The following is a 50836-nucleotide window of genomic DNA, read 5'->3' on the forward strand; positions in this document are numbered from 1 at the left end:
ATGCCGATCACGGAACCCTTCTCCACCACGACGCCCTCGACGACTTCGGAGCGCGCGCCGATGAAGCAGTTGTCCTCGATGATCGTCGGGTTGGCCTGCAGCGGCTCCAGCACGCCACCGATGCCGACGCCGCCGGAAAGATGCACGTTCGCGCCGATCTGCGCGCAGGAGCCAACCGTGGCCCAGGTATCGACCATGGTGCCGGCGCCCACGTAGGCACCGATGTTGGTGTAGCTCGGCATCAGCACCGCGTCCTTCGCGATGTGCGCGCCGCGACGGACGAGCGCCCCAGGAACCACGCGCGCGCCGAGGCTCGCGTATTCGGTGGCGTCGCCGTCGGTGAAGCGCAGCGGCACCTTGTCGAACGCGCTCGACGGGCCGCCGTCCATCACGCGGTTGCCGTTCATGCGGAAGTACAGCAGCACCGCCTTCTTCAGCCACGCGTTGACGATCCAGCCGCCCTTGCCGTCGGGTTCGGCGACGCGGCGTTCGCCGGATTCGAGCAGGTTGAGCACCTGGTCGACGGCTTCGCGCAGGTTGCCCTCGATCTCGTTCTGCGTGAGGTCGGCGCGGCGTTCGAAGGCGTCGTCGATCAGGGATTCAAGGGTTTGCATCTGCATGTACGGGAGTCCTGGGGCTTTCGGAACCGATGTGACGCAGCAGGCACGTGCGCAGAATCTCCCGGCGCTCGGGAGACAACGGCGCGTCGCTGCGATCGGTCAGTTGGAAGAAATCTTCGACGCGTTCGCCGAACGTGGCGATACGCGCATCATGCACGCGCACTTCCGCTTCGGCCAGCGCCTGCGCGACCGCGGCGAGCAGGCCCGGCCGGTCGGTGCAGACCAGCGCGAGCTGCGTGCGCTCGCCCGCGTCCACGAACTCGATGCGCGGCGCCATCTGGAAATGGCGCAGGTGACGGGAAATGCCGCGCTTGGTCGGCGCATGCCCGGCCGCCTGCTCCAGCGCGTGCAGCATGCGCGCGCGCAACTCCTCCGCGCGCTGCAACGAGGCCGGTGCCTGCGAATCCGATTCGAGCAGCAGGAAGGTGTCCAGCGCCTTGCCGGTGCTCGAGACGAGGATGCGCGCCTCGACCACGGAGAAACGCAGGCGATCCAGCACGGCGGTCACCGTGGCGAACAGGCCGTCACGGTCGGGCGTGTAGATGAACAGCTCGGTGCTTCCGCGCACGGAGAACGGATGCACCTCGACCAGCGGCGTGGCGCCATGGGCGCGCAGGATCGCCGCGGTCTGCCACGCGATCTGCTCGGGGCGATGACGCAAAAAGCTCGTGTCCGGAAATTCCGCCCAGACCGATGCGATGTCGTCCGCGGGAACGCGCTCGGCGGCGAGCATCACGAGCGCGCGCTCGCGGCATTCACGCACGCGCACGCCGGAGTGGCCGGGCGGCTTGAGGTCGCTGCGCAGCGCGAAGCGCGTGGACGTATAGAGGTCCGCGAGCAGCCGGTCCTTCCACGCGTTCCACAGCTTCGGGCTGGTGCCGATGATGTCGGCGATCGTGAGCAGGTAGAGGTGGTCGAGGTGTTCCCAGTCGCCGACTTCGGCACCGAACCGGTGTACGACGTCGGGATCGGTGATGTCCTGGCGCTGGGCGGTCGTGCTCATCGAGAGGTGGTGACGCACCAGCCAGGCGACGAGATCGATCTGCTCTTCCGGCAGGCCGAGCCGGCCGCAGAACGCGCGGGCGTCTTCTTCGCCCAGCACGGAGTGGTCGCCACCCCGACCCTTCGCGATGTCGTGGAACAGCGCGGCCAGCAGGAGCAGCTCCGGCCGCTCCAGGTGCGGCCAGATCTCGCAGGCGATGGGGAACTCGCGGCGCGCGGCGGGATCGGCGAAGCGCGCCACGTTGCGCAGCACGCGCAGCGTGTGTTCGTCGACGGTGTACACGTGGAAGAGGTCGTACTGCATGCGGCCGACCACCTTGCCGAATGCTGGCAGGATCGCGGCGAGCAGCCCATGCCGGTTCATGCGCCACAGCGCCTCCACGGCCGGCGCGCCGCGACGCAGCAGCGCGAGGAACGCCGCGAGCACCTGCGGATCGTCGGCCAGGGATTCGCCGTGCTGCGACACGGCGTGCTGGATGCGGCGCATGGTTTCGGCGGTGAAGCCCGTGATGCCGGGCTCGTCCAGGCGCGCGATGAAGATTTCCACGAGCGCGGAAGGCCGGCGCACGAAAAGGTGCGGATTGCGCGGCGCGATGCGCGATCCGTAGCGCACGTAGTCGCTTCCCACCGGCTGTGGCTCGACATCGGGATCGAGCATTTCCTCGAAGCGCTCCACCAGCTGCGTGCCGGACCGCTCGATCTGGGTCGCCGCGCGGTAGTAGCCCTGCATGAACTGCTCGACGCCCAGGTTCTTCGCGTGTTCGTCCTCGAAGCCCAGGCGCGTCGCGAGCGCGCGCTGGTAGTCGAACAGCAGCCGCTCTTCCGCGCGGCCCGCCTCCAGGTGCAGGGCGTAGCGATAGCGGCGCAGCGTTTCCTCCGCGCGCGTCAGGCGCGTCACCTCCACGGGCTCCAGCAGTCCCTCGGCGACCATGGCGTCGAAATCGGGCGCGTCGGCGAGGCGGCGACCGAGCCAGCGCAGCGCGTCGAGCGTGCGCAGCCCGCCGGGGCCGTCCTTGAGGTTCGGTTCGAGGTTCTGCGCGGTGTCGTCGTAGCGCGCGTGGCGCGCGTCGCGTTCGGCCAATCGCGCGGCGAGGTATTCGCGGGGCGGCCAGATCGCGGGATCGTCGAGGATGCCGCGCAGTTCGTTGGCCAGGATGGGCCAGCCCGCGAGGCGCCGGGCATCGAGCAGGCTGGTGAACACGCTGATGTCGCGAGCGGCGAGCTCGCGGCATTGCTGGATCGTGCGCACCGCGTGCCCCGGCTTGAGGCCGATGTCCCAGAGGCAGGCGAAGAAATTCTCCAGCGCGCGGTTCAGCGCCGGCGACGTCTCGCCGACCAGCGCGAGCAGGTCGACGTCCGACCGCGGGAACAGCATGCCGCGCCCGAAACCGCCGACCGCGAAGAGCGCGCCGGCGGCGATGTCGCCGAGGCAGGCCCCCCAGACATGCACCACGATGCGATCGACGATCTCCGCGCGACGCCGCGCGAGAGCCGAGGCGTCTTCGCCGTCGCGAAATGCGACCGTGAGCGCGCGGTCGATGTCGCCGAGCAACTGGCGCAGCGAGCGTCGCGCCTCGGGCGATACGCCCGAGCGGGGCACCACGGCGGGCAGGCGTGGTAGCGGTGGCAGCGTCACGTCAGGAGCCCCTCGTCGGTGTGTCGTCGGTCGCTGTGGGAGGGTCGCCCCGGATGTCGGTCCGGCCCCTTCAGGCCGCGTCCGGCCAGGGGGTGAGGATCTCGAACCCGTCGTCGGTCACCGCGATCGTGTGCTCCCATTGCGCGGAGAGCGAATGGTCCTTGGTCACCACGGTCCAGCCGTCCGGCAGCGACTTCGTCTGCGGCTTGCCGGCGTTGATCATCGGTTCGATCGTGAAGGTCATGCCGGGCTTCAGCTCCAGGCCCGTGCCGGCGCGCCCGTAGTGCAGCACCTGCGGCTCGTCGTGGTAGACCTTGCCGATGCCATGGCCGCAGTACTCGCGGACCACCGAGAACCCCGCCGCCTCGGCGTGCTTCTGGATCGCGGCGCCGACGTCGCCCAGGGTGGCCCCCGGCTTCACGGCCTCGATGCCCTTCATCATGGCCTCGTAGGTCGTCTCGACGAGGCGCTTCGCCAGCACGCTCGGGGTGCCCACGAAGTACATGCGGCTCGTGTCGCCGTGCCAGCCGTCCTTGATGACGGTGACGTCGATGTTGACGATGTCGCCGTCCTTGAGGACCTTGGTCGGGCTCGGGATGCCGTGGCAGATCACGTGGTTGACCGAGGTGCAGGTCGTCGCCGGATACCCTCGGTAGCCCACGTTCGCCGGGATCGCCTTCTGCACGTTGACGATGTGGTCGTAGGCCAGCTTGTCGAGGTACTCGGTGGTGACGCCGGGCTTCACGTGCGGCACCAGCATCGCCAGCACCTCGGCGGCCAGACGGCCGGCCTCGCGCATCGCCTGGATCTCTTCGGGGGTCTTCGGTTGCACTGCCATGGCGGGTCTCTTTGAATTTTCCTTTGCCGTCAGGGGATTGGGCCTGCCAGCGGAGATGGCGGCGCCCCCGCCGGAATTCCACCCCGACTTGCGGCCAGGGGGAGCCGGAGGCTACAATTAGCGAGTTTTGCTGTCCGGCGAAGCCACTGTCACGTGGCCACGGCGGCGAATCGAAGCGCGATTGTAACCGCACGGCGCCATTCTTGGCCCGGCGCGAGGCCATCGCTTTTAACGCCACACACGCATCGGCACCGCCTTCGGGGTGCCTGTCCCACCGTCGTCGCGAAAGGCGCCGCGGCCGGGTCGGGTCGAAGCCGGGGATGCGTGGAGGTCCCAACCCCCATAGAACCGCACGAGCGGTTCGCCCAGGAGTAATTCCATGGCACAAGTCACCATGCGCGAGATGCTGGAAGCCGGCGTCCACTTCGGTCACCAGACCCGTTACTGGAACCCCAAGATGGCTCCGTACATCTTCGGCGCCCGCGGCAAGATCCACATCATCAACCTCGAGAAGACCCTTCCGCTCTTCACCGACGCGATGAACTTCCTCTCGGGCCTGGCCCAGAAGGGCGGCACCATCCTGTTCGTCGGCACCAAGCGTTCGGCCCGCGAGGCCCTCGCCGAGGAAGCCGGCCGCGCCGGTCAGCCGTTCGTCACCGCCCGCTGGCTCGGCGGCATGCTGACCAACTTCCGCACGGTCAAGCAGTCGGTCGCCCGCCTGAAGGAACTCGAAGCCGCCGAAACCGACGGTTCGTTCGACCGCCTGGTCAAGCACGAAGTGCTGGCCCGTCGCCGCGAGCGCGAGAAGCTGCAGAACTCGCTGGGCGGCATCAAGGACATGAACCGCCTGCCGGACGCCCTCTTCATCGTGGACATCGGCCACGAAGACATCGCCGTCCAGGAAGCCCGCAAGCTCGGCATCCCGGTCGTCGCCGTCGTCGACACCAACTACGACCCGGCCCTCGTCGACTACGCCATCCCGGGTAACGACGACGCCATCCGCGCCATCCAGCTGTACGCCCGTGCCGCCGCCGACTCCATCCTGGAAGGCAAGGCCGCCGCTCCGAACGCCGCCCGCGGCGACGCGAACGAGTTCGTCGAGCTGGACGAGGAAGGCAACCCGGTCGCCAAGGACGAAGCCCCGCGCGGCGATCGTCGTGGCGCCCCGGCCAAGAAGGGTGCCCCGCGTCGCGAAGGCGGCCGTGACGGTGGTCGTGGCCGCGCGTAAGCGCCCCGCCCCGTAACACGCTCTTCCGTTTCACCGGCGCCGCGGCACCTCGCCGCGGCGCCCATCAAACTTTGAGGAATTACCATGGCTGAGATCTCTGCAAGCCTCGTCAAGGATCTGCGCGAGCGTTCCGGCGTTGGCATGATGGAGTGCAAGAAGGCGCTCGTCGAAAACAACGGCGACATCGAAGCGGCGATGGAATGGCTGCGCAAGAACGGTCTGGCCAAGGCCGACAAGAAGGCCGACCGCGTCGCCGCCGAGGGCCTGATCGCCGTCGCGCAGGACGCCGGCAAGGCCGTCCTCGTCGAGGTCAACAGCGAGACCGACTTCTCGTCGCGCAACGAGCAGTTCATCCAGTTCACCAAGGACGTCGCCAAGGTCGCGCTCGAGTCCGGCGCCTCCGACATCGAGGCCCTCAAGGCCGCGAAGCTCGGCGACGCCACGGTCGAGGAAGGCGCCAAGGCCCTCACCCTCACCATCGGCGAGAAGTTCGAAGTCCGCCGCATGGCCAAGGTCGAGAACGACGGCCCGATCGGCGCGTACTCGCACAGCGGCCGCATCGGCGTGCTGGTGGCCCTGAAGGGCGGCTCGGAAGAGCTGGCCAAGGGCATCGCGATGCACGTCGCCGCGATGAACCCGAAGTTCGTCAGCGAGAAGGACGTTCCGGCCGACTTCCTCGAGAAGGAAAAGGAAATCGAGCTCTCGAAGATGTCCGACAAGGAAAAGGCCAAGCCGGCCGAGATCCTCGAGAAGATCGTTTCGGGCAAGGTCAACAAGATCCTCGCCGAAGTGACCCTCGTCGGCCAGCCGTACGTGCTCGACGGCGACGTCACCGTGGCCGAGGCCCTCAAGAAGGCCGGTGCCGAGATCGTCTCGGTCCAGCGCCTGGCCGTGGGCGAAGGCATCGAGAAGGTGGTGGACGACTTCGCCGCCGAAGTGATGAAGCAGGCGGGCCTGGCGTAAAGCCACATCGCTCCGCTGAACGAAAAGGCCCCGGAGACGGGGCCTTTTTTATGTCGCCATGCTCGTTACCCAAGGCGCTTTCCGTGGGAGCGCACCTGGGCGCGACAGCTTCTCGCCAAGACCCCGCAGCTGGCGCGCGAGCCCGGGTACAGGGCCGAAGAGCGGTCGCGCCCAGGTGCGCTCCCACCATGGCATCCGGCATTCGTGACATGGATCGGCATTTCATCTGCCCGTAACAAACGACGCGCGGTAAACTACGCCCGTTTTGCCCCACACAATTCGGAGACCCCCATGAGCAACCCGCTGAACCACCGCCGCATCCTGCTCAAGCTCTCCGGTGAAGCCCTTATGGGTAGCGAGGACTACGGCATCGATCCCAAGGTGATCGGCCGTCTCGCCAAGGAAATCCTGGAAGTCCGCGATGCCGGCGTCGAAGTCGGCGTGGTGATCGGCGGCGGGAACATCTTCCGTGGCGCCGGCCTGGCCGCGTCCGGCATGGACCGCGTCACCGGCGACCACATGGGCATGCTCGCCACCGTCATGAACGCGCTGGCCATGCAGGATGCCATCGAGAAGCTCGGCGGCGAGGCGCGCACCATGAGCGCGATCAAGATCAACGAGGTCTGCGAGGACTTCATCCGCCGCCGCGCCATCCGCCACCTCGAGAAGGGCCGCGTCACCCTGTTCGCGGCCGGCATCGGCAACCCCTTCTTCACGACCGACTCCGCCGCCGCGTTGCGCGCCGTCGAAGTGGGCGCCGACCTGCTGCTCAAGGCCACCAAGGTCGACGGCGTGTACTCGGCCGATCCGAAACGCGACCCGACCGCGGAACGCTACGAGCACCTCACCTACAACCAGGTCATCGAGCGCCGCCTCGAGGTCATGGACACGGCCGCCATCGCGCTGTGCCGCGAGAACAAGCTGCCGCTGCGCATCTACGACATGACCCAGCCCGGCAACCTCATGAAGATCATGCGCGGCGAGCCCGTCGGCACCCTCGTCGACGCCGGCTGACGCCCCGCCTGCCGGGCGCCTTGGCGCGGTGCGGCACGGCCGCGCCGCGAGCCCCTGCTATACTCGTTTGCTGACCCGTTCCACCGGAAACAAGCCCATGATCAACGACATCAAGAAAGATGCTGAGACCCGCATGGGCAAGAGCATCGACTCGCTCAAGCACGACCTGAAGACGATCCGCACCGGTCGCGCCAACCCGTCGATCCTCGAGAACATCGTGGTGCCCTACTACGGGACGCCCACGCCGCTCGCCCAGGTCGCCAACGTGACCACGCCGGACGCCCGCTCGCTCTCCGTGAAGCCGTTCGACAAGAGCATGGTCGGCCCGATCGAGAAGGCCATCATGGCCTCCGACCTCGGCATCACGCCGACGACGATGGGCATGGACATCCGCCTGAACTTCCCGCCGCCGACGGAGGAGCGGCGCAAGGAGCTCGCCAAGAGCGTGTCGAAGGAAGGCGAGTCCGCGAAGATCGCCATCCGCAACGTGCGTCGCGACGCCATCCAGCACGTCGACAAGCTGCTGAAGGACAAGACGATTACCGAGGACGACAAGAAGCGCGCGGATGACGACATCCAGAAGCTGACCGACAAGTACGTCAAGGAAGTCGACAGCGTCGTCGCCGAGAAGGAAAAGGAGCTGATGGCGCTCTGACGCGCCATCGGACGCCACCCATGACAGCGAGGACCGACGCACGGGTTCCCCGTCACCTCGCCATCGTGATGGATGGCAACGGTCGCTGGGCGAAGCAGCGCCTTCGCCCGCGCACGTTCGGCCACCACGCCGGCCAGAAGGCCGTGCGCGAAGCCGTCGAGTTCTGCCTGCGGCGCGGCATCGCCTCGCTCACCCTGTTCGCCTTCTCCAGCGAGAACTGGCAGCGCCCGCCCACCGAGGTGTCGGCGCTGATGGAACTGTTCCTCAAGGCGATCGACCGCGAGGTCGACGAGCTGCACGGCAACGGCGTCCGCATCCGCTTCGTCGGCGACCTCGACGCGTTCGCGCCCGAACTGCACGCGCGCATGCGCGGCGCGATGGAACGCACGTCCGGCAACACGGCGCTGAACCTCAACGTCGCGGTGAACTACGGCGGTCGCTGGGACATCGCGCGCGCCGCGCGCCTCGCCGCCGAGGCCGCGTCCCGCGGCGAGTTCGGCTTCGACGAGATCGACGAGCAACGCCTGCACGGCTACACCTGCCTGGCCGACCAGCCGCCACTCGACCTGTTCATCCGCACGGGAGGCGAAACCCGTGTCAGCAACTTCCTGCTCTGGCAGATCGCCTACGCCGAGCTCTATTTCACCGACACCCTGTGGCCCGACGTCGACCAGGACCGCCTCGCCGAGGCGCTGGACGACTACGCCCGTCGCGAGCGCCGTTACGGACGCACCGGCGAGCAGGTCGCGGGCTGACGCCGGACACCCATGCTCAGACAACGCATCACCACCGCCGCGATCCTCATTCCGCTGGTCCTGGCCCTGATCCTGCTGCCGCCGACCGGCTTCTTCGCCTCGGTCGTCGCCCTCGTCTTCGTCGCCGCCGCGTGGGAATGGAGCCTGCTCGCCGGCTGCCGCACGATGGTCGGTCGCGGCATCGTGGCCGCCGCGGCCGCCGCGATCTTCGTCGCGCTGCTGCTCGTGCGCACGCCCGGACTGCTCACGGCGCTGACGATCGCGGGCGTGGCCTGGTGGATCGGCTGCTGCTTCTGGCTGCGCCATTTCACGTTCGCCGCGGCGCCGAACGCCGAGAACCGCATGGTCAAGCTCGGCGCCGGCGCGCTGGTGATCGTGCCGACCCTCGCGGCCGCCGCGCTGCTGCACGATGGCGAGCGCGGCCCCTGGTGGGTACTGCTCGCCCTCGTGATCGTCTGGGCCGCGGATACCGGCGCCTATTTCAGCGGACGCCGCTTCGGCGGCCGCAAGCTGGCGCCGCGCATCAGCCCGGGAAAGACCTGGGCCGGCGTGTACGGCGCCGTCGCGGCCGGCGGTCTGGTCGCCCTGCTCGGCGGCTTCCTGCTCGGCGTGCGTGACGGCGGGCAGCTCGTCGGCCTGCTCGTCCTCGGCGTCGTCACCGTGGCCGTGGCGGTCGTGGGCGATCTCTTCGAGAGCCTGATGAAGCGGCATGCCTCGGTGAAGGACTCGGGCAACATCTTCCCCGGTCACGGCGGCCTGCTCGACCGCCTGGACAGCGTGTTCGCCGCCATCCCGGTGTTCGTCGCCGGCAAGCTCCTGCTGGGGCTCTGAGGATGTCGCCGCGTAACGTCGCCGTTCTGGGCGCCACCGGCTCCATCGGCGGCAGCACCCTCGACGTCATCGCCCGGCACCCCGGGCGCTTCCGTGCCAGCGTGCTCGTCGCCCACCGTGACACCGCGGGACTCGCGGCCCTGTGCGAACGCTTCCGCCCCGATCTGGCGATCGTCGCGGATCCCGCGATGGAAGCCGATCTCGCGCGCCGGCTCGCCGCCGCGGGCGTCCAGTGCGACGTCGCATCGGGTGCCGACGCGGTGACCGCGGCGGCCGCCGGGCCGCTGTGCGACACGGTCGTCGCGGCCATCGTGGGCGCGGCCGGGCTGGAGTCGACGCTCGCGGCCGCGCGCGCGGGCAAGCGCCTCCTGCTGGCCAACAAGGAATCGATCGTCATGGCCGGCGCCCTCCTGCTCGAGGCCCTGCGCCAGGGCGGTGGCGACCTGATTCCGATCGACTCCGAGCACAACGCGATCTTCCAGTGCCTGCCGGGCGGCCGGCCCGACCTCGACAAGGTCGGCGTCCGCCGGCTGATCCTCACGGCCTCGGGCGGCCCGTTCCGCGGCCGCGCGCGCGCCGATCTGGCCGGCGTCACGCCCGACCAGGCCTGCGCCCATCCCAAATGGTCCATGGGCCGGAAGATCTCGGTCGATTCCGCCACGCTGATGAACAAGGGCCTGGAGGTCATCGAGGCCCACCACCTGTTCGCCGCGCCGGTCGACGCGATCGAGGTCGTGGTCCACCCGCAGAGCCTCGTGCACTCCATGGTCGACTACGTCGACGGCTCGGTGCTGGCCCAGCTCGGCAACCCGGACATGCGGACGGCCATCGCCTGCGCCCTGGCCTGGCCGGAGCGCATCGAGGCCGGCGTCGCCCCGCTGGACCTCGCGGCCCACGCCCGCCTCGACTTCGAGCGGCCGGACACCGACACGTTCCGCTGCCTCGCCCTCGCCTTCGCGGCCCTGCGCGCGGGCGGCGACGCCACGGCGATCCTGAACGCCGCCAACGAAGTCGCCGTGGACGCCTTCCTGGCCGGCTCCCTCCCCTTCCTCGGCATCGCCGAGCTCGTCGAACGCGTTCTTGAGGAACTGCCGGCCGAACCCGTGGTCGATGTCCAGACCCTCGTGGGGCGGGATGCGCAGGCAAGGCGGACGGCACGGGACGTGCTGCACCGCGCTTACTGCTAAACTCGTTCCACCCAACGTTTTTCGACCGAGACCCACCCTCCCCGATGAGCCCCGTCCTAGGTTCCGTGTTCTGGCTGCTGGTAACGCTCGGCGTGCTGGTGACCTTCCACGAATTCGGCCACTACTGGGTCGCGCGCCGCTGTGGCGTGCGCGTGCTGCGCTTCTCCGTCGGTTTCGGCCGCCCGCTGTGGCGCCGCGTGGCGAAGGACGGCACCGAATACCAGATCGCCGCGATTCCGCTGGGCGGCTACGTGAAGATGCTCGACGCCCGCGAAGGCGACGTTCCCGCGGCGGAGCGCGACGAGGAATTCACCGGCAAGTCCGTGTGGAAGCGTATCGCCATCGTCGCCGCGGGTCCGGCATTCAATCTCATTTTCACCATCGCGGCCTTCTGGGCGATGTACATGATCGGCAAGCCCGATGTCGCGCCGGTGGTCACCGCCGATGCCGGCAGCGTGGCCGCCGTGGCGGGCATCCGTCCGGGCGACCGCATCGTCGCGATGAACGGCGATCCGGTGAACAACTGGAGCGAAGCCACCGAGGTCCTGGCCAACGGTCTGCTCGGCAGCGATCCCCTGCCGGTGCGCGTCACGGGCGTCGACGGCGCGCAGCGCGACGTCGTCCTGCCGCTGCAGAACCTCACCGCGGGCGGCGACATCGGCAAGAAGTTCGACCAGCTCGGCCTCGGCCTCCAGCTGCCCGCGATCGTGGGCCAGGTGGTGCCGGGCGACCCGGCTTCGCTGGCAGGCATCCGCCCGGGCGATCGCATCCTCAGCGTCAACGGCAAGCCGGTCTCCGATTTCGGCGACTTCACCAGGCTCGTGCCGGCGCAGGCCGCCATCTCGCCGAAGATCGCCGTGGCGGTCCAGCGCGACGGCCGCACGCAGACGTTCGACGTCACGGCCCGCATGAAGTCCGAGCAGGGGCAGCCGACGCGCTGGCTCATCGGCGTGGCGCCGCGGCCGATGGAAGAGGCCACGCTCCGCTACGGCCCCGTGCGCGCCTTCAGCGAATCGCTGCGCGCCACATGGACCGGCACGGCCTCCACCTTCAACCTGATCGGCAAGATGCTCTCCGGCCAGGCCTCGACCAAGAACCTCTCCGGCGTGATCGGCATCGCCCAGGTGGCGAACGATTCCGCCAACCGCGGCCTCGGCTGGTTCCTGAACTTCCTCGCGCTGGTCTCCCTGAGCCTGGCGATCTTGAACCTCCTGCCGATCCCGGTCTTGGACGGTGGACACCTGCTGTATTACCTTATCGAGTTGATCAAGGGCAGCCCGGTCAGCGAACGCACCATGATCGCCGGCCAGTACGTAGGCATCGTCCTCTTGTTCACGCTGATGGGGCTGGCGTTCTTCAACGACATCCAGCGAATGCTCGTCTCGTGAGTCAGGCCACCGCCTCGGGCGGCCCCTGCCACGCGCGTTCCTTCGCGCAGCGCTTTTCGCTTCACCCAGGTTACGGGCGCTTCCGCGTCCCGCGCCGAACGACGCCGGGCATGAGCCCAGCGCGTGCTCCTCTTCGGTCGCCGGCCTCGTCCGCCGTCGGCTGGAATTAACCCAACGGAATCGACGATGAAGCGTATCGCCGCCCTGATCCTGCTTGCCTCCCTGTCCGCCAATGCGCTTGCCTTCGAGCCGTTCGTCGTTTCCGACATCCGCATCGACGGCCTGACGCGCATCGCGCAAGGCACGGTGCTGAGCTACCTGCCGATCGAGAAGGGCGAGACCCTGAGCGACGACAAGGCACAGGCCGCCATCCGCGCCCTGTACCAGACCAAGTTCTTCAGCGACATCGAACTCGACCGCCAGGGCGACATCCTGGTGATCAAGGTCGTCGAGCGCCCGGCCATCGCCAAGCTCACGCTGCGCGGCAACAAGGACATCAAGGAAGACGACCTGCGCAAGGGCCTCAAGGAGATTGGCCTGGCCGAAGGCGAGACCTTCGACCGCCTCTCGCTCGACCGCGTGCAGCAGGAGCTGATCCGCCAGTACTACAACCGCGGCAAGTACAACGTGTCGGTCGAACCGCACGTCACGCGCCTGGATCGCAACCGCGTCGCGATCGACATCGAGATCCGCGAAGGCAAGGCGGCGAAGATCAAGGAGATCAACGTCATCGGCAACAAGGCGTTCTCGGACAAGGCGATCCGCGACGGCTTCGAGTCGAACACCTCCAACTGGCTGTCCTGGTACTCGAAGGACGACCAGTACTCCCGCGAAAAGCTCTCGGGCGATCTCGAGAAGCTCAGCAACTACTACATGAACCGCGGCTACGCCGACTTCGGCATCGACTCCACGCAGGTGGCGATCAGCCCGGACAAGCGCGCGATGTACGTCGACGCCAGCGTGAAGGAAGGCGAGGTCTATACCGTCTCCGACGTGAAGCTGCTCGGCGAACTGATCCTGCCGGAAGAGACCCTGCGCAAGCTGGTCTACATCCACAAGGGCGACACGTTCAACCGCGCGGCGATCGAAGCCAGCACCGACGCGATCAAGGCGATCCTCGCGAACATCGGTTACGCGTTCGCGAAGGTCACGCCGATCCCGAAGCTCGACAAGGACAAGCGCACCGCCGACCTCACGCTCTTCATCGAGCCGGGCAAGCGCGTGTACGTCCGCCGAGTCGTCTTCCAGGGCAACACGCGCACCGAAGACACCGTGCTCCGCCGCGAAATGCGCCAGCTCGAGGGCTCGTGGTATTCCCAGGGCGCGATCGACCGTTCGAAGACCCGCCTGCAGCGCCTCGGCTACTTCAAGACCGTGGACATCGACAAGGCGCTCGTGCCCGGCACCGTCGACCAGGTCGACCTCACCGCCAAGGTCGAGGAACAGTCGGCCGGCTCGCTGATGTTCGGCGTGGGCTACTCGCAGTACTCCGGCATCATCCTGTCGGCGTCGGTGTCGCAGAACAACTTCCTGGGTACCGGCGACCGCTTCTCGATCGGCGCGGAAACCAGCACGTACTACAAGCGCATCAACGCCAGCTACACGAACCCGTACCTCACGGATTCGGGCATCGCGATCGGCTACAACCTGGGCTACAGCAAGCTCGACTACGGCGACACCGATCTGGCGAACTACCAGTACAGCACCAAGTCGTTCGAGACCACGCTGTCGATTCCCATCACGGACTTCGACTCGATCTCGACCAGCCTCGGCATCAGCTCGAACAAGATCAACACGTCGTTCTACACGCCGGCGCCGCTGATCGCCTACCAGGACGCGCTGGGCAACAAGACCATCCATTCGTGGACGTCGAGCCTCGGTTACACCCACGACACGCGCAACAGCTACTGGGCGCCGACGCGCGGCGGCCAGCTGACCGCGTCGGTCTCCGGCGCGCTGCCGGGCTCCACGGTCCAGTACTACAAGCTGTTCGGTGAAGCGAACCACTACTGGCCGATCGGCAAGGGCTTCGTGCTCTACCTCGACGGCCAGGTCGGTTACGGCAAGACCTACGGCCAGACATACGACCACGACGGGTTCGCCTATAACCCGCAGGATCCGAACAACCCGACGAAGATCTACAGCAAGGGCGACCGCGTCGAGTTCCCGTTCTGGGAGAACTACTACGCGGGCGGCGTGCGCGACGTGCGCGGCTTCCAGGACAACACCCTGGGTCCCCGCCTCTGCGACGGCGGCAGCGCGAGCTCGGTGCCCGACAGCAAGGGTCGTTGCAGCGGTGGCTACTACAGCTACGGTCAGCCGGTCGGTGGCGCGTTCAAGGTGCTCGGTACCGCGCAGGTGTTCCTGCCGCTGCCGTTCCTGAAGGACGTCAACACCGCCCGCGTGTCGTGGTTCGTCGACGTCGGTAACGTCTACAAGGACTACGGTTCGTTCGACGCCAGCGACCTGCGCGCCTCGACCGGTCTGTCGCTCCAGTGGCAGGCGCCGATCGGCCCGCTGATCATCAACTTCGCCGTGCCGTTCCGTAAGAAGGACGCCGACAACCGCTTCGTCGAGCGCATCCAGTTCACGTTCGGCAACACGTTCTAAGCAGGCATCGGCGACAACGCCTGTAGAATCCGGGGGTGGCCGGGCACGAGCCCCGCCACCCCTTTCTTTTGGGAGCTTTCCGTGAGCGGGAACCCGCAATTCACCCTGGCCGAACTGGCCGAGCGCTTCGGCCTCGAAGCCCATGGCGATCCCGCGACCGTCGTCGACGGGGTGGGCACGCTCTCGGGCGCCACGCCGTCCCAGTTCACCTTCCTGTCCAACCCGAAATACACGTCGCAGCTGGCGGAATCGCAGGCCGGCATCGTCGTGCTGAACGCCGACGCGTTGCCCCTGCGCACCGGCGCCGCGCTCGTCGCGAAGGACCCTTACGTCGCCTACGCGAAGATCGCGGCCCTCTTCGAAAAGCATGCCGCCGCGCCGCGAGGGATCCATGCCAGCGCCGTGGTCTCGCCGTCAGCGCGCGTGCATCCGACAGCAAGCGTCGGTCCCTGCTGCGTCGTGGAAGACGGCGCCGTGATCGACGAAGGCGCGATCCTCGGCCCGCATTGCACGATCGGCCCCGGCTGCGTCGTCGGTGCCGGCAGCCGCCTCGTGGCGCGCGTCACGCTCGTGATCCGGGTCACGCTGGGCAAGCGCGTTTTGGTGCATCCCGGCGCCGTGATCGGCTCGGACGGCTTCGGCATCGCCTTCGATCGCGACCACTGGGTGAAGCTGCCCCAGCTCGGCGGCGTGCGGATCGGCGACGATTGCGAGATCGGTGCCAACACCACGATCGACCGTGGGGCGCTGGAAGACACGGTGCTCGAGGAGGACGTCCGCCTCGACAACCAGATCCAGATCGCCCACAACGTCCATATCGGCGCGCACACCGCGATGGCCGGCTGTTCCGCCGTCGCCGGCAGCGCGAAGATCGGCCGCTACTGCCTGATCGGCGGCAACGCGGGCATCCTCGGCCACCTCGAACTGGCCGACCGGGTTACCATCACGGCCAAAAGCCTCGTGACGGCATCGATCAGGGAGCCGGGCGAATACTCGTCCGGCTCCCCGCTGCAGGAAAACCGCCAGTGGCGGCGCAACGCGGCGCGCATGAAACACCTCGACGAGTACGCGCGCCGCCTGGCGGCGCTGGAAAAGGACAAAGGGCAATGACCGAACCGAAAGCCGCCGTGACGCTTCCCGTGGACGTGGAGCAGATCCAGCGACTCCTGCCTCACCGTTATCCGTTCCTGCTGGTGGATCGCGTGACCGCGATCGATCCGGGCAAGACGATCACGGCGATCAAGAACGTCACGATCAACGAGCCGTTCTTCCAGGGCCATTTCCCCGGCCACCCGGTGATGCCGGGCGTCCTGATCGTCGAGGCCATGGCGCAGACGGCCGGCCTGCTCACGCAGATCACCAGCCAGGTCGACGGCCAGTCGGGCAGCCCGCTCTTCTACCTCGTGAAGGTGGACAACGCGCGCTTCTCCGCCGTCGTGGCGCCGGGCGACCAGCTCGTGATGCACGTGTCGCTGAAGCGACTGATCCGCGGCATGGGCCTTTTCGAGGCGCAGGCCACGGTCGACGGCAAGGTCGTCGCCTGCTGCGAGCTGATGTGCGCGGCGAGGAGCGACAAATGATCCACGCCACGGCGCAGATCGATCCGTCCGCGCGCATCGCGGACAACGTCAGCATCGGTGCGTACAGCATCATCGGTGCCGACGTGGTCATCGGCGAGGGCACCACCGTCGGTCCACACGTGGTGATCGAAGGCCCCACGATCATCGGCCGCGACAACCGCATCTCGCAGTTCGCATCCATCGGCGGCGCTCCGCAGGACAAGAAATTCCAGGGCGAGCGCACGGAAGTCATCATCGGCGACCGCAACCTCATCCGCGAATTCGTCACGATCAACCGCGGCACCGGCGACGGTGGCGGCATCACGCGCATCGGCAACGACAACTGGCTGCTCGCCTACGTGCACATCGCGCACGACTGCCAGGTGGGCAATCACGTGGTGTTCTCGAATTACTCGGCGCTCGCAGGCCACGCGGAGATCGGCGACTGGACCATCATGTCGGGCTATTCCGGCGTGCACCAGTTCTGCAAGGTCGGCGCGCACGCGTTCATCGGCATGGGCTGCCTCGTCGGTTCCGACGTGCCGCCGTTCGTGATGATGGCCAACGAGACCCGTGGCCGTCCGCGCGGCATCAACAGCGAAGGCCTGAAGCGTCGCGGCTTCGACACCAACCGCATCGCCGCCATCAAGCGCGCCTATCGCACGCTGTACATGGCCGGCCTGCCACTGGCCGAAGCGCGCGAGCAGCTGCTTGCGCAGGCGGAAACCAGCGACGACGTCCGCCAGATGCTCGAGTTCATCGATCGCAGCGAGCGCTCGCTCGCCCGGTAACAACCGCCGGCGCCACGCGGCGCCGGCGTTTCGCAAGGCCGGGACGCCGGCTGCGGGAGACCCATCACCATGCAGCAGACCATCCCCGACGCGACATCGCCGCTGATCGTCCTGATCGCGGGCGAAGATTCCGGCGACCAGCTGGGCGCCGACCTCATCGACGCCCTGCGCGCGCGCTATCCGGACGCCCGTTTCACCGGCATCGGCGGCCCGCGCATGCTCGCGCGCGGCTTCGAGTCCTGGTACGACATCCGCGAGCTCTCCGTCATGGGCTTCGCGGAAGTGGTCAGCCACCTTCCGCGCCTGCTGAAGCTGCGCAAGGCCTTGCTCGCGCGCATCCTCGCTGCCCGTCCGACGATCGTGATCGGCATCGACGCCCCCGACTTCAACCTGGGCGTCGAGCGGAAGCTCAAGGACGCCGGCCTCGCCACCGTCCATTACGTGAGCCCCTCCGTCTGGGCATGGCGGGAGAAGCGCGCGGAAAAGATCGGACGCTCGGCGGACCGTGTCCTGTGTCTCTTCCCGATGGAGCCGCCGATCTACGCGAAGCACGGCATCGACGCCCGCTTCGTCGGGCATCCGCTCGCCGATCGCTTCCCCATGGTCTCGGATCGCGACGCCGCCCGCGACACGCTGGGCCTGCCCCACGACCAGCCCGTGCTCGCGGTGCTCCCGGGTAGCCGCCCGAGCGAGATCGAGCGCATCGGCGCGACCTTCATCGAGGCGGCGAAGCGCGTCGCCGCCGCCATGCCGCAGCTGCGGATCGTCGTGCCCGCCGCCAACGAGCGCGTGCGGGCCCGGCTGACCACCCTGCTCGCGGATTTTCCCGGCACGCCGCCCCTGCTCACGGACGGCCATTCGCACGAGGCGATGGTCGCGGCCGACACCGTGCTGCTGGCCTCGGGCACCGCGACGCTGGAGGCCATGCTCGCGAAGCGGCCGATGGTCGTGGGCTATCGCGTCTCGCCGACCAGCTATCGCATCGCGAAACTGCTGAAGATGCTCAAGACCGACGTCTACAGTCTGCCGAACATCCTCGCCCGCGCCTGTGGCCTCGGCGAGGAGCGTCTCGTTCCGGAATACATGCAGGACGAATGCACGCCGGAAAACCTCGCGCGGGCCACGCTCGACCTGCTGGCCGACAGCGAGCGGCGCGGCCAGGTCGTGGCGGCCTTCGAAGTCCTGCACCGGGCGCTGCGCGGCGGCCTCGACGGGCGCGCCGCGGACCACGCGGCCGCCGCGGTGGCCGAACTGATCGACCGGCGCTTGCCCACCGGCCGCGTCGGCGACTAGGCTTTCCGCCCATGCCACGCAAGCGCAACGTCACCTCCCAGCTCGGTCGCGATCTCGTCGTCGCGGGCGTCGACGAGGCCGGCCGCGGACCCCTGGCGGGTCCGGTGGTGGTGGCCGCGGTGATCCTCGACCCGGCACGCCCGATCCGCGGTCTCGACGACTCCAAGCAGCTGGCCGAGGACGTGCGGGAAAAGCTCTACGCGCGCATCGTCGAACGAGCGCTCGCGCACTGCGTGATCTTCGTCGAGCGCGAGGAGATCGACCGCATCAACATCTTCCAGGCGACGATGGTCGGCATGACGCGCTCCCTGATGGGACTGTCGCTCGCGCCGCAGATCGCCCTGGTGGATGGCAATCGCCTGCCGCGCACCCTGCCCTGCGAAGGCCGCGCGGTGATCGGCGGCGACGCCACGGAACCCGCGATCAGCGCGGCGTCCATCCTCGCCAAGGTCAGTCGCGACCGGCACATGCATGCCCTCGACGCGCTGCACCCGGGCTACGGCTTCGCCCGGCACAAGGGCTATGCCGTGCCCGAACACCTCGAGGCCCTGGGACGGCTCGGCCCCTGCGATGCCCACCGGCGCAGCTTCGCCCCCGTGAAGCGCTGGTTCGAGCCCGAGATCGAACCGATGGCGGACCTCTTCGCCGTCGCGGTCTGACCTACCGCAGAAACCCCTCAAGTCCTCCCGGACCTTGCCGATAGGTAGGTGGAACGCCCTTCGTGCGTTATCCAATCCCCTATCGACAGGTCACACCCATGAAGAAGATCGCCATCGCCGCCGCGCTGTTCCTCGCCGCCCCGCTGTCCGCCCACGCCGCCTGCGCCGCCAAGGATTTCGCCATCGACGACTTCGCCGTGAAGCTGCAGCAGGGTTCGGGCCAGCCGCGCTTCAGCATGAAGGGCAACCTGGTCAACAAGTGCGCCGAAGCCGCGGCCGCGCAGATCCGCATCGATGCGAAGGACGCCTCGGGCAAGGTCATCGCGAGCAAGCAGGGCTGGCCGGCCGGCACGTCGAACATCGAGCCGGGCAAGGCCGTGGACTTCGATCTCGGCCGCCTGTTCCGCTACTCGCCGGAAATGCAGGACTACACGGTCGTCGTGACCGATGTGAAGGCCTGGTAAGACCCACGCCCGGACCCGCGCGGTCCGGGCGACTCGTGCGCTGTCAGATCGCCAGCCAGCGCACCTTCTCGCCCGCCGCGAACGGCGCGCGTCGCGCCGGCAGCCAGACCAGGGCATGCGCCGAGGCCAGGTTGCTGAGCATGTGCGAGTCCTGCCGCGGCAGCAGGCCCAGTGAGGCGGTGCCGTCCGAGAGATCGAGCCGCATGCGGACCAGGCGATCGCGCTCCTCGTCGGCATCCACCTCGCCCGAGAGCACGCCGCGACGCCACGCGGGCTGAGGCTCCGCCTCGCCCTCCAGGCGCGCGAGCACCGCGCGCGCATGCACCGCGAGGCACACGAGCACCGCGGCGGGATTCCCGGGCATGCCGAGCATCGCGCGCCCGTCGCGCATGCCGAACCAGAGCGGCTTGCCCGGCTTCTGCGAAACCTTCCAGAACACCTTGCGCACGCCGAGCCGGTCGGCCACCACCGGAATGAAATCCCGGTCGCCCACCGATACGCCGCCGCTGGTCACGATGAGGTCGGCGCTATCCAGCGCCGCGCTCATGGCTTCTTCCAGCGCCGTCTCGTCATCGCGCACGTACGCGACGACGGGCTCGCCATAGCCGTTTTCCACGAACCACGCGCGCAGCAGCGGACCGTTGGCGTCGTAGACCTGCCCGGGTTCGAGCGGCTCCCCGGCGCGCACGACTTCGTCGCCGGTGACCAGCACCGCGATGCGAGGCCGCCGATACACCTCGACGGTGTCGATGCCCGCCATGGCCATCGCGGCGAGCAGGCCGGCGCCGATACGGCGCCCCGGCTCCGCCAGCGCGGCACCCGCCGCGAGCTCCTCGCCTTCGTAACGGATCGCCTCGCCCTTGCGCACGGCCTCGCGAAGGACGATGCCCTCGCCCGTGCGCTCGACGATCTCCTGCCGTGCCACGGCATCCGCGCCCTCGGGCAGGACGCCGCCGGTGAGGATGCGCACGGCGTCACCGGGACCGATGGCGACGGCGGCGGGCTGTCCGGCGGCCGCGATGCCGACCAAACGGCGCTGCGCCGTGCCGTCGTCGGCCCGGACCGCATAGCCGTCGACCGAACTCTGCGTGAAGCGCGGCAGCGCGATGCGCGCGCGCGGCGTTTCGGCCAGCACCGCGCCGAGCGCCAGCTCGATCGGCACGCGATGCGTCGGCAGCGAGCGGACAGCGGTGGCGTACGCTTCCAGCGCCTCGGCGATCGGCAGCAGCGCCATGTCAGTGCGCCTCGCCGTAGCCGCCGGGATGGCGGCCACCCGTGCGGCCGGTCTCCAGCAGATGCACGAGGCCCGGCAACACGGCGGCCAGCGATTCGCCCGCACCGCCCCGGCTGCCCGGGAACGTGACCACGAGCGTGTCGCGCACGTACCCCGCGACGCCGCGCGACAGCATCGCGAAGGGCATGCGTTTCTGTCCGAAGGCGCGGGCGGTCTCCATGATGCCGGGAATCTCGACGTCGAGCAGCGGCCGCACCGTGTCCACCGTGATGTCGCGCGGCCCGAGGCCGGTGCCGCCGACGGTGATCACGAGGTTCACGCCGCCGTCGACCAGCGAGCGCAACAGGTCGCCGAGGACCTCGGCGTCATCCGCGATCACGGCGTATTCCACGGGATCGAATCCGGCCTCGATCAGGGCATCGCGCACGTACGCCCCGGCGGTGTCCGGCTTGGCGCCGCTGGCGACGGTGTCCGACAGCACCACGACGGCCGCGCTGCGCGGCGCGGCGAGCGTGCGCCGGTAATGCGACTTGCCGCCCGTCTTGCGTTCGAGGCGGCAATCCTCGATGTGCAGCTCATCGGGCTCGGCATAGGGCTTGAGCATGTCGTAGATCGTGAGCGCCGCGAGGCTCGCCGCGGTCAGCGCTTCCATCTCGACGCCCGTCGGGCCGATCGTCTGCACTTCCGCGATCACGCGCACCGATGTCTCGGCGAGCTCGTACGCGACATCCGCGCGATGGATCGGCAGCGGATGGCAGAGCGGGATCAGCTCGTCGGTGCGCTTCGCGGCGAGGATGCCGGCGACACGCGCGGTCTTCAGCGGATCGCCCTTCTCGGTATCGCCGCTGCGCAGCAGCGCGATGCAGTGGGCGGGAGCATGCAACGTGGCGGTGGCGCGCGCGACGCGAAGGGAATCCGGCTTCTGGCTGACGTCTTTCATCCGTGGCTCGTGTGCGTGTGGTGGCGGTGCGCCGCCGGGGCCGGCTCGTCGAGGTCGTCGCGGATGCAGCAGCCTTCCACGAACGCGCTGCTGCCGTCGGTGTAGAACTCTTCCTTCCAGATCGGCGCGCCATGCTTCACCGCGTCGACGGCATAGCGGCAGGCGTCGAACGCTTCCGCCCGGTGCGGCGCGCGCACGACGCAGACGATGGCGATGTCGCCGATCGCGAGGTCGCCCAGGCGATGCACGATGCGTACGTACGGTACCCCGTAGCGTTCGCGCGTGGCGTGTTCGACGTCGCGAATCACCTTCGCCGCGAGCGGCTCGTGCGCCGTGTACTTGAGGTGGCGCACGGAGCGCCCCTCGTGGTGGTCGCGCACCGTGCCGACGAACAGCGCGAGGCCGCCGCACTCCGGATGGGCGTCGAGCTCGAGGAGCGGGTCGACGGCGACGGGATCGTGAGACAGAACGTGGGTCATGGTCAGCCTCCCGCCACGGGCGGCAGCAGTGCGATGCGCCGGTCGGCGGGCAGCGCGTCCGCACGGCGGATGATGGTGTCGCCCGAAACGCAGGCGCAGCGTTCGAGCGAGCCGGCCAGTTCGGGCCGTTCGCGCGCCAGCAGCGTCAGCGCGTCGCCGACGGTTGCGACGTCGGCGTCGGTTTCGACGCGGCATTCGCTGCCGCCGGCCAGCCGTTCGAGGTTGGCATAGAGTTCGAAGACGATCGGTGTCATGGACATTCCGGTACGAGGTGAGTCATCCGCCCATCGCGTGCATGGTCAGCGGCCGGTCGACCGGGCCGGGCCGCGAGGCATAGCCGGCGTCCTTCAGCCAGACGGCGCGGGCGACGTGCGCGGCCAGGGCCTCGTCGTCGATGCCTTCGCGCATGCGCGCGCCCAGCGGTGTTCCCACGGGGGAGAACAGGCAGGTGAACAGCTCGCCGGTGGCGGTGATGCGCAGGCGATCGCACGTGGCGCAGAACGGATGGGAGACGGTGGAAATGATGCCGAGGGGATAGTGCCCGTCGACCAGGTAAGGCGTGGCCGGATCGTGGCTCCGCGGCACGACGTCGACCCGGTGCGTCACGCGGATCGCGTCGAGGATCTCGGCCTCGGACACGACCGCGTCGCGCTTCCAGTGTCCCGGCGCGTCCAGCGGCATGTATTCGATGAAGCGCAGCGGCAGGCCGCGCGCCATGGCCCAGTCCAGCAGCGGGACGACATCCTTTTCGTTGTCGCCGCGGATCACCACGGCGTTGAGCTTCACGTTCGCCCCGGCGTCCGCGAGCGCGTCGATGCCGTCCAGAACGGGCGCGATCTCGCGACGGGTCAAGCGGCGGAAGGTCTCCGGATCGAGGGCATCCAGGCTCACGTTGAAGTCGTCGATGCCGGCCGCGATGAGCTCGCGAGCCTTCGGCGCGATGCGCGACGCGTTCGTCGTCATCGACAGCCGCGCCAGGCCACGCGCGCGCAGGCCGTCGATCGCGCGCACGCATTCCAGCAGGTCGCGGCGCAGGAGCGGCTCGCCGCCCGTGAGGCGGATCTGGTCGATGCCGTGGTCCACGAACAGGCCGGCGAGGCGCACGATCTCGTCGCGCTCCAGCAGGCTCGCGCGGGGCAGCCAGTCCGGGTGCTCGGGCATGCAGTACGTGCAGCGGAAATTGCAGCGATCGGTCAGCGATATCCGCAGTTTGCGCTTGGTACGTCCGTGGCGGTCGATGAGGGGTGACATGGTCGCCTTAGCAGAACACGGGTGGCGTGAGACGGGCGTTTCGTCCCGGTCACGTCCTATGGGTGCAATCGTGCCAGACTTCCACCATGAGTGCCTTGGACCAGACCATCATGCCCGCGTGGCCCGCGTGGCCCGAATACGCCCTCGTGGAGGATCTCCTGCCCTCGCTGCGCGACTTCGCGCATGCCGGCCGGGTGGCCCTGGCCACCCTGGTGACCGCCGAGGGCCCTTCCCCACGCCCGCTCGGCAGCGAAATGGCGATCGCGGCGGACGGCCGCGTCGCCGGCTACGTCTCGGGCGGATGCGTCGAGGCGGCCGTCGCGAGCGAGGCCGCCATGGTGCTGGCGGAGGGGCGACCCCGCCTGCTCGACTACGGGGTGGGCAGCGAGGTGGTCGACATCCAGCTGACCTGCGGCGGCCGCATCGGCATCTTCGTTCGTGAACTGCGCGAGCCGTCGCGGTACATGAACGAGCTCGCCGTCGCCCGGCGCGAGCGGCGGACCGTCACGGTGCGCGTCGCCGCGACGGACGGCGACTGGCGTGTCGAGGAAGGCGAGCACGCCGCCGAGCCGGGGTCGTATGCCGTCGTCCACCGGCCACCGCTGCGACTCGTCGTCGTCGGCGGCGACCCGGTCAGCCTCGCCGTCGCCACGATCGCCCCGATGGTGGGCCTGGAGGTCGCCCTGCTGCGGCCGCATGGCCCGATGCAGCCACCCCCCGGTATCGCGCCGGTGCTCTACGACCCGCGCGCCCTGCCCGTCTCGCTCGCCGCCCTGGCGATCGACGATCGCACCGCCGTGTACTCGCTCAGCCACGACGCCGACATCGATCATGCCGTGGCGGCGCACGCGCTGAATTCGCAGGCGTTCGCGGTCGGCGTGCTCGGTAGCCGGAACAAGATCGGCTCACGCATCCAGCGCCTGCGCGACGACGGCGTCGGCGACGGCGAACTCGGTCGCCTGCACCTTCCCGCCGGGCTGCCCATCGGCGCGCAGACGCCCCACGGCATCGCGCTGTCCATCCTGGCCCAGGTCTGCCAGCGCGATCGCGCACGGCAACCGTGACGCCCGCGCACGACGCCGTGATCCTCGCGGCGGGCGGCAGCCGGCGCCTCGGCCGTCCGAAGCAGTTGCTCCGTCGGGACGGTGAAACGCTGATCGCGCGCGTCGCGCGACTGGTGCTGGCCACCGCGCCGGCGCGCACGATCGTCGTGACCGGCGCCCATCGCGAAGAGGTCGCCGCGGCGGTGTCGGGCCTCGACATCGAGATCGTGACGAACGACGCGTGGACCGAAGGCATGGCCTCGTCGCTGCGCGCGGCGGCGCGCTCGCTCGCGGGACGCGACCGGCCGGTCCTGGTGGCCGTAGTCGACCAGCCCGCGCTCGACGATTCGCACCTTCGCGCGCTGCTCGACGCCCACCGCGACGACCGCGACACGGTGAGTGCGTACGGCGACGCGCAGGGCGTCCCGGCCGTCCTGCGCGCTTCGACGTTCGCGCGCGCCGCGACCCTGCGGGGCGATACCGGATTCCGGCGGCTCTGGACGGATGCGGATCCCCGCACCGTTCGCGCCGACACGCTCGCGCACGACCTGGACGACCTCGACGATCTCCGTGTCGCCGTCGCGGCGGGCTGGGTGGACACGTCCGGCTGAGAGCGCATACTCGACGCGTCCCCACGGAGTGCCGTCGTGACCGACACGCGTCTCGTCTACCGCCATCGCTGGCCTGTCCGCGTGATGCACTGGATCAACGTGGTCTGCCTTTGCGTCCTTCTCGGCAGCGGCCTGCAGATATTCAACGCCCACCCGGCGCTGTACTGGGGCGAGCGTTCCCATTTCGACACGCCGCTGCTCGCGCTCGAAGGCGGACAGGACCCGGCCGGCCGGCCCGTCGGCACGACACGCATCGGAAGCCACTCGTTCGATACGACGGGCGTGCTCGGAGCGTCCCGTGTCGATGGCGAGTGGACGGCGCGGGGCTTTCCCGCCTGGGCGACGATTCCCGGCCCCGGCTGGCTCGCCATGGGACGGCGCTGGCACTTCTTCTTCGGCTGGCTTTTCGTCGCCAACGGCATCGCCTACGTGGGCTGGTCGCTGGCTAGCCGCCACTTCGCACGCGACCTCGTGCCGACCCGCCGCGACTGGCGCGGTATCGGCCGCTCGATCGTCGACCACCTGCGATTCCGTCATGCCGAAGGCGATGACGCCCTGCGTTACAACGTGCTGCAGCGCCTGGCCTACCTCTTCGCGATCGTCGTGCTCGGTGGCGGCATCGTCCTGATGGGGCTCGCCATGTCGCCGCGCATGGACGCCGTCCTGCACTGGCTGGTCGATCTCGTCGGCGGCCGCCAGTCCGCGCGGACGATTCACTTCGTCATCGCGATGGCGTTCGTCGCCTTCGTTCTCGTCCACGTGTTCGAGGTACTGGTCAGCGGGCCGCTCAACCAGCTCCGCGGCATGATCACCGGCTGGTACCGCGTGCGCGCGGATCGCAAGGAGGTGCCCCATGACTGACCGCCGCCGTTTCCTGCGCAACGCGGTGCTCGCGATGGGAGGCGCGGCCCTCGCCGGCTGCGACGCGATCTCGCAGAGCGATACCGGTGAGAAGGTGCTCGATTCGGCCGAGGGCGTGACGCGTCGCGTCCAGCGCCTGCTCTCGCCCTCCACCGCGCTCGCGAAGGAATTCACGGAGGCGGACATCTCCCCGGTGTTCAAGGCGAACGGAAGCACCCTCCCCGACACGCCCGAGTACCAGGCGCTCATGCGCGACCATTTCGCCGGATACCGTCTCGACGTGGGTGGCCTCGTCGCCAGGCCCACGCAGTTCTCGCTCGATGCGCTCAGGGCGCTGGGAACGCGTACGCAGATCACGCGTCACGACTGCGTCGAGGGCTGGAGCGTGATCGGCAAATGGACCGGCACCCCGCTGGGCGTCGTGCTCGACCACGTGCAACCCCGGCCGGATGCACGCTATGTGGTGTTCCATTGCTTCGACCACATCGAAGAGGACACGCCGTACTACGAGAGCATCGACCTGACGGAAGCGCGGCATCCGCAGACGCTGCTCGCCTACGCCCTCAACGACGCGACGCTGCCCGTCGCCAACGGCGCGCCCCTGCGGCTTCGCGTCGAGCGCCAGCTCGGCTACAAGCACGCCAAGTACCTTCGCCGGATCGAGCTCGTCGACAGCTTCGAGCGCATCGGCGAAGGCAGGGGCGGTTACTGGGAAGACAACGGTTACGAGTGGTACGCGGGTATCTGACCGGCGTTTTTCCGCAGCGCGTCACGAGGAGTCTGAAAAAAAGACTCCAAAAGGCCAATATTTTTTCGCGGACCCTATTTTCAGCGGACGAAAGCAACGCTAGAGTGAGTCGCCCGCTGGGCACCGGCCGGAAAGGCCGCCTCTTTCGAACAAAGTGACAAGGATAACCATGGCCAAGACCACCAAAACGGCGGCGAAGAAGGCCGCTGCCAAGGCTCCCGCCAAGGCTGCGAAGGCGCCGGCCGCCCTCAAGCCCATCAAGGATCCGCTTTCGAAGTCCTCGCTCGTCTCGCACATCGTCGAGCAGAGCGGCGTCGACAGCAAGAGCGTGAAGGCCGTGCTGGCCTCGCTCGAAGGCGCGATCTCCGCGTCCGTGCACAAGAAGGGCGCTGGCACGTTCACGCTGCCGGGCCTGCTGAAGATCACCTCGGTCGCCGTCGCCGCGAAGCCGAAGCGCAAGGGCAAGGACCCGTTCACGGGTGAAGAGCGCTGGTTCGCCGCCAAGCCGGCGTCCGTCAAGGTCAAGGTCCGTCCGCTCAAGAAGCTGAAGGACGCGGCCGCCTGATCCTTCGCGGTGGTTCGCCACCGCGACCGACGAGGCAACCGAAAGCCCCCGCTCCGGCGGGGGCTTTTTTTATGGGACTTCGCCGCGACCACCGAGCGCCTCGCCGCGGGCACCGGCGTGCGCCGGTGCGACGTGAGGGGGCCGCCACGCCCCGACATCCACAACCGTCACCCCGGCGCACGCCGGGGTCCAAGGCCCCGGTCCCCGAGGATGCGTCAAGCGCTCCGCTGTCGCCCGGTTGACATCGTTTTCCCCATGCCACAGCATGGCCCGACGATCTGGCCATCCAGACGTCTCACCGGGCCACCCACACGAGGCATCCGTGAACCCGAACCCGCAGCACATCGTCAACACGCCTTCCCTGCCGACCACCCTGCTGGTCGCGGCGTGTTGTTGCTGTTGTCGGGCGTAAACGCCTCGCGCTGACGCCTTCGGCGTAGCGCTTCTCCCCCTTCGCGAACGAACGGCCGCCCGATCGCGGTCCGTCGCTGCCATCCCCGTTTTTCCAAGCCTTCGCCCTCGCGGCGAGCTAGCGTCGTTCGCGTGCGTGTCGCGAATGGCGTCGTTCATCCATCGCTACCCCCATAGGATCGCCCCCATGCTTCACCTCCCCTTCCGTCGCCCCACGCTTTTCGTCCTGATCGCCGCCGCCCTCGCGCCGGCCGCGCATGCGCAGGACACACCCTCCGATGCGCAGGCCAAGCCTCCCACGAACCTGGAATCGGTGGTCGTGACGGGCACGCGCTCGGTCAACCGCAGCCAGGAAAGCTCGCTCTCGCCGATCGACATCGTGACGGCGAAGGACCTCCAGTCGGTGGGCGACACGCAGCTGGGTGCCGTGTTGTCGCGACTCGTGCCGTCGCTGAACTTCCCGCGCGCTCCCGGTAACGACGGCTCGGGCATCGTGCGTCCGGCCGCGTTGCGCGGCCTGTCGCCGGACGAGACGCTCGTGCTCGTCAACGGCAAGCGGTGGCACACCACGGCCCTGCTCAACCTGCAGGGCGCGCTGGGACGCGGCTCGGCGCCCGCCGACCTGAACTCGATCCCGATTTCCGCCGTGGATCACATCGAGGTGCTGCGCGACGGCGCCTCGGCGCAATACGGTTCCGATGCCATCGCGGGCGTGATCAACATCGTCCTCAAGGGCGCCGCGAAGGAAGCCAGCAATTCGGCGAGCATCACCGCGGGCCGGTACAGCGCGGGCGACGGCAAGCAATGGCAGGGCGAGGCGAGCATCGGCGTGCCGCTCGGCGGCGACAAGGGCTGGGCCCGCCTGAGCGTCGTGCAGGGGCACGCCGATGCGACGAACCGCGGCGGTCGCGACTTCCGCGATCCGTCCTCGCCGGTCTACGGCCAGCGCACGCAGCGCATCGGCGAGCCCGACATCAGCAACCACCGGGCGCTGCTCAACGTGCAGTACGCCGTGACGTCGAACGCCGACTTCTACGCGTTCGCGAGCACGAGCAGCCGCGAGGGCACGTCGCCCGCGCTTTTCCGCACCTATAACAGCGCGCGCAACATACGCTCGATCTATCCGAACGGTTTCCTGCCCCTCAACGACGTGCGCTCGATCGACAGCGCCCTCGTCGCGGGCGTGCGCGGCACGACCGCGAGCGGATGGCGCTGGGACGTCAGCGGCAACTACGGACGCGACCACGTAAGCATCGACCCGATCCACACGCTCAACGTGGATCTCGGCGCGACGAGCCCGACGCGTTTCAACGCGGGCCGGCTCATCGCCACGCAGAAGGCGTTCGACGTCGACATCGCGAAGGACCTCGCGGTGGGCTGGCTGCAGAACCCGGTCACCCTCGCGTTCGGCGTCGAGTACCTCTACCAGCGCTATGGCATCGAAGCGGGCGATCCGTCGTCGTACTTCGGGACGGGGTCGCAGGGATTCCCGGGCTTCACACCCGGCGACTCCGGCTACCACGCCCGACACGACGTCGCGGAGTACATCAGCCTCGAGAACCAGATCACGGACAAACTGAGCGGCTCGCTCGCCGTGCGCCACGAGGATTACACCGACTTCGGCAACACGACCTCCGGCACGCTATCGGCACGTTACGACTTCACCGACACGTTCGCCCTGCGTGGCACGGCCGGCACCGGATTCCGGGCGCCGTCGCTCGCGCAGCAGTTCTACACCACGACGTCGACCAACGTGATCGGCGGCGTGCCGACGCAGATCCGGAACTTCGCGGTGAGCGATCCCGTCGCTCGCGCGCTGGGCGCGGAGCCGCTGAAAGCGGAGAAGTCGCACAACTACACGCTGGGCGCGACGTACCTGCCGGGCAACTGGACGTTCTCGCTCGACGTCTACCAGATCACGATCGGCAATCGCATCGTGCCCTCCGAGAACCTCGTCGGCGACGACGTTCGCGCCTACCTGACGAGCCAGGGCTACACCAACATCCAGGGCGGCAGTTACTTCACCAACGCCCTGAAGACGCGCACCCGCGGCGTCGATTTCAGCAGCGGTTACCGGCTCGACCTCGGCAACGCGGGCCTGCTGCAGCTGACCGCGGCGTACAACCGCAACCACACCTCGATCCTGTCGGTGGCGCCGAATCCGCCGCAGCTCGCACAGAACGGGCTCGAACTGGTGCGCGTGGGCCATATCGCGCAGGGCTACATCACCGAGGGCGCGCCACGCGACAAGATCGCGCTCGGCGGCGATTACACCCTCGGCGCGTGGAACTTCCACAGCGCGCTCACGCGTTACGGGCAGTTCCGCCAGAACCAGGATCCGATCAGCAACCCGGGCTACGACCAGGTCTTCCCGGCCCGCTGGCTGCTCGACCTGTCGGCCAGCTTCGCCACGGCCGGATGGACGTTCACGGCCGGCGTGGACAACCTCACCAACGTGTATCCGCAGAAGTACAAGGCAGGGAGCGACGGTGCCGTCGGCGGCACCTGGCCGTACCCGGATTACTCGCCGTTCGGCTACAGCGGCCGCTATCTCTACACGCGGGTCGCGTACCGCTGGTAAGAAACCGCCTGTAGGAGCGGCCCTGGCCGCGACAGCCGTTCGCGACACGCCGCAGGACCTGTCGCTCTCCGCGAGAAGCTGTCGCGGCCAGGGCCGCTCCCACACCGGTGCCCCTCCCGGAAGTCATGCTTGACTACAGCTGTCGTCAGGCGCACCCTGCCTACAGCTGTAGTCAGGAGCGGGCGGCATGAGCAAGAAGACGATCGGCGACCAGGAACTGGCGCTGCTGCAGTACATCGAGGATGCCCCGAAGAGTTCGGTGGCGGAGGTTGTCGCGGGGTATGGCGAGTCGCGCGGCCTCGCCCGCTCGACGGTGCTGACGATGATGGAGCGCCTCCGCGCGAAGGGTTACCTCACCCGCCGCCGGATCGACGGCAGTTTCCGCTACAGCGCGATCAACGGCACCGGCGAGGTGATGACGGGCGCGGTCGCGCGCTTCGTCCAGAACACGTTGCAGGGATCGGTCTCGCCGTTCGTCGCGTGGATGTCCGAACGCGGCCAGGTCAGCGACAGCGAGCTGGCCGAACTCGAGGCACTGGTCGATACCCTGCAGTCGCGTCGCGAGAAGCGCTGACATGGATGCCTTCCTCGATACGCTGTCCACCCGGCTCGCCTTCGCCTCCGCGCAGGCCCTGCTGCTCGGTGCGCTCGTCTACGCCGTCTGCCGGTCGTTCCCGTCACTGTCCGCGTCGACGCGCAGCCTCTTGTGGTGGCTCCTCGGCGCACAGCTGATCGTGGGCATCGTCGCCCCCGCGCCGTTCGAACTGCCGTTGCTTCCCGCGCCTGCGCCCGTGACGGCGCAAGCGGCCGTCATGGATGTCCCGCAGGTAACCGACGCCGGCGCGACGCAGACCACCACCCTCAACGCAGGCGCGATCTCCTGGATCGCCATCGTGCTCGGCCTCTGGGCCATCGGAATCCTCGGGCAGCTCATCGTCGCCGCCGTCCGCGGCGCGCGGCTCGCCGGCGTGCTGCGCCGCTCGCTGGCGCACGACGACGTCCGCGTGGACACGCTCTGCGCGAAACGCGCCCGCGAACTCGGCCTGCGTCGCTCGCCGCGGCTGGCGGTCTCGCGCGAAGTGGATTCGCCGCAGGTGGTCGGCTTCCTGCGCCCGACGATCCTGCTGCCGCTGGACGAGCGCCTCGACGACGACGAACTCGACATGGCGCTCATGCACGAGCTCGCGCACGTGCGCCGCGGCGACCTCGTCCTCGGCTGGGTTCCCGTGCTCGCACGCACGCTGTTCTTCTTCCACCCCCTCGTCCACCTGGCGACGCGCGAGTACGCGATCTGCCGCGAGGCGGCCTGCGACGCCCTGGTCGTCTCGCGCGGCCGTCAGGCGGCGCGGACCTATGGACGCATGCTCCTGCGCCTCGGCGTCACGCCGCACCCGCATCACGCGCTGGCAGGCGCCTCACCCACGTTCCGCACTCTGAAAAGGAGACTCGACATGCTCGGTCAGGCCACCCAGGCATCGCGCCCCGTATTCGCCTTCTGCCTCGTCGCCGCCATCGCGGTCGTCGGTGTCACGCCCTGGCGCGTGGTCGCCGCGGACAGTGCCACGACGCGGCCGGTCGCCTTCGTGGACGCCGCGCCGGCGCCACCGCCTGCACCCGCCGCGCCCGCCGCTCCGATGGCGGATGAGGTAACGATGCCCGTGCCGCCGCCCGCGCCCGTCGCGCCCATGGCGCCGCCCACACCCGCGACGGCATACCGTCCCGGCCCGGGCCACCTGCCCGACCACGCGTTCATCTACTTCGGCGACGACATCCATGTGATGAACGGCAGCAACGTCGACTTCCAGCGCGCGGAAGCGGCGCGCGCCGGCGCGGGCGAGTTCGTCTGGTACCGCGACGGTGCGCAGGCGTGGGTGCTGAAGGATCCTGCCTACCTCAAGCGGATCGAAAAAGCCTTCGCACGCAGCGCCGTTCCCGCCGAGTCGGGCCGGATGAGCGCGGAGAAGATGGCGGACATCGATCGCCAGCAGGCCATCCTCAACGAGCAGATGTCGAAGCTCGCCCACCGCCAGGCGGAGCTGGCCGTGAAGGAGACGATGCCGATGCGCCCCGACGACCGGGCCGCTTACGCGGCGGGCCACGCGGCGATCGGCAAGGAGCAGGCGGAGCTCGCGAAGAAGATGGCCGAACTGGGTCAGCTTCGTGCGATGAACGGAAAGACGCAGGCCGAATGGGGTCGCCAGCAGGCCGCCGCCTCGCGCAAGGCCGCCGAAGAGGTGAACGCGATCGTCGCGGAGGCGATCCGCGACCGCGCGGCCACCGCGGTGCGCTGACGCGACGACGATGCTCCGGTATGGTGGAAGGCTTTCCACCTTCCGGAGGCATCATGCGACTTCAATCGGGCACGGTCATCGAGGCACAGGCCCTGCTGTTCGACATGGACGGCACGCTGATCGATTCGCGCGTCGTCGTCGAGAAGATCTGGAAGCGCTGGTGCGACGAGAACGGCATCGACTGGCACACCGTCTTGCCGCGACTGCATGGCGTGCGCATGCGCGATTCGGTCGAGATGTTCGCGAAGCCCGGCATGGATGTGGAGGCGGTGTACCAGCGCCTGTACCGCGAGGAGGTCGAGGACGTCGACGGCATCGTGCCGATTCCGGGCGCCGTGGAACTCCTCGCCTCGCTGCCGCCCGACGCGTGGACCATCGTCACCTCGGCCGACACCGTACTGGCGAAGGCACGTCTCGGCGCCGCGGGCATCGTGCCGCCGCCGCGCATGGTGACGGGCGAGATCGTGACGCTGGGCAAGCCCGATCCCGAGGGCTACCTGCTCGGTGCGCGGCGCATGGGCGCCGATCCGAAGGACTGCCTGGTGTTCGAGGACGCGAAGGCGGGCATCGACGCCGGCCTCGCCGCGGGTGCGCGGGTCATCGCCATCGCGGGCGATCATCCGGAAGAGGTGCCCCCGAACGTCGAGTGGGTGACGGACCTGACGTCGCTGCGGTTCGATGGCCGGCGGGACGGGAAGGTCCTGCTTCGGGTGGTCTGAGGACTATCCAGCGATCCTGCTACACCGGCATTCGGCCCGCTGCCGCGGGATCGCCGATACGATCGGCTCCCACCGGTTCGTGGCAGGTCACCTACCGAAGGGTGGGAGCCGATCGTATCGGCGATGGGTGCTCGCGAGAGCGTCAGTAGACGTCGCGTCGATAGCGCCCCGTCGACGCGAGTTCATCGACCGTGACGTCACCCAGGGTGGCACGCAACGCGGCATCCACCCCCGGCGCCATGCCGGCGAGGCTGCCGCAGACGTGGATGCTCGCACCATCCGCGACGAACCCGCGCAGCGCGTCGGCGCTGGCACGCAGGCGATCCTGCACGTAGCGCTCCGTCGACGATTCGCGCGACCAGACGAGGTCCAGACGCTCGATCCCGCCCTCCGCATGCCACTGGACCAGCTCGTCGACATGCAGCCGATCGACCGCGCTGTGCCGCTCGCCGAAGATCATCCAGTTGCGATGACGACCTTGCGCGATGCGCGCCTTGAGCAAGGCGCGAAGTCCCGCGATACCGGTGCCGTTGCCGACGAGCAGCAGCGGCCGGTCGTCGGCAGGCGCGTGGAACCCCGCGTTGCGACGTACGCGGAGATCGATCGCGTCGCCGATGGCCGCATGCTCGGTCAGCCAGCCCGATCCGATGCCGAGATCGCCATCCTCGCCACGCATCTGGCGCACGACGAGGTGGATCGCACCATCCGTCGGCAGCGACGCGATGGAGTATTCGCGATGGGGATGCGTGCCTTCATCCGCACGGTGCCGCCGCGGCCCGACCTCGGCGATGTCGCCGGCGTCCCATGTGAGATCTGTCTCGTCGCTCGGCGCGAGCGCGACATGGAAGCACGGTCCGCCGGCACTGCCGGGATTGAGCAGGCGCCGCTCGACGAGACGCCACGGTTGATATGCGGGCCTGCGCCAGTCGGCGAGTCCGGTCGTGCCGGCCACGTGCGCGACCTGGTGCTGCCAGTGACGGAGGCTGCCCTCGTCGCCGTTGTCGACGTCGACGCGATCGAACAGCGGCGTCGCGCCACTGGCGCGCAACCAGGCGTCGAGGTCGCGGCCGAAGGCGCAGAAGTCGTCGTAATCGCGGTCGCCGAGGGCGAGCACGCCGTAGGCGAGTCCACCGAGTGCCGCGGGCGCGCGCATCGCACGCTGCCGGAACGCGGTCGCCGCATCCGGCGCATCGCCCTCCCCCGTGGTGCTCGCGACGAACAGCGCGCGCGTCGCCTGCGCGAGCATGGCGGGCGTGACGGCGTCGATGCCGCGGATGTCGACGGGCTTTCCGCCCGCGCGCAGTTCGTCGGCGGTCTTCGTCGCCAGTTCGGTCGCGAAACCCGTCTGCGACGCGTGGACGACGAGGATGCCGCCCGCGTCATGGGGTTCGTCGGGTGTTCGTCGCACCGCCATCCGGACGGTGAAGCCGATCCACGCGAGCGCGATGGCGCCGGCGGCGGTGACGTTCCACGGCGAGCCGACGCCGATGCTCGCCGGTGCCTGCAGGCGCCAGCAGGACAGAGCGACGACGAGCAGCGCCAGTCCGATGGCCAGCTGACCGAGGAGCGCCCTCACGACGCGCTCACGACTTCGTCGCCGCCAGGAACGCCGGTGACGCGCGTTCCTCGAAACGACCGTTCTCGCCGTACAGGATGAACAGCACGGCGATGCCGTGCTTCGTCGCGTACGCCATGCCGGCCTCCGGACCGAGGACGGTCATCGTCGTGCCGAGCGAATCGGCGTGCATGCAGTCGTCCGCGACGATGCTCACCGAGGCGACCCGGTGCGCGACCGGCAGCCCCGTGCGCGGATCGATGTGATGCGAGAAGAACCGGCCGCCGCTTTCGAAGAAGTGCCGGTAATCACCCGACGTGGCGATCGCCTTGTCCGTCAGCGACACGATGCGCCCGACCTGGTCGGGATCGTCGACCGCACCGGTGGCCGCACCGGGCCGTTCGATGCCGACATGCCACGGCGTGCCGTCCGGCTTGCGTCCGTGCGCGCGCAATTCGCCGCCCACCTCCACGAGGTAAGCCCGCACGCCCGACCGGTCGAGGAAGCGCGCCACCTGATCGACACCGAACCCCTTGGCGACGGACGACAGGTCCACGTACACGCCGCCGGGCTGGAACGCGCGGTGCCCCGCCTCGTCGAGGCGGATCTTCGACCAGCCGACGCGTGCGCGCGCGGCGGCGATGGCCGCGGCATCCGGTGGTTCGTGTGGGCGACGGTCGGGTCCGAAGCCCCAGAGGTTCACCAGCGGGCCGACGGTGGGATCGTAGGCGCCGCCGGAATACTTCGCGAGACCGAGGGCGTAGCGCAGCACCGCGAAGAACTCCGGCGGCAGCGTCTGCCACGTGCCGGCGGGAGCACGGTTGAAGCGACTCAGGTCGGAGTCGGGTTCGTAGGTGCTCATCTGCGCGACGACGCGATCCACCTCGGCCTGGATGCCCCGCTCGATCGCGCGGTCGTCCGCGCCATCGGGCAACACCGCGTTCACCGACCACGTCGTGCCCATGGTCTCGCCTTCGAAACGACGGACATCCGTGGCGGTGGCGATGGAGGCGAACGACAGCAACGCCATGAACACGGCGAGCGCGCCGCGTCTTGCCACGCCACGAGCCACGGAACCCAAGCTTCCTCGCGAAGTGCTGTCGCGGCCGGGGCCGTTCCTGTCGTCAGGCGTCATCGTGCTTTTACTGCGGGAGCACTTCGAGCGTCGCCGTATAGGCGAGGCGACGCTGCTTCGCATCCTTGACCGAAGTCCTGTCGTCTTCCGTGGAGGCGTTCACCCAGTACATGCCCGCTTCCGGCCACGTGAAGCTGAACCTGCCGTCCTTGTCGGTCGTGGTGTCGAGCTCGTCCTGCTTGTTCCGGTAACGCGTGCCGCCGTCGATCGCGACGACCTTGAGGTTGGCCGCCGGCTTCCCGTCGATGAGCAGCTGGAACGTCGCCTTCTCGCCGGCCATCAGGTCGTTCGGCGGCGTGACCGGCACGAGTTCCAGGCCCTTGTTCGTCGGCTTCAGCGCCCCGGCGCTGGGCGAGCCCTGCGTGACGAACGTCTCGACGCGCGAGGCCATCTCGGCGACCTGCACGTTCTTCGCGTTCGCGGGAATCGCGCCCTTCAACTCGTCGGCGGTGCCGCGCCAGCGCTGCTTCTTGCCGTCGACCTCGTAGTTCGCGAACACACCCTGGTTGACCAGCGCGAGGCGGTAAGTGCCCTTCTGCGGCACGGCCAGGTCGAACGTGCTGCGGTACTTGCCGGTCGACGCGTTCTCGGGCTTCACCGTCGAGCCGTCCGGCGCGGTGATGACGAGCTGATCGAGCTTCGCCGGGAAATGATCCGGGTAGTAGAGATCGTTGGACACCGCCGCGTCGACGGTCACCCAGGCGTCGTCGCTGGAGATCACGGTGGCCGACGGCACCATCCACATCTTGTGGGCGTGCGCGGCGAGCGGCAGGACGAGGGCGGCGCAGAGCGCGGTGCGAACAATGGCGTGCTTCATCGATAAGCTCCGGTTCTCAGGGATTGATGTCGAGGGTGATCTGGCCGAGCTCTTCCGCGCCCTTCGCCGACAGGTGCTGCGTGGACTTCGCCGGCCAGTCGAATGCGATGCGCTGGGTTTCGTGCCCACCGACCTCGCGCGCCGCCTCGACGACGAGTTCGTAATGGCCCGGCGCCAGCGTGCCGAGCGGCGCCTTGCCTTCCGTGAAGCGCAACTGGTGCTGGCCCGCCGGACGCGTGGCGCCGGAGACGCCGTCGATCGGCATCGTCTGGTCGCGGCCGCCGCGGCGCCACCACTGCCGCATGTCCTTCAGCCACTTGGTGCCTTCGCCGTCGCCCTTCTTCATCTCGTACCAGACGGCGAGGTTGGCGACCGTCGCGTTGTCGCGCTCGATCCACACCGCGACATACGGCCGGTGGTATTCGCTGACCTTGAGCGTGGGGATCTCCACGGTGATGTTCAGGTCCGCCGCGCCGATCGGCGCGGCGAAGGCTAGGCAGAGGGCGAACGGCAGGCGTCGACGCATGGGGGTTCCCGTCAGTGGATGAAGATCAGGGCGATGACCGCCGGCAGCACGAAGCCGAGCGCGACCATCGGCCACGTCATGCCGCGCTGGCCGGCGTGCATCTTGAGCAGCAGCAGTCCCGTGATCGCGAACACCAGGCAGGCCAGCGCGAACACGTCGATGAACCAGCTCCAGACGGGGCCGGTGTTGCGGCCCTTGTGGAGGTCGTTGAGGTACGCGAGCCAGCCGCGGTCCGTCACCTCCGACTCCACCTCGCCGGTTTCCCGGTCGACGCTGACCCAGCCGTCGCCACCGGGGCGCGGCAGCGAGACATAGACCTCGTCATCGCTCCACTCGCCGGAGCGGCCGGCGGGATCCACGCCGGTGCGGTCGGCGACGAAGGCGGCGACATCGTCGGGTAGAGGGCCAGACTTGCCGTGCGATCCGGCCAGCGTGCGGACCATCGGCGCCGGAAGGGTCGCGGCATGCCGCTCGACACGTGGCGACGCTTCGATCCGCGCGGCGTGATTCAGCGTGAAGCCGGTCACCGAGAAAAGCAGCAGCACGACCAGCGAGACCGCCGAGCTGATCCAGTGCCAGCGATGCAGGTGCTTCAGCCAGAACGCGCGGCGTTGCCGGTCGACGGTATCGCGCATGTGCTGGAACGCCCCTGTGTAACGGTCACTCGACAGGCGGTCATGGTAAACCACAATGCGAATCGTTCGCAATTGGGCGGCAAGGGTCGCCCGGTGCAAGCCGCCGCAGTGGCAGGAAAGACGCCGGAAAGCCTCCCGCGGCAGCATGCGCCGCACCCACTCCGGAGCGTATCCTCCCGCCATGCGCATCCTTCTCGCCGAAGACGACGCCGCGATCGCCGCGGCCGTGAAGAGCTCCCTCCAGCAGGGCGGCCATGCCGTGGATCACGTCGCCGACGGCGCCAGCGCCGACCACGCCCTGCGCGATCACGACTACGACCTTCTGGTGCTCGACCTGGGCCTGCCCATGGTGGACGGCAGCGACGTGCTCGCCCGTGCGCGCAAGCGCGGCTCGGGCGTGCCGGTGCTGGTGGTCACGGCGCGCGAAGGCCTCAAGGAACGTGTGCGCGTGCTCGACCTCGGCGCCGATGACTACCTCGTGAAGCCCTTCGCCCTGGCGGAATTCGAAGCGCGCGTGCGTGCCCTTCTCCGTCGCCGCACCACCAACGGCACGCCGGAGTTCCGCATCGGCAGGCTGCGCCTGGACATTCCCGGCCACCGCGCCTGGATCGGCGACGCCGCCCTCGACCTCACCGCGCGCGAATTCGGCCTGATGGAAGCGCTGGCCGCGCGCGCGGACAAGGTGACCAGCCGCGCGCAGCTGGTCGAAGCCCTGTGCAACTGGGACGAGGACCTCACCGACAACGGTCTGGACATCGCACTGCACCGGCTGCGCAAGAAGCTGCAAGGGTCCGGCACGAGCGTGCGGACGATACGCGGCCTCGGCTACATGCTCGAAGAATCGGCGGATGCCTGAACGCCGCCACGCGGCCCCGCGCCGGCCGGCACGTCCCAGCCTGCGCCGACGCCTGCTCACGTTCCTCCTCGTTCCCGTGCTCGGCGTGCTGCTGCTCGACGCGGTCATCGCGTACTACGCGGCGCTGGCGTACTCCAACCGGGTGCACGACGCGGATCTCTCGGACTCCGCGCTGACCCTTTCCGAGATGATCGGCAACGACGCGTTGCGCGGCGAGCTGACCGCGCAGGCGCGCTTCCTGCTCGAGTACGACCCGGATGGCCGGAACTACTACGAGGTGATCAGCGATCGCCACGGACGGATGATCGGCAATGCCGAGCTGAAGGGACCGGAGCGCAAGGTCGCCGTCGACGCCGTGCCACTGCTGTACGACACGATGCTCGGCCGTCGGCCGCTGCGCGCCGCCGTGATGCGCGTGCCCAGCCACCAGGATCCCGGCGACACGCTCACGATCACCGTGGCCGAGAACCTGCGCGACCGCCACATCCGCGCGCGCGAGATCCTCTTCCTCAGCCTGCCCATGCAGGCGTTGCTCATCGTCGCGGTGCTCTCGCTCGTGTGGTTCGGCGTGAGCCACGGTCTCGGCGTGCTGGAGCCGCTGATGTCCCGCCTGCGGCGGCGCGAGCACGACCTCGGCCCGATCGGCGAGGAAGACGTGCCGGTGGAGATACTCCCGCTCACCCGCACGATCGACGATCTCTTCGCCCGCATGCGCAACATGCTCGGGCTGCAGGAACGCTTCATCGCCGACGCGGCCCACCAGTTGCGCACGCCCCTGGCCGGGATCCAGCTGCATGTCGAGCGGCTCGAAGCCTCCGACGACCCGGCATCGCGGGCGGACGCGCTGGCGCACGTGCACCGCCTTGCCGCGCGTGCCGCGCGCACGTCGGCGCAGCTGCTGGCCCTCACCCGCACGCAGTCGCCCGACCTGCCCGACCACGACGGCATGGCGATCATCGACCTGGCCGGCGTCGTGCCCGAGGCCGTGGGCATGCGCGTCCACCAGGCCCTGAACCTCGGCGTGGACCTCGGCTACGAGGGCGTCGACGGACCCGTGCCGATCCGCGGGGACGCGCTGCAGATCCAGGAGGTGATCGACAACCTCGTGGACAACGCCTTCCACTACGCCGGCCGCGGACACACGGTGACCGTCTCGCTCGGACGCTCGGGCGACGAGGCCCTGCTGGCCGTCGAGGACGATGGCCCCGGCGTCGACGACGCGTTCCTCGACCAGCTGGGCGAACGCTTCTTCCGCGTGCCCGGCGTCGACGAGGACGGCACGGGCCTCGGCCTCGCCATCGTCGAGAGCATCGCCGAACGCCACGCCGCACGGGTGGCCTTCCGCCACGCCGCCTCCGGAGGCCTGCGCGTCGAACTCCACTTCCCGGCCGTGACGACCGCCTAGCCCGTTGGAGCGCACCTGGGCGCGATGGGAACGTGCCGCGAGCCCCCATCGCGCCCAGGTGCGCTCCCACGGTAACAGGGCCGGAAAGGCGCCTGAAACTCCTCGCTGGGACCATGGGCACATCGAAGCGAAGGCGCGAGGCGTCGGTGTGAGCAATTCGGCGGCATTCCAGTTCGAAGGCGGTCGTGACGGTGTCCTCCTCATCCACGGACTCACCGGCACGCCCACGGAGATGCGTCTGGTCGGCAAGGGCCTGAACCGCGCGGGTTACACCGTCGTGGGCGTGCAGCTGGCCGGTCACTGCGGCACCGAGGACGACCTGCTCGCCACCACCTGGCAGGACTGGTACGCGAGCGTCGAAGCGGCCGCCGAGGAACTCCGCGGACGCGTCGACCGCCTGTTCGTCGCGGGCCTGTCCATGGGCGCCCTGCTCGCGCTGCGGCTGGCCGCCATGCGGCCGGACTGGATCGACGGCGTCGGCGTCTTCGGCGCCACCTTCCGTTACGACGGCTGGTCCATCGGCTGGACGGGCAGGCTCTCGTTCCTGCTCCCGCTGTTCAAGCGCCTCGGCATCGGCCAGCGCCGGAGCTTCATCGAACAGCCGCCCTACGGCATTCGCGACGAGCGGCTGCGCGCGCAGGTCAGCGCGGCGATGTTCTCGGGCGACAGCGAGGCCGCCGGTCTGCCCGGCAATCCCTGGCCCGCGCTCGCCGAGATGGTGAAGCTGTCGCGCGACGTGCGCCGCCGGCTGCCGCAGGTGGTCGCGCCGTGCTTCATCGCGCACGCGGCGGACGACGACGTCGCCAGCATCGCGAACGCGGACCTCGTGGCGCGACGGGTGCGCGGCCCGATCGAAATGCTGCTGCTCGCCGACAGTTACCACATGATCACGATCGACCGAGAACGCCGCATGTTGATCGAGCGCACCGCCGACTTCTTCAACCGCGTCGCGCGCGACACGCGTTCGCCGCGCATGGCGGCGTGACGATGCACGGCCTGGTGCTCGCCCTATGGATCGCGAACGTGCTGCTCGACACGGCGGGCCAGCTGGCGTTCAAGGCGGCGGCGGGCGACGAACGCGCCGGAGACGGCCTCGCGCGCTGGCGCTACATGTTCGCGCGCCCCTGGATCTGGACGGGCATCGCCTGCTACGTCGCCGAATTCGTCGTGTGGATCGCGTTCCTCTCGCTGGTGCCGCTGTCCGAAGGCGTGCTGCTGGGCTCCATCAACATCGTGGCCATCATGATCGCGGGCCGTCTCCTGTTCCGCGAAAAACTCAGCCCGCTGCGCGTGACCGGCATCCTGCTCGTCGCCGCGGGCGTGGCCATCGTCGGAGCGGGATCGTGAAACGGTTCTACCTCGTCGGCTTCGCGTTGCTGCTCGCGTTCGATTCGCTCAACCTCGTCTGCTTCAAGATGGCGGGCGCGCACGCGCTGCCCGTCGAGGTGAGCACGGCATGGCTCGCGCGCGTCTTCGCGCACCCCTGGATCTACGGCGCGGTGCTCGGTTACATCGGCGCGTTCGTCACCTGGATGAGCCTGCTCAAGCACGCGCCGATCGGGCCCGCGTTCGCCGCGTCGCATCTCGAAGTGGTGAGCGTGATGGCGCTGTCGTGGTGGCTCTTCGCCGAACCCGTCAGGCCGACGCAGATCGCCGGAGCGATCGCGATCGTCGCGGGCATCGTCTGCCTCGCGATCGCGGAAGGCGACGAAGGGGCCGACGCCCATGCCGTTCCGGCCTGAGCGCGAGGCGCCGCCGACCGCCGGCCTGCCGTTGCGGCTGGCCGACCTGCGCGGCGACGTGCCCGCGCCCCTGACGGCCCTCGCCGCGCACTGGCTGGGCACGGATGGCGCGCAGCTCGAATGCTCGGGGACGGCCGCGTTGACGGTCGCGCTGCGCACGCTGTCGGAGCACGCGCGATCCCGCACCGAGGTGGCGATTCCCGCGTTCACGTGCCCGCTCGTGCCGCTGGCGGTGCGCCGGGCGGGGCTCGTGCCGCGGCTCGTCGACCTGTCGCCCGGTCACTTCGACATGGACCCGGACCGGCTCGCCGCCGCGTGCGGCGAGCGCACGCTGGCGGTCGTGCCGACGCACCTCGGCGGCCGCCTCGCCGACGTGACGACGGCGAACGCCATCGCGCACGCCGCGGGCGCCCTCACCGTCGAGGACGCCGCGCAGGCCCTCGGCGCGCGCAGCGGCGAACGCTTCGCCGGCACGCTCGGCGATGTCGGCTTCTTCAGCCTCGCCGCGGGCAAGGGCTTGTCGATCTTCGAAGGCGGACTCCTCGTCTCCCGCGACGCCGCGTGGCGCGAGCGCTTCGCCCGGACCTCGCGGCGCATCGCGCGCTGGCACCCGGTATGGGAGGCCCGTCGAATGATCGAGCTGACCGGTTACGCGGCGCTGTATCGCCCGCGCGGCCTCGGCCTGGCTTACGGACGTCCGATGCGGCGTGCATTACGGCGCGACGACCTGCTCGGCGCAGCCGGCGAGCATTTCGATCCGGATTTCCCGTTGCACCGCGTGGGCCGCTGGCGTCAGTCGGTCGGCGCCAGGGCGTTCGCGCGGCTGCCTCCGTTCATCGCCGCGACGACCGCGCAGGCGCAGTCACGCCTTCCGGCGCTCGCCACGCTGCCGGGCGTCACCGTGTTCCGCGACGACGGCGGCACCTGGCCGTATTTCATGCTGCTACTCCCCGACCGCACGACGCGCGACGCCGTGCTGGCGAGACTGTGGTCGTCGCGGCACGGCGTGGCGCGGATGTTCATCCACGCGCTGCCCGGTTACGACTATCTCGGCGGCATGGCCGGCGGCGACGACGTGCCGAACGCGCACGACTTCGCGGCGCGCACGCTGACCATCACGAACAGCCCCTGGCTCGACGACCCCGCGTTCGAGCACGTGTGCTCCGTGATCGAAGCGGTGCTGGTGTCCCGCTGAGAGCTTTCGACGCCCGGCAGCAGGACCTGCCGCTCTTCGCGAAGAGCCGTCGCGGCCGGGTCCGCTCCCACAGTCAGAGGGACACGGCCTTTGGTGGGAGCGGACCTGGCCGCGACAGCTTTTCAACGCTCGGCAACAGGACCGGCACCTCCTGGCGAAAGGCAGCGGGTCCCGCTCAGGCCTTGCCCTGCTCCACCAACGTCAGTGCCACCTTGTCGCGCAGGTACACCGGCAGCGCGAGTTCGGGCGCCACGGCCTGCCCGTCGCGGAAGCGGCGCGCGGCGACCTCCGCCACGTGCCGCGCCTGGGGGAAACGCGCGCCGTCCGCCGAGCGGATCGGCGCGGCGATGCGTTCGCGCAGCGCGGCTTCGTAGGTCGCCCAGCCGGTACCCACCACGTGCCAGCCGGACGCCTCGGGCAGCACGAGCGCGGCCGCGGTATCCACGCGTTCGCGATCCATCAGCGTGACGCTTCCGTCGCCTTCGCGACGCCAGGCGGCGACGTAGATCTCGCCCATGCGCGCATCGATCACCGAGAGGATCGCCGCATCGTCCTCCGGCGCTTCCAGCGCCAGCGCTTCCAGCGACGAGACCGTCACCACGGGCACGTCGAGGGCCATGGCCATGCCCTGTGCGAGGGAGACGCCGAGACGCACGCCCGTGAACGCACCTGGGCCGCGACCCACCGCGATGCCGTTCAGGGCCTCGCGCTTCAGGCCGGCCTCGGCGAGCAGTTCGTCCGCCATGGGCAGCACCAGCTCGGCGTGCCGGCGTGGCGCGATCTCGCTGCGCTCGATCACTTCGTCGCCGTGGACGAGCGCGACCGAGCAGGCTTCCGTGGAGGTTTCGATGGCGAGGAAGTTCATGGCGATTCCGTCGAAGGCAGGGGCGGCGTGCCGTAGGCGTACCAGTCGATGCGGCGGGTGAGGTACATCAGCAGCGCGATCACCGTCACCAGAACCACCGAACCGATCAGCAACGCGTACTGTTCCGCGCCGATCAGGCCGTAGAGTATGACGTAAACGAGCGCCAGGACGCCGCCGAGGCAGAGCCCCGCGCCCCGCGCGCGCAGGGCCGCCGTCGCGTAACCGCCGACGATCAGCACCACGGTCGAGGCCGCCACGGCGTACGCGGCCCCGAACCCGATCTGCTCGGAGAGCGCGAGCAGCAGCACGTAGAAGCTCGTCATGGCCGCGCCCACGAGCAGGTATTGCACGGGATGCAGGCGCAGTCCCTTGAGTATCTCGAAGAGGAAGAACGCGACGAACGTCAGCGCGATGAACAGCAGGCCGTATTTCCCCGCGCGGTCGTTCTGCTGGTAGACACCGCCCGGCTGGTGCAGCTTCACGCCGAACGCCGACGACGCGAGCCGGCCCGCCACCTCGGTGTTCGCCGCGTCCCAGTGCTGACCGTAGTCGCGATTGAGGTCGAGCACCTGCCATGCGGCGTCGAAGCCCTCCTTCGTCACGCTGCGCTTGCCCGGGAGCAGCGCGCCGGTGAACCCGGGGTCGGGCCACGCCGAGCGGATGCGCACGCTATTCGTGCGTGCCAGCGGCAGCGCCGAGAACGATTCCGTGCCGGCGATGCGCAGGGTGGCCGCGAAATCGATGGGTGTCGTCCGCCCGGCGTCGATCGGAAGCGGCGCCGAGAGCACCGTGTAGGGTCCCATGCGCGCCGCGGACGACGCGAACCGCACGGGCCGCCCGTCGACCGTCACGGACGTGATGTCCTGCACGCCGCGCGTGTCGGCGACGAGCAGGCGCAGCTCGGCCTTGCCCATCGCCCAGGTCGAGCCCGTGTCGGCGGCGAAACGGCGCAGATCGTCGGGAAGGATGCGGCCGCGCAGCGTCACGTCGCCCGTGTACACAGGCACCTCGTACATCCCGACGTGCCGGCGCTCGACGGTGAGGTCCGCGACGGTCGACTGCTGATCGGCGAGCACGATTTCCGTGCCGTCGCGCACGCTGGCGATTCGCCCGTCGCTGCCGGCGATCTCGTGCCTCGTCGGCACGGCGACGACGAGCCCGCCGATCGTCTGCGGCCCTCCCCATCCCTCGGCGACACGCACCGACGCCGCTTCGCGCATCGCCTGGCGCTCGCGCACCAGTCCATCGGCCTGCGTGAGCGGAATGAGCATGATCAGTGCGAGGGCGCCGATGCCCAGCACCTTCGCGGTGATCGATTGCGTCCAGCGGAACATGGCGGAACTCCTTGGCATGGGAACCTGGATCGTCGCGCCGCGACGGGCCACGAAGCGGCTGGCTTTCTGGCGGGAAGCGGGCGTTCGCTGGCCGAACGCTGAATAAGTCATGCGAATGAGAGTGTTCTCATGACAGCGCACGCGCGGGCAAGGACGATGCCCGCACCCCACGTCGCAAGGATCGCCACCATGCCGCCCGTCCAGCTAGCGCTACCCGCCGCCCTCATGATCGGCGCGGCCATCGCCGCCACGACGACACCGCCACGCACCGACGTTCGCGAACTCGCCAGCACGCTTCGCCTTTCGGGCGAGGGGAACGCGGGCACGTCCGGACTCATCGATGGCCGGCCGGCGTTGCGCATGCTGCAGGTGTCGATCAGACCGGGCGCGTCGTTGCCATGGCGGCATGGCGACGCCGGGTATGTCGTATCGGGCGAGCTCCGCGTCCAGGCGCCGACGGGCGACCTGCAGGTGATCCGTCCCGGCGACAGCATCCAGCCTGCGGCCGGTTCGCCGCATCACGGCGTGGCGGGTCCGGCCGGCGCGACGGTGATGATCGTCCAGGACGAAGGCGCTTCATGAGATCGCCGCGTCGATCGCGACGGCACCTTGGCTACCGAAGGGTGGGAGCCGATCGTATCGGCGACTAAATCGGCTCGTCGCCCTGCGCGAAGAACGAGACCACGTCGGCGAGCTCGCGCGTCCGCGGCATCGGTGGGAGGCTGGCGAGGAAGAGGCGCCCGTAGCCTTTCGTGCTCAGGCGCGGATCGCACAGCACCAGCACGCCGCGATCGTGCACGTCGCGGATCAGGCGTCCGGCGCCCTGCTTCAGCGCGATCACGGCGGTCGGCACCTGCCAGCCCATGAACGGATTGATGCCGGCCTCCTCCAGGGCTTCCAGGCGCGCCTGCAGCACGGGATCGTCGGGCATCGCGAACGGCAGCTTGTCGATCACCACGACGCTCAACGCTTCGCCGGCGACATCCACGCCTTCCCAGAAGCTCGCCGCTCCCAGCAGCACGCCGCGGCCGCTCGCGCGGAATTCCTCCAGAAGACGGTGGCGCGGCGCGGTGCCCTGCACGAACAGCGGCCACGGCACGCTCCCTTCCAGCAACTCCGCGGCACGGCGCAGGGCACGGTGCGACGTGAACAGCAGGAACGCCCGGCCGTCCGATGCCTCGAGCACGGGACGGATGGCCGCAATCACGCGATCGGTGTAATCGCGCGCGGCCGGGTCCGGCAGATCCCTGGGCAGGTACGCGAGCGCCTGCCGCCGGTAGTCGAACGGGCTCTCCACGTGCAACGTGCGCGGGTCTTCGAGGCCGAGCTGACGCGAGAAATGGCCGAAGTCGCCCGCGATCGACAGCGTCGCCGACGTGTGGATCCACGCCGCGTCGGTCGACATGCGCATCGCCCGCAGCGGCGAGGCGAGGTCCAGCGGCGTCGCATGCAGCGCGAAGCCGCGCGGCCAGGTCTCGTACCAGCGCACGTCGCTGGCCGAATGCTCCTCGGCGATGCGATCCAGCCGCAGGCTCAGCATCTGCGCACGTTCGTAAGCGTTCGCCAGGCCCCGCGAGCGCTCGCCAAGGGCCGCCAGCAGATCGGACAGCGCCGCCATCACGTCGCGCAGCTCGACAAGCGTCTCGCGCACCGTCGGGTCGCGATCGAGGGCGCCGAGCGGGCCCCGGTTCGGCAACGGTTCCATCGCGAGGCGCAGCCGCTTTACGAGGTCGCCGATGACCTCGACGGGCTCCAGCAGCTGGCTCGTCGCGCCGGTGACACCTTGCGCCTCCGCGAGCGCGTCCTGGCCGAGCTCGACGATCTGCCGCGAACTCACGCTCTGGGAGAAGAACTGGCCCGCCAGCTCGGGAATCTGATGCGCCTCGTCGAGGATGAACGCGTCGGCGCCCGGCAGGATCTCGCCGAACCCCTCCTGCTTCAGCGCCAGGTCGGCCATGAGCAGGTGGTGGTTCACCACCACGATGTCGGCCTCCATCGCCTCGCGCCGCGCCTTCACGACGTGGCACTCCTCGAAGAACCGGCATTCGGAGCCGAGGCAGTTCTCGGGCGTGGAGGTCACGCGCGGCCAGACCGGCGAATCCTCCGGGATGTCCACCATTTCCATGCGGTCGCCCCGCCGGGTCCGCGCCGACCACGCCCGGATCGCGGAGAGCTGGGAGACCAGCTGGCGGTCCGGATTGCCCTCGCGCACCGCCTGGTCCAGGCGATACAGGCAGAGGTAGTTGGCGCGCCCCTTGAGCAGGCTCGTCCGGGCCCGGCTGCCCAGCACCGAGTGGACGCGCGGCAGGTCGCGGAAGAACAGCTGGTCCTGCAGCGCCTTGGTGCCGGTGGAAACGATGACCTTGCGCCCCGACATCAGGGCGGGAACCAGGTACGCGAAGGTCTTGCCGGTACCCGTGCCCGCCTCGGCGATGAGCATGTCGCGCTCGCCGATGGCCGTGGCCACGGCGGCCGCCATGCGCTGCTGGGCCTCGCGGGGCGCGAATCCCGGTACTTCACGGGCGAAAGGGCCCTCCGCGCCGAGGATCGCGGCCACTTCGAGTTCAGTCATCCCGCAAGTATCGCCTACAATGGCGGTCTTTACGTCTTCCAAAGCGCGCCGCCGCGGCGCGCGCCGAGAGCCCACGCATGGACAAGAGTTTCGAGCCCAGCCAGATCGAGTCGAAGTGGTACGCCCAGTGGGAGGCCAACGGCTATTTCAAGCCGTCCGGCAAGGGCACGCCTTACACGATCATGCTGCCGCCGCCCAATGTCACGGGCACCCTGCACATGGGCCACGCGTTCCAGCACACGATCATGGACACGCTCGTGCGCTACCACCGCATGCGCGGCTACGACACGCTCTGGCAGCTCGGCACCGACCACGCCGGCATCGCCACCGAGATGGTCGTGACGCGCCAGCTGAACGCCGAAGGCAAGCAGCGCGCCGACTTCGACCGCGAGGCGTTCATCCAGCGCGTCTGGCAGTGGAAGGAAGAATCCGGCGGCACGATCGGCCGCCAGATGCGTCGCATGGGCGTGTCCGGCGACTGGAGCCGTGAGGTCTTCACGATGGACCCGGGCCCGTCCAAGGCCGTGGTGGAAACCTTCGTGCGCCTGTACGACGAGGGCCTGATCTACCGCGGCCAGAAGCTCGTGAACTGGGACCCGGTGCTGAAGACCGCCATCTCGGATCTCGAAGTGGTCAGCGAGGAAGAAGACGGGTCGCTCTGGTCGATCCGCTATCCGCTGACCGATGGCAGCGGCGAACTCGTCGTCGCCACGACGCGCCCGGAAACGATGCTGGGCGACGTCGCCGTGGCCGTGCATCCGGAAGACGAGCGCTACGCGCACCTGATCGGCCGCATGCTCGCGCTGCCGCTTTCCGACCGGCAGATCCCGATCATCGCCGACACGTACGTCGAGAAGGATTTCGGCACCGGCTGCGTGAAGATCACCCCCGCGCACGACTTCAACGACTACGCCATCGGCCAGCGGCACAACCTGCCGATGATCAACATCCTCACCGACGACGCGAAGATCAACGACGCGGCGCCGGAGAAGTATCGCGGCATGGACCGCTACGTCGCGCGCAAGGCGGTGCTCGCCGACCTGGAGGCGCAGGAACTCCTCGTCGAGACGAAGAAGCACAAGCTGCAGGTGCCGCGCGGCGACCGCACGGGCCAGGTCATCGAGCCGTACCTCACGTGGCAGTGGTTCATCCGCATGGACACGCTCGCCGCGCGCGGCCTCGAGCTGGTCGAGCAGGGCCACGTGAAGTTCGTGCCGGAGAACTGGATCAACACGTATCGCCACTGGCTCGGCAACATCCAGGACTGGTGCATCAGCCGCCAGCTCACGTGGGGCCACCAGATCCCTGCGTGGTACACCGACGGCGGCGCGATCGTCGTGGCGCACGACGAGACCGAGGCGCGGGCGAAGGCCGACGCGCTCGGCCACGCCGGCCCGCTGCGTCGCGACGACGACGTGCTCGAAACCTGGTTCTCGTCGTCGCTGTGGAGCCATTCGACGCTCGGCTGGCCGGACCCGCAGGCGCAGGCCGAGCGCGGTTTCGATCGCTACCTGCCGACGAACGTGCTGGTCACCGGTTTCGACATCATCTTCTTCTGGGTCGCCCGGATGATCATGATGACCGACCACTTCACCGGCAAAGTCCCGTTCAAGGACGTCTACGTCACGGGCCTGATCCGCGACAAGGACGGCCAGAAGATGTCGAAGTCGAAGGGCAACGTCCTCGACCCGCTCGACCTCATCGACGGCATCACCCTCGACGAGCTGCTCGCCAAGCGCACGCGCGGGCTGATGCAGCCGAAGATGGCCGAGAAGATCGAGAAGGCCACGCGCAAGGAGTTCGCCGACGGCATCCCCGCCTTCGGCGCCGACGCCCTGCGCTTCACCTTCGCCTCGCTCGCCACGCACGGTCGCGACATCAAGTTCGACCTCGAACGCTGCGGCGGCTACAAGGCCTTCGTCAACAAGCTTTGGAACGCGTCGCGCTTCGTGCTGATGAACCTCGGCGACGGCCCGGTCGCGGTCGCGAAGCCGACGACGGAAGCCGAGCGCTGGATCCTCACGCGCCTGCGCGACACGCTGGCGACGGTGAAGGAGCAGTTCGCGCTGTACCGCTTCGACCAGGCCGCGCAGGCCCTGTACGAGTTCACCTGGAACGAGTTCTGCGACTGGTTCCTCGAACTGTCGAAGCCGGCGCTCAACGGCGGCGACGCCGCGCAGATCGCGTCCACGCGCTACACGCTCGTGCACGTGCTGGAAACGCTGTTGCGCGCGCTGCATCCGCTGATCCCCTTCGTCACCGAGGAAATCTGGCAGCACGTGCGGCCGGTGCTCGGCATCGAGGGTGAAACGGTGATGCTGCGTCCGTACCCCGAAGCGACCGATGTCGAGGGCGACGCGACGGCGACCGCCGAGATCGAATGGGTCAAGGACGTCCTGACCGGCGTGCGCCGCATCCGCGCCGAGATGAACATCGCGCCGGGCAAGGTCATCCCCCTGCTGTTCGCCGACGGCGACGCCGCCGATCGCGAACGCGCCACCAAGTTCGCCGCGCAGGTGGCGTTCCTGGGTCGCGTGGAATCCCCGACCTGGGTGTCGGGCGAGGAGCCCGCGGCCGCGGTCGCCGTCGTCGGCGGCATGCGCGTCCTGATCCCGCTCGCCGGTCTCATCGACGTCGACGCCGAGAAGGCGCGCCTCGCGAAGGAAATCGCCCGCGTGGAAGGCGAGGTGCGCAAGTGCGAAGCGAAGCTGGGCAACGCCAACTTCGTCGCCAACGCGCCGGCGGAAGTCGTGGAGCAGGAGCGCCAGCGCATCGCGGACTGGACGCGCCAGGCGGAAGCGATGCGCGAGCAGGCCCGCAAGCTGGGGTAAGCAACCGACGCGGTGTAGGAGCGGACCCGGCCGCGACGGCTCTTCGCCCTGGTCGCCAAGTTCGCGCGCCAGCTCCCAGCCACGGCCTCAAACATGTCGCGCCCAGGTGCGCTCCCACAGGTGCAATTGTGGGAGCGGACC

At 69.1% G+C, this 50836-nt stretch carries 48 protein-coding genes (1 of these 48 running past the window's edge); 32 read left to right on the forward strand and 16 right to left on the reverse strand.

Annotation, left to right across the window (positions count from 1 at the left end; translation table 11 throughout):
* The 3 genes from dapD to map all read right to left on the reverse strand — a co-directional run.
* Positions 1–614 carry the 5' portion of a 2,3,4,5-tetrahydropyridine-2,6-dicarboxylate N-succinyltransferase gene (gene dapD, locus BMY69_RS07980; RefSeq protein WP_090055529.1) on the reverse strand. 214 nt of this gene lie to the left of the window's left edge, so the window shows 614 of its 828 coding nt (coding positions 1–614); its start codon is at positions 612–614; its stop codon lies beyond the left edge, outside the window.
* The gene (gene glnD / locus BMY69_RS07985) at positions 601–3258 is read right to left on the reverse strand and encodes a [protein-PII] uridylyltransferase (RefSeq protein ID WP_255364493.1); all 2658 of its coding nucleotides are present in this window, start codon (positions 3256–3258) and stop codon (positions 601–603) included. Before glnD ends, dapD begins: the two co-directional genes overlap by 14 nt.
* Positions 3259–3328: 70 nt before the next feature.
* Complete coding sequence (gene map, locus BMY69_RS07990) at positions 3329–4096, reverse strand: type I methionyl aminopeptidase (RefSeq protein ID WP_090052017.1); 768 nt, start codon at positions 4094–4096, stop codon at positions 3329–3331.
* Between the two features lie 379 nt (positions 4097–4475).
* Between map and rpsB the strand changes: the two genes are divergently transcribed.
* From rpsB to BMY69_RS08065, 15 genes are all read left to right on the forward strand, one after another.
* Entirely contained in the window at positions 4476–5324 is an 849-nt protein-coding gene (rpsB, locus tag BMY69_RS07995; protein ID WP_090176810.1) for a 30S ribosomal protein S2, read from the forward strand.
* 84 nt (positions 5325–5408) lie between these two features.
* Complete coding sequence (tsf, locus tag BMY69_RS08000) at positions 5409–6287, forward strand: translation elongation factor Ts (protein WP_090052014.1); 879 nt, start codon at positions 5409–5411, stop codon at positions 6285–6287.
* Between the two features lie 291 nt (positions 6288–6578).
* Entirely contained in the window at positions 6579–7301 is a 723-nt protein-coding gene (gene pyrH / locus BMY69_RS08005) for a UMP kinase (RefSeq protein ID WP_090052012.1), read from the forward strand.
* A 97-nt stretch (positions 7302–7398) separates the two neighbouring features.
* Positions 7399–7956: a ribosome recycling factor gene (gene frr / locus BMY69_RS08010; RefSeq protein WP_090052010.1), complete on the forward strand. Its 558-nt coding sequence runs from the start codon at positions 7399–7401 to the stop codon at positions 7954–7956.
* Between the two features lie 20 nt (positions 7957–7976).
* The gene (gene uppS, locus BMY69_RS08015) at positions 7977–8711 is read left to right on the forward strand and encodes a polyprenyl diphosphate synthase (protein WP_090052008.1); all 735 of its coding nucleotides are present in this window, start codon (positions 7977–7979) and stop codon (positions 8709–8711) included.
* Positions 8712–8723: 12 nt separating this feature from the next.
* Positions 8724–9542, forward strand: a complete 819-nt coding sequence (locus BMY69_RS08020) for a phosphatidate cytidylyltransferase (RefSeq protein WP_090052006.1) — start codon at positions 8724–8726, stop codon at positions 9540–9542.
* Positions 9543–9544: 2 nt separating this feature from the next.
* Positions 9545–10729 (forward strand): 1-deoxy-D-xylulose-5-phosphate reductoisomerase, encoded by a 1185-nt coding sequence (locus BMY69_RS08025; protein ID WP_090176813.1) that lies wholly within the window; start codon positions 9545–9547, stop codon positions 10727–10729.
* Between the two features lie 44 nt (positions 10730–10773).
* The gene (gene rseP / locus BMY69_RS08030; protein ID WP_090176814.1) at positions 10774–12117 is read left to right on the forward strand and encodes an RIP metalloprotease RseP; all 1344 of its coding nucleotides are present in this window, start codon (positions 10774–10776) and stop codon (positions 12115–12117) included.
* Between the two features lie 186 nt (positions 12118–12303).
* The gene (gene bamA, locus BMY69_RS08035) at positions 12304–14727 is read left to right on the forward strand and encodes an outer membrane protein assembly factor BamA (protein ID WP_090176817.1); all 2424 of its coding nucleotides are present in this window, start codon (positions 12304–12306) and stop codon (positions 14725–14727) included.
* 81 nt (positions 14728–14808) lie between these two features.
* Positions 14809–15837 carry a UDP-3-O-(3-hydroxymyristoyl)glucosamine N-acyltransferase gene (lpxD, locus tag BMY69_RS08040; RefSeq protein WP_090176819.1) on the forward strand — a complete coding sequence of 343 codons (1029 nt, stop codon included), beginning with the start codon at positions 14809–14811 and terminating at the stop codon, positions 15835–15837.
* Positions 15834–16307: a 3-hydroxyacyl-ACP dehydratase FabZ gene (gene fabZ / locus BMY69_RS08045; RefSeq protein WP_090051997.1), complete on the forward strand. Its 474-nt coding sequence runs from the start codon at positions 15834–15836 to the stop codon at positions 16305–16307. The genes lpxD and fabZ overlap by 4 nt, the downstream gene beginning before the upstream one ends.
* The gene (lpxA, locus tag BMY69_RS08050) at positions 16304–17077 is read left to right on the forward strand and encodes an acyl-ACP--UDP-N-acetylglucosamine O-acyltransferase (RefSeq protein ID WP_090051996.1); all 774 of its coding nucleotides are present in this window, start codon (positions 16304–16306) and stop codon (positions 17075–17077) included. The genes fabZ and lpxA overlap by 4 nt, the downstream gene beginning before the upstream one ends.
* 69 nt (positions 17078–17146) lie before the next feature.
* Positions 17147–18370 carry a lipid-A-disaccharide synthase gene (gene lpxB, locus BMY69_RS08055; RefSeq protein ID WP_090176822.1) on the forward strand — a complete coding sequence of 408 codons (1224 nt, stop codon included), beginning with the start codon at positions 17147–17149 and terminating at the stop codon, positions 18368–18370.
* An 11-nt stretch (positions 18371–18381) separates the two neighbouring features.
* Positions 18382–19029 carry a ribonuclease HII gene (gene rnhB, locus BMY69_RS08060; protein WP_090176824.1) on the forward strand — a complete coding sequence of 216 codons (648 nt, stop codon included), beginning with the start codon at positions 18382–18384 and terminating at the stop codon, positions 19027–19029.
* A gap of 98 nt (positions 19030–19127) precedes the next feature.
* Complete coding sequence (locus tag BMY69_RS08065) at positions 19128–19493, forward strand: hypothetical protein (protein ID WP_090051991.1); 366 nt, start codon at positions 19128–19130, stop codon at positions 19491–19493.
* A gap of 43 nt (positions 19494–19536) precedes the next feature.
* On the opposite strand, the gene BMY69_RS08070 is transcribed toward BMY69_RS08065, so the two are convergent.
* Genes BMY69_RS08070 through moaA form a run of 5 tightly spaced genes read right to left on the reverse strand, consistent with a single transcriptional unit; the run spans position 19537 to position 23397 of the window.
* Positions 19537–20727, reverse strand: coding sequence for a molybdopterin molybdotransferase MoeA (locus BMY69_RS08070; RefSeq protein WP_090176827.1), 1191 nt, complete (start codon positions 20725–20727; stop codon positions 19537–19539).
* Between the two features lies 1 nt (position 20728).
* Positions 20729–21667 carry a bifunctional molybdenum cofactor biosynthesis protein MoaC/MoaB gene (moaCB, locus tag BMY69_RS08075; protein ID WP_090051988.1) on the reverse strand — a complete coding sequence of 313 codons (939 nt, stop codon included), beginning with the start codon at positions 21665–21667 and terminating at the stop codon, positions 20729–20731.
* Complete coding sequence (locus BMY69_RS08080) at positions 21664–22146, reverse strand: molybdenum cofactor biosynthesis protein MoaE (RefSeq protein WP_090176830.1); 483 nt, start codon at positions 22144–22146, stop codon at positions 21664–21666. The genes moaCB and BMY69_RS08080 overlap by 4 nt, the downstream gene beginning before the upstream one ends.
* Positions 22147–22148: 2 nt before the next feature.
* Complete coding sequence (locus BMY69_RS08085) at positions 22149–22400, reverse strand: MoaD/ThiS family protein (RefSeq protein WP_175472727.1); 252 nt, start codon at positions 22398–22400, stop codon at positions 22149–22151.
* 22 nt (positions 22401–22422) lie between these two features.
* Positions 22423–23397 (reverse strand): GTP 3',8-cyclase MoaA, encoded by a 975-nt coding sequence (gene moaA, locus BMY69_RS08090; protein WP_090176833.1) that lies wholly within the window; start codon positions 23395–23397, stop codon positions 22423–22425.
* An 86-nt stretch (positions 23398–23483) separates the two neighbouring features.
* On the opposite strand from moaA, the gene BMY69_RS08095 reads away from it, so the two are divergent.
* The 9 genes from BMY69_RS08095 (at position 23484) to BMY69_RS08135 (ending at position 33227) form a co-directional block, all read left to right on the forward strand.
* A complete protein-coding gene (locus tag BMY69_RS08095) occupies positions 23484–24461 on the forward strand; it encodes an XdhC family protein (protein ID WP_090176836.1) in 978 nt (325 codons plus the stop codon).
* Positions 24458–25051: a nucleotidyltransferase family protein gene (locus BMY69_RS08100; RefSeq protein ID WP_090176839.1), complete on the forward strand. Its 594-nt coding sequence runs from the start codon at positions 24458–24460 to the stop codon at positions 25049–25051. Before BMY69_RS08095 ends, BMY69_RS08100 begins: the two co-directional genes overlap by 4 nt.
* Positions 25052–25087: 36 nt before the next feature.
* Positions 25088–25912 carry a cytochrome b/b6 domain-containing protein gene (locus BMY69_RS08105; protein ID WP_255364494.1) on the forward strand — a complete coding sequence of 275 codons (825 nt, stop codon included), beginning with the start codon at positions 25088–25090 and terminating at the stop codon, positions 25910–25912.
* Positions 25905–26660, forward strand: a complete 756-nt coding sequence (locus BMY69_RS08110) for a molybdopterin-binding protein (RefSeq protein ID WP_090176842.1) — start codon at positions 25905–25907, stop codon at positions 26658–26660. The genes BMY69_RS08105 and BMY69_RS08110 overlap by 8 nt, the downstream gene beginning before the upstream one ends.
* Positions 26661–26829: 169 nt before the next feature.
* Complete coding sequence (locus tag BMY69_RS08115; RefSeq protein ID WP_072321789.1) at positions 26830–27225, forward strand: HU family DNA-binding protein; 396 nt, start codon at positions 26830–26832, stop codon at positions 27223–27225.
* Between the two features lie 598 nt (positions 27226–27823).
* Entirely contained in the window at positions 27824–30217 is a 2394-nt protein-coding gene (locus tag BMY69_RS08120; protein WP_255364495.1) for a TonB-dependent receptor plug domain-containing protein, read from the forward strand.
* 187 nt (positions 30218–30404) lie between these two features.
* Complete coding sequence (locus BMY69_RS08125) at positions 30405–30791, forward strand: BlaI/MecI/CopY family transcriptional regulator (RefSeq protein WP_090051975.1); 387 nt, start codon at positions 30405–30407, stop codon at positions 30789–30791.
* 1 nt (position 30792) lies between these two features.
* Positions 30793–32508 carry a M56 family metallopeptidase gene (locus tag BMY69_RS08130; protein WP_090176844.1) on the forward strand — a complete coding sequence of 572 codons (1716 nt, stop codon included), beginning with the start codon at positions 30793–30795 and terminating at the stop codon, positions 32506–32508.
* 53 nt (positions 32509–32561) lie between these two features.
* Complete coding sequence (locus BMY69_RS08135; RefSeq protein ID WP_090177007.1) at positions 32562–33227, forward strand: HAD-IA family hydrolase; 666 nt, start codon at positions 32562–32564, stop codon at positions 33225–33227.
* 142 nt (positions 33228–33369) lie between these two features.
* On the opposite strand, the gene BMY69_RS08140 is transcribed toward BMY69_RS08135, so the two are convergent.
* The 5 genes from BMY69_RS08140 to BMY69_RS08160 all read right to left on the reverse strand — a co-directional run bounded on the left by BMY69_RS08140 (position 33370) and on the right by BMY69_RS08160 (position 37895).
* Positions 33370–34803: a sulfite reductase subunit alpha gene (locus BMY69_RS08140; protein ID WP_255364496.1), complete on the reverse strand. Its 1434-nt coding sequence runs from the start codon at positions 34801–34803 to the stop codon at positions 33370–33372.
* 7 nt (positions 34804–34810) lie between these two features.
* Positions 34811–35842 carry an FAD:protein FMN transferase gene (locus tag BMY69_RS08145; RefSeq protein WP_255364497.1) on the reverse strand — a complete coding sequence of 344 codons (1032 nt, stop codon included), beginning with the start codon at positions 35840–35842 and terminating at the stop codon, positions 34811–34813.
* Positions 35843–35924: 82 nt separating this feature from the next.
* A complete protein-coding gene (locus BMY69_RS08150; protein WP_090176847.1) occupies positions 35925–36734 on the reverse strand; it encodes a DUF4198 domain-containing protein in 810 nt (269 codons plus the stop codon).
* A gap of 16 nt (positions 36735–36750) precedes the next feature.
* Positions 36751–37260 (reverse strand): DUF2271 domain-containing protein, encoded by a 510-nt coding sequence (locus BMY69_RS08155; protein ID WP_090176850.1) that lies wholly within the window; start codon positions 37258–37260, stop codon positions 36751–36753.
* Between the two features lie 11 nt (positions 37261–37271).
* Positions 37272–37895: a PepSY-associated TM helix domain-containing protein gene (locus tag BMY69_RS08160; RefSeq protein WP_090177015.1), complete on the reverse strand. Its 624-nt coding sequence runs from the start codon at positions 37893–37895 to the stop codon at positions 37272–37274.
* 181 nt (positions 37896–38076) lie between these two features.
* Between BMY69_RS08160 and BMY69_RS08165 the strand changes: the two genes are divergently transcribed.
* The 6 genes from BMY69_RS08165 (at position 38077) to BMY69_RS08190 (ending at position 43093) form a co-directional block, all read left to right on the forward strand.
* Positions 38077–38751, forward strand: a complete 675-nt coding sequence (locus BMY69_RS08165; RefSeq protein ID WP_090055516.1) for a response regulator — start codon at positions 38077–38079, stop codon at positions 38749–38751.
* On the forward strand, positions 38744–40156 hold the full coding sequence (locus tag BMY69_RS08170) for a sensor histidine kinase (protein ID WP_090176852.1): 1413 nt from the start codon (positions 38744–38746) through the stop codon (positions 40154–40156). The genes BMY69_RS08165 and BMY69_RS08170 overlap by 8 nt, the downstream gene beginning before the upstream one ends.
* Positions 40157–40304: 148 nt before the next feature.
* Entirely contained in the window at positions 40305–41141 is an 837-nt protein-coding gene (locus BMY69_RS08175; protein ID WP_090176855.1) for an alpha/beta hydrolase, read from the forward strand.
* Between the two features lie 2 nt (positions 41142–41143).
* On the forward strand, positions 41144–41503 hold the full coding sequence (locus BMY69_RS08180) for an EamA family transporter (protein ID WP_090176858.1): 360 nt from the start codon (positions 41144–41146) through the stop codon (positions 41501–41503).
* Positions 41500–41898 carry a DMT family transporter gene (locus BMY69_RS08185; RefSeq protein WP_090176861.1) on the forward strand — a complete coding sequence of 133 codons (399 nt, stop codon included), beginning with the start codon at positions 41500–41502 and terminating at the stop codon, positions 41896–41898. The genes BMY69_RS08180 and BMY69_RS08185 overlap by 4 nt, the downstream gene beginning before the upstream one ends.
* Positions 41882–43093, forward strand: coding sequence for a DegT/DnrJ/EryC1/StrS family aminotransferase (locus BMY69_RS08190; protein WP_090176865.1), 1212 nt, complete (start codon positions 41882–41884; stop codon positions 43091–43093). The genes BMY69_RS08185 and BMY69_RS08190 overlap by 17 nt, the downstream gene beginning before the upstream one ends.
* Positions 43094–43268: 175 nt before the next feature.
* Here BMY69_RS08190 and tsaB read toward each other — a convergent pair whose 3' ends face one another.
* Positions 43269–43958, reverse strand: a complete 690-nt coding sequence (gene tsaB / locus BMY69_RS08195; protein ID WP_090051961.1) for a tRNA (adenosine(37)-N6)-threonylcarbamoyltransferase complex dimerization subunit type 1 TsaB — start codon at positions 43956–43958, stop codon at positions 43269–43271.
* Positions 43955–45292, reverse strand: coding sequence for a cell envelope integrity protein CreD (gene creD, locus BMY69_RS08200; RefSeq protein ID WP_090176868.1), 1338 nt, complete (start codon positions 45290–45292; stop codon positions 43955–43957). The genes tsaB and creD overlap by 4 nt, the downstream gene beginning before the upstream one ends.
* A gap of 189 nt (positions 45293–45481) precedes the next feature.
* Between creD and BMY69_RS08205 the strand changes: the two genes are divergently transcribed.
* Positions 45482–45874: a cupin domain-containing protein gene (locus tag BMY69_RS08205; RefSeq protein WP_090176871.1), complete on the forward strand. Its 393-nt coding sequence runs from the start codon at positions 45482–45484 to the stop codon at positions 45872–45874.
* 64 nt (positions 45875–45938) lie between these two features.
* Here BMY69_RS08205 and BMY69_RS08210 read toward each other — a convergent pair whose 3' ends face one another.
* A complete protein-coding gene (locus BMY69_RS08210) occupies positions 45939–47864 on the reverse strand; it encodes an ATP-dependent DNA helicase (RefSeq protein WP_090176873.1) in 1926 nt (641 codons plus the stop codon).
* A gap of 77 nt (positions 47865–47941) precedes the next feature.
* On the opposite strand from BMY69_RS08210, the gene BMY69_RS08215 reads away from it, so the two are divergent.
* On the forward strand, positions 47942–50695 hold the full coding sequence (locus tag BMY69_RS08215) for a valine--tRNA ligase (RefSeq protein WP_090176876.1): 2754 nt from the start codon (positions 47942–47944) through the stop codon (positions 50693–50695).
* The last annotated feature ends 141 nt before the right edge of the window (positions 50696–50836 follow it).

This window comes from Luteibacter sp. UNC138MFCol5.1 (genome assembly GCF_900110505.1).
In the GTDB taxonomy this organism is placed as follows: domain Bacteria; phylum Pseudomonadota; class Gammaproteobacteria; order Xanthomonadales; family Rhodanobacteraceae; genus Luteibacter.

Excerpts from the sequence above, each read along its gene's own strand:
- fabZ (WP_090051997.1), top strand. The coding sequence starts at position 15,834 with ATGACCGAACCGAAAGCCGCCGTGACGCTTCCCGTGGACGTGGAGCAG.
- BMY69_RS08165 (WP_090055516.1), top strand. The coding sequence starts at position 38,077 with ATGCGCATCCTTCTCGCCGAAGACGACGCCGCGATCGCCGCGGCCGTG.
- BMY69_RS08160 (WP_090177015.1), bottom strand. The coding sequence starts at position 37,895 with ATGCGCGATACCGTCGACCGGCAACGCCGCGCGTTCTGGCTGAAGCAC.
- bamA (WP_090176817.1), top strand. The coding sequence starts at position 12,304 with ATGAAGCGTATCGCCGCCCTGATCCTGCTTGCCTCCCTGTCCGCCAAT.
- rnhB (WP_090176824.1), top strand. The coding sequence starts at position 18,382 with ATGCCACGCAAGCGCAACGTCACCTCCCAGCTCGGTCGCGATCTCGTC.
- BMY69_RS08085 (WP_175472727.1), bottom strand. The coding sequence starts at position 22,400 with ATGACACCGATCGTCTTCGAACTCTATGCCAACCTCGAACGGCTGGCC.
- moaCB (WP_090051988.1), bottom strand. The coding sequence starts at position 21,667 with ATGAAAGACGTCAGCCAGAAGCCGGATTCCCTTCGCGTCGCGCGCGCC.
- pyrH (WP_090052012.1), top strand. The coding sequence starts at position 6,579 with ATGAGCAACCCGCTGAACCACCGCCGCATCCTGCTCAAGCTCTCCGGT.
- BMY69_RS08170 (WP_090176852.1), top strand. The coding sequence starts at position 38,744 with ATGCCTGAACGCCGCCACGCGGCCCCGCGCCGGCCGGCACGTCCCAGC.
- creD (WP_090176868.1), bottom strand. The coding sequence starts at position 45,292 with ATGTTCCGCTGGACGCAATCGATCACCGCGAAGGTGCTGGGCATCGGC.
- rseP (WP_090176814.1), top strand. The coding sequence starts at position 10,774 with ATGAGCCCCGTCCTAGGTTCCGTGTTCTGGCTGCTGGTAACGCTCGGC.
- tsaB (WP_090051961.1), bottom strand. The coding sequence starts at position 43,958 with ATGAACTTCCTCGCCATCGAAACCTCCACGGAAGCCTGCTCGGTCGCG.
- BMY69_RS08020 (WP_090052006.1), top strand. The coding sequence starts at position 8,724 with ATGCTCAGACAACGCATCACCACCGCCGCGATCCTCATTCCGCTGGTC.
- uppS (WP_090052008.1), top strand. The coding sequence starts at position 7,977 with ATGACAGCGAGGACCGACGCACGGGTTCCCCGTCACCTCGCCATCGTG.
- moaA (WP_090176833.1), bottom strand. The coding sequence starts at position 23,397 with ATGTCACCCCTCATCGACCGCCACGGACGTACCAAGCGCAAACTGCGG.
- tsf (WP_090052014.1), top strand. The coding sequence starts at position 5,409 with ATGGCTGAGATCTCTGCAAGCCTCGTCAAGGATCTGCGCGAGCGTTCC.
- lpxB (WP_090176822.1), top strand. The coding sequence starts at position 17,147 with ATGCAGCAGACCATCCCCGACGCGACATCGCCGCTGATCGTCCTGATC.
- frr (WP_090052010.1), top strand. The coding sequence starts at position 7,399 with ATGATCAACGACATCAAGAAAGATGCTGAGACCCGCATGGGCAAGAGC.
- map (WP_090052017.1), bottom strand. The coding sequence starts at position 4,096 with ATGGCAGTGCAACCGAAGACCCCCGAAGAGATCCAGGCGATGCGCGAG.
- BMY69_RS08155 (WP_090176850.1), bottom strand. The coding sequence starts at position 37,260 with ATGCGTCGACGCCTGCCGTTCGCCCTCTGCCTAGCCTTCGCCGCGCCG.
- BMY69_RS08095 (WP_090176836.1), top strand. The coding sequence starts at position 23,484 with ATGAGTGCCTTGGACCAGACCATCATGCCCGCGTGGCCCGCGTGGCCC.
- BMY69_RS08180 (WP_090176858.1), top strand. The coding sequence starts at position 41,144 with ATGCACGGCCTGGTGCTCGCCCTATGGATCGCGAACGTGCTGCTCGAC.
- BMY69_RS08135 (WP_090177007.1), top strand. The coding sequence starts at position 32,562 with ATGCGACTTCAATCGGGCACGGTCATCGAGGCACAGGCCCTGCTGTTC.
- BMY69_RS08110 (WP_090176842.1), top strand. The coding sequence starts at position 25,905 with ATGACTGACCGCCGCCGTTTCCTGCGCAACGCGGTGCTCGCGATGGGA.
- rpsB (WP_090176810.1), top strand. The coding sequence starts at position 4,476 with ATGGCACAAGTCACCATGCGCGAGATGCTGGAAGCCGGCGTCCACTTC.
- BMY69_RS08065 (WP_090051991.1), top strand. The coding sequence starts at position 19,128 with ATGAAGAAGATCGCCATCGCCGCCGCGCTGTTCCTCGCCGCCCCGCTG.
- BMY69_RS08125 (WP_090051975.1), top strand. The coding sequence starts at position 30,405 with ATGAGCAAGAAGACGATCGGCGACCAGGAACTGGCGCTGCTGCAGTAC.
- BMY69_RS08025 (WP_090176813.1), top strand. The coding sequence starts at position 9,545 with ATGTCGCCGCGTAACGTCGCCGTTCTGGGCGCCACCGGCTCCATCGGC.
- BMY69_RS08130 (WP_090176844.1), top strand. The coding sequence starts at position 30,793 with ATGGATGCCTTCCTCGATACGCTGTCCACCCGGCTCGCCTTCGCCTCC.
- BMY69_RS08215 (WP_090176876.1), top strand. The coding sequence starts at position 47,942 with ATGGACAAGAGTTTCGAGCCCAGCCAGATCGAGTCGAAGTGGTACGCC.
- BMY69_RS08210 (WP_090176873.1), bottom strand. The coding sequence starts at position 47,864 with ATGACTGAACTCGAAGTGGCCGCGATCCTCGGCGCGGAGGGCCCTTTC.
- BMY69_RS08190 (WP_090176865.1), top strand. The coding sequence starts at position 41,882 with ATGCCGTTCCGGCCTGAGCGCGAGGCGCCGCCGACCGCCGGCCTGCCG.
- lpxA (WP_090051996.1), top strand. The coding sequence starts at position 16,304 with ATGATCCACGCCACGGCGCAGATCGATCCGTCCGCGCGCATCGCGGAC.
- BMY69_RS08120 (WP_255364495.1), top strand. The coding sequence starts at position 27,824 with ATGCTTCACCTCCCCTTCCGTCGCCCCACGCTTTTCGTCCTGATCGCC.
- BMY69_RS08080 (WP_090176830.1), bottom strand. The coding sequence starts at position 22,146 with ATGACCCACGTTCTGTCTCACGATCCCGTCGCCGTCGACCCGCTCCTC.
- BMY69_RS08150 (WP_090176847.1), bottom strand. The coding sequence starts at position 36,734 with ATGAAGCACGCCATTGTTCGCACCGCGCTCTGCGCCGCCCTCGTCCTG.
- BMY69_RS08115 (WP_072321789.1), top strand. The coding sequence starts at position 26,830 with ATGGCCAAGACCACCAAAACGGCGGCGAAGAAGGCCGCTGCCAAGGCT.
- BMY69_RS08070 (WP_090176827.1), bottom strand. The coding sequence starts at position 20,727 with ATGGCGCTGCTGCCGATCGCCGAGGCGCTGGAAGCGTACGCCACCGCT.
- BMY69_RS08205 (WP_090176871.1), top strand. The coding sequence starts at position 45,482 with ATGCCGCCCGTCCAGCTAGCGCTACCCGCCGCCCTCATGATCGGCGCG.